The sequence below is a fragment of the Streptomyces sp. NPDC047886 genome, from assembly GCF_043204435.1.
Lineage (GTDB): Bacteria > Actinomycetota > Actinomycetes > Streptomycetales > Streptomycetaceae > Streptomyces.
In genome coordinates this window covers 839,777-897,447 of record NZ_JBIDCF010000001.1, presented here as the reverse complement: position 1 = coordinate 897,447, position 57,671 = coordinate 839,777, and the positions used below count along the sequence as shown (strand labels likewise).

At 71.5% G+C, this 57,671-nt stretch carries 44 protein-coding genes and 2 tRNA genes; 36 read left to right on the top strand and 10 right to left on the bottom strand.

The window, feature by feature from the left end:
* The first annotated feature begins 14 nt into the window (after window positions 1-14).
* Both ACGF5U_RS03975 and ACGF5U_RS03970 read left to right on the top strand, forming a co-directional pair.
* Window positions 15-602 (top strand): biotin transporter BioY, encoded by a 588-nt coding sequence (locus ACGF5U_RS03975; protein WP_392712734.1) that lies wholly within the window; start codon window positions 15-17, stop codon window positions 600-602.
* Window positions 603-724: 122 nt separating this feature from the next.
* A complete protein-coding gene (locus tag ACGF5U_RS03970) occupies window positions 725-1,213 on the top strand; it encodes a ribose-5-phosphate isomerase (RefSeq protein ID WP_392712732.1) in 489 nt (162 codons plus the stop codon).
* 64 nt (window positions 1,214-1,277) lie between these two features.
* On the opposite strand, the gene ACGF5U_RS03965 is transcribed toward ACGF5U_RS03970, so the two are convergent.
* Window positions 1,278-1,412, bottom strand: coding sequence for a hypothetical protein (locus ACGF5U_RS03965; protein WP_392712731.1), 135 nt, complete (start codon window positions 1,410-1,412; stop codon window positions 1,278-1,280).
* Here ACGF5U_RS03965 and ACGF5U_RS03960 point away from each other — a divergent pair.
* Complete coding sequence (locus ACGF5U_RS03960) at window positions 1,398-2,207, top strand: Fpg/Nei family DNA glycosylase (RefSeq protein WP_392712730.1); 810 nt, start codon at window positions 1,398-1,400, stop codon at window positions 2,205-2,207. The genes ACGF5U_RS03965 and ACGF5U_RS03960 overlap by 15 nt on opposite strands.
* Window positions 2,208-2,250: 43 nt before the next feature.
* On the opposite strand, the gene ACGF5U_RS03955 is transcribed toward ACGF5U_RS03960, so the two are convergent.
* The gene (locus ACGF5U_RS03955; RefSeq protein ID WP_392712728.1) at window positions 2,251-3,480 is read right to left on the bottom strand and encodes a GNAT family N-acetyltransferase; all 1,230 of its coding nucleotides are present in this window, start codon (window positions 3,478-3,480) and stop codon (window positions 2,251-2,253) included.
* 107 nt (window positions 3,481-3,587) lie between these two features.
* Here ACGF5U_RS03955 and ACGF5U_RS03950 point away from each other — a divergent pair, with 107 nt between their 5' ends.
* Complete coding sequence (locus tag ACGF5U_RS03950; protein ID WP_392712727.1) at window positions 3,588-4,733, top strand: PP2C family protein-serine/threonine phosphatase; 1,146 nt, start codon at window positions 3,588-3,590, stop codon at window positions 4,731-4,733.
* Window positions 4,734-4,768: 35 nt separating this feature from the next.
* Window positions 4,769-5,263, top strand: coding sequence for an HD domain-containing protein (locus ACGF5U_RS03945; protein WP_392712726.1), 495 nt, complete (start codon window positions 4,769-4,771; stop codon window positions 5,261-5,263).
* Here the strand turns inward: ACGF5U_RS03945 and ACGF5U_RS03940 are convergent.
* Complete coding sequence (locus ACGF5U_RS03940) at window positions 5,205-6,371, bottom strand: acyltransferase family protein (RefSeq protein ID WP_392712725.1); 1,167 nt, start codon at window positions 6,369-6,371, stop codon at window positions 5,205-5,207. The genes ACGF5U_RS03945 and ACGF5U_RS03940 overlap by 59 nt on opposite strands.
* A 423-nt stretch (window positions 6,372-6,794) precedes the next feature.
* Between ACGF5U_RS03940 and ACGF5U_RS03935 the strand changes: the two genes are divergently transcribed.
* Window positions 6,795-6,989 carry a hypothetical protein gene (locus ACGF5U_RS03935; RefSeq protein WP_392712724.1) on the top strand — a complete coding sequence of 65 codons (195 nt, stop codon included), beginning with the start codon at window positions 6,795-6,797 and terminating at the stop codon, window positions 6,987-6,989.
* A gap of 201 nt (window positions 6,990-7,190) precedes the next feature.
* On the opposite strand, the gene ACGF5U_RS03930 is transcribed toward ACGF5U_RS03935, so the two are convergent.
* Window positions 7,191-7,264, bottom strand: a tRNA-Gly gene (locus tag ACGF5U_RS03930).
* A 177-nt stretch (window positions 7,265-7,441) separates the two neighbouring features.
* Between ACGF5U_RS03930 and ACGF5U_RS03925 the strand changes: the two genes are divergently transcribed.
* The 5 genes from ACGF5U_RS03925 (at window position 7,442) to clpX (ending at window position 12,158) form a co-directional block, all read left to right on the top strand.
* Window positions 7,442-7,518 (top strand) — tRNA-Pro (locus tag ACGF5U_RS03925).
* A gap of 174 nt (window positions 7,519-7,692) precedes the next feature.
* On the top strand, window positions 7,693-9,078 hold the full coding sequence (gene tig, locus ACGF5U_RS03920; RefSeq protein ID WP_392712722.1) for a trigger factor: 1,386 nt from the start codon (window positions 7,693-7,695) through the stop codon (window positions 9,076-9,078).
* 297 nt (window positions 9,079-9,375) lie between these two features.
* The gene (locus ACGF5U_RS03915; protein ID WP_392713195.1) at window positions 9,376-9,981 is read left to right on the top strand and encodes an ATP-dependent Clp protease proteolytic subunit; all 606 of its coding nucleotides are present in this window, start codon (window positions 9,376-9,378) and stop codon (window positions 9,979-9,981) included.
* 50 nt (window positions 9,982-10,031) lie between these two features.
* The gene (locus tag ACGF5U_RS03910; protein ID WP_329872722.1) at window positions 10,032-10,706 is read left to right on the top strand and encodes an ATP-dependent Clp protease proteolytic subunit; all 675 of its coding nucleotides are present in this window, start codon (window positions 10,032-10,034) and stop codon (window positions 10,704-10,706) included.
* 168 nt (window positions 10,707-10,874) lie between these two features.
* The gene (clpX, locus tag ACGF5U_RS03905; RefSeq protein WP_031129255.1) at window positions 10,875-12,158 is read left to right on the top strand and encodes an ATP-dependent Clp protease ATP-binding subunit ClpX; all 1,284 of its coding nucleotides are present in this window, start codon (window positions 10,875-10,877) and stop codon (window positions 12,156-12,158) included.
* A gap of 108 nt (window positions 12,159-12,266) precedes the next feature.
* Here clpX and ACGF5U_RS03900 read toward each other — a convergent pair whose 3' ends face one another.
* A complete protein-coding gene (locus ACGF5U_RS03900; protein WP_392712720.1) occupies window positions 12,267-13,229 on the bottom strand; it encodes a hypothetical protein in 963 nt (320 codons plus the stop codon).
* Window positions 13,230-13,365: 136 nt separating this feature from the next.
* On the opposite strand from ACGF5U_RS03900, the gene ACGF5U_RS03895 reads away from it, so the two are divergent.
* From ACGF5U_RS03895 to ACGF5U_RS03800, 20 genes are all read left to right on the top strand, one after another.
* Window positions 13,366-16,014 carry a valine--tRNA ligase gene (locus ACGF5U_RS03895; protein WP_392712718.1) on the top strand — a complete coding sequence of 883 codons (2,649 nt, stop codon included), beginning with the start codon at window positions 13,366-13,368 and terminating at the stop codon, window positions 16,012-16,014.
* A gap of 95 nt (window positions 16,015-16,109) precedes the next feature.
* A complete protein-coding gene (locus tag ACGF5U_RS03890; RefSeq protein ID WP_392712717.1) occupies window positions 16,110-17,624 on the top strand; it encodes a bifunctional folylpolyglutamate synthase/dihydrofolate synthase in 1,515 nt (504 codons plus the stop codon).
* An 8-nt stretch (window positions 17,625-17,632) separates the two neighbouring features.
* On the top strand, window positions 17,633-17,983 hold the full coding sequence (locus ACGF5U_RS03885) for a DUF4233 domain-containing protein (protein WP_392712716.1): 351 nt from the start codon (window positions 17,633-17,635) through the stop codon (window positions 17,981-17,983).
* 63 nt (window positions 17,984-18,046) lie between these two features.
* Window positions 18,047-18,460 carry a nucleoside-diphosphate kinase gene (gene ndk / locus ACGF5U_RS03880; RefSeq protein ID WP_392712715.1) on the top strand — a complete coding sequence of 138 codons (414 nt, stop codon included), beginning with the start codon at window positions 18,047-18,049 and terminating at the stop codon, window positions 18,458-18,460.
* A gap of 262 nt (window positions 18,461-18,722) precedes the next feature.
* The gene (locus ACGF5U_RS03875) at window positions 18,723-19,742 is read left to right on the top strand and encodes a rod shape-determining protein (RefSeq protein WP_019886273.1); all 1,020 of its coding nucleotides are present in this window, start codon (window positions 18,723-18,725) and stop codon (window positions 19,740-19,742) included.
* A 101-nt stretch (window positions 19,743-19,843) separates the two neighbouring features.
* Window positions 19,844-20,884 (top strand): rod shape-determining protein MreC, encoded by a 1,041-nt coding sequence (gene mreC, locus ACGF5U_RS03870; protein ID WP_392712714.1) that lies wholly within the window; start codon window positions 19,844-19,846, stop codon window positions 20,882-20,884.
* A gap of 4 nt (window positions 20,885-20,888) precedes the next feature.
* Window positions 20,889-21,554, top strand: a complete 666-nt coding sequence (gene mreD / locus ACGF5U_RS03865) for a rod shape-determining protein MreD (RefSeq protein WP_392712713.1) — start codon at window positions 20,889-20,891, stop codon at window positions 21,552-21,554.
* Window positions 21,555-21,686: 132 nt separating this feature from the next.
* Entirely contained in the window at window positions 21,687-23,873 is a 2,187-nt protein-coding gene (gene mrdA / locus ACGF5U_RS03860) for a penicillin-binding protein 2 (protein ID WP_392712712.1), read from the top strand.
* A gap of 6 nt (window positions 23,874-23,879) precedes the next feature.
* The gene (gene rodA / locus ACGF5U_RS03855; protein ID WP_392712711.1) at window positions 23,880-25,079 is read left to right on the top strand and encodes a rod shape-determining protein RodA; all 1,200 of its coding nucleotides are present in this window, start codon (window positions 23,880-23,882) and stop codon (window positions 25,077-25,079) included.
* A gap of 25 nt (window positions 25,080-25,104) precedes the next feature.
* Window positions 25,105-26,619 carry a CHAD domain-containing protein gene (locus ACGF5U_RS03850; RefSeq protein WP_392712709.1) on the top strand — a complete coding sequence of 505 codons (1,515 nt, stop codon included), beginning with the start codon at window positions 25,105-25,107 and terminating at the stop codon, window positions 26,617-26,619.
* A 121-nt stretch (window positions 26,620-26,740) separates the two neighbouring features.
* Window positions 26,741-28,663, top strand: coding sequence for a TIGR03960 family B12-binding radical SAM protein (locus tag ACGF5U_RS03845; protein WP_392712708.1), 1,923 nt, complete (start codon window positions 26,741-26,743; stop codon window positions 28,661-28,663).
* 358 nt (window positions 28,664-29,021) lie between these two features.
* Window positions 29,022-29,780: a DUF5753 domain-containing protein gene (locus tag ACGF5U_RS03840; protein ID WP_392712707.1), complete on the top strand. Its 759-nt coding sequence runs from the start codon at window positions 29,022-29,024 to the stop codon at window positions 29,778-29,780.
* A gap of 88 nt (window positions 29,781-29,868) precedes the next feature.
* Window positions 29,869-30,072 (top strand): hypothetical protein, encoded by a 204-nt coding sequence (locus ACGF5U_RS03835; RefSeq protein WP_389646797.1) that lies wholly within the window; start codon window positions 29,869-29,871, stop codon window positions 30,070-30,072.
* A 394-nt stretch (window positions 30,073-30,466) separates the two neighbouring features.
* The gene (locus tag ACGF5U_RS03830; protein WP_392712706.1) at window positions 30,467-31,615 is read left to right on the top strand and encodes a hypothetical protein; all 1,149 of its coding nucleotides are present in this window, start codon (window positions 30,467-30,469) and stop codon (window positions 31,613-31,615) included.
* Window positions 31,616-31,736: 121 nt separating this feature from the next.
* Window positions 31,737-32,531 carry a TIGR03936 family radical SAM-associated protein gene (locus tag ACGF5U_RS03825; protein ID WP_392712705.1) on the top strand — a complete coding sequence of 265 codons (795 nt, stop codon included), beginning with the start codon at window positions 31,737-31,739 and terminating at the stop codon, window positions 32,529-32,531.
* Between the two features lie 232 nt (window positions 32,532-32,763).
* Window positions 32,764-36,879, top strand: a complete 4,116-nt coding sequence (locus ACGF5U_RS03820) for a ribonuclease E/G (RefSeq protein WP_392712704.1) — start codon at window positions 32,764-32,766, stop codon at window positions 36,877-36,879.
* A 335-nt stretch (window positions 36,880-37,214) separates the two neighbouring features.
* Window positions 37,215-38,336 carry a DegT/DnrJ/EryC1/StrS family aminotransferase gene (locus ACGF5U_RS03815; RefSeq protein WP_392712702.1) on the top strand — a complete coding sequence of 374 codons (1,122 nt, stop codon included), beginning with the start codon at window positions 37,215-37,217 and terminating at the stop codon, window positions 38,334-38,336.
* The gene (locus ACGF5U_RS03810; RefSeq protein WP_392712701.1) at window positions 38,333-39,352 is read left to right on the top strand and encodes a Gfo/Idh/MocA family protein; all 1,020 of its coding nucleotides are present in this window, start codon (window positions 38,333-38,335) and stop codon (window positions 39,350-39,352) included. Before ACGF5U_RS03815 ends, ACGF5U_RS03810 begins: the two co-directional genes overlap by 4 nt.
* 4 nt (window positions 39,353-39,356) lie before the next feature.
* Window positions 39,357-40,982: a glycosyltransferase family 2 protein gene (locus ACGF5U_RS03805; RefSeq protein ID WP_392712700.1), complete on the top strand. Its 1,626-nt coding sequence runs from the start codon at window positions 39,357-39,359 to the stop codon at window positions 40,980-40,982.
* 6 nt (window positions 40,983-40,988) lie between these two features.
* The gene (locus ACGF5U_RS03800; RefSeq protein WP_392712699.1) at window positions 40,989-42,272 is read left to right on the top strand and encodes a nucleotide sugar dehydrogenase; all 1,284 of its coding nucleotides are present in this window, start codon (window positions 40,989-40,991) and stop codon (window positions 42,270-42,272) included.
* Between the two features lie 97 nt (window positions 42,273-42,369).
* Here ACGF5U_RS03800 and ACGF5U_RS03795 read toward each other — a convergent pair whose 3' ends face one another.
* The 3 genes from ACGF5U_RS03795 to wecB all read right to left on the bottom strand — a co-directional run bounded on the left by ACGF5U_RS03795 (window position 42,370) and on the right by wecB (window position 47,342).
* Window positions 42,370-44,523, bottom strand: a complete 2,154-nt coding sequence (locus tag ACGF5U_RS03795) for a glycosyltransferase (RefSeq protein WP_392712697.1) — start codon at window positions 44,521-44,523, stop codon at window positions 42,370-42,372.
* Window positions 44,520-45,887, bottom strand: coding sequence for a glycosyltransferase (locus ACGF5U_RS03790; protein ID WP_392713193.1), 1,368 nt, complete (start codon window positions 45,885-45,887; stop codon window positions 44,520-44,522). Before ACGF5U_RS03790 ends, ACGF5U_RS03795 begins: the two co-directional genes overlap by 4 nt.
* Before the next feature lie 360 nt (window positions 45,888-46,247).
* The gene (wecB, locus tag ACGF5U_RS03785; protein WP_392712696.1) at window positions 46,248-47,342 is read right to left on the bottom strand and encodes a non-hydrolyzing UDP-N-acetylglucosamine 2-epimerase; all 1,095 of its coding nucleotides are present in this window, start codon (window positions 47,340-47,342) and stop codon (window positions 46,248-46,250) included.
* A 533-nt stretch (window positions 47,343-47,875) separates the two neighbouring features.
* On the opposite strand from wecB, the gene ACGF5U_RS03780 reads away from it, so the two are divergent.
* Window positions 47,876-49,450, top strand: coding sequence for a glycosyltransferase family 4 protein (locus tag ACGF5U_RS03780; protein ID WP_392712695.1), 1,575 nt, complete (start codon window positions 47,876-47,878; stop codon window positions 49,448-49,450).
* A 224-nt stretch (window positions 49,451-49,674) separates the two neighbouring features.
* On the opposite strand, the gene ACGF5U_RS03775 is transcribed toward ACGF5U_RS03780, so the two are convergent.
* Window positions 49,675-51,252: a D-glucuronyl C5-epimerase family protein gene (locus ACGF5U_RS03775; RefSeq protein ID WP_392712693.1), complete on the bottom strand. Its 1,578-nt coding sequence runs from the start codon at window positions 51,250-51,252 to the stop codon at window positions 49,675-49,677.
* A 624-nt stretch (window positions 51,253-51,876) separates the two neighbouring features.
* Window positions 51,877-52,479 (bottom strand): acyltransferase, encoded by a 603-nt coding sequence (locus ACGF5U_RS03770; RefSeq protein WP_392712692.1) that lies wholly within the window; start codon window positions 52,477-52,479, stop codon window positions 51,877-51,879.
* A gap of 264 nt (window positions 52,480-52,743) precedes the next feature.
* On the opposite strand from ACGF5U_RS03770, the gene rplU reads away from it, so the two are divergent.
* The 4 genes from rplU to ACGF5U_RS03750 all read left to right on the top strand — a co-directional run bounded on the left by rplU (window position 52,744) and on the right by ACGF5U_RS03750 (window position 57,633).
* Window positions 52,744-53,064, top strand: coding sequence for a 50S ribosomal protein L21 (gene rplU, locus ACGF5U_RS03765; RefSeq protein WP_017944922.1), 321 nt, complete (start codon window positions 52,744-52,746; stop codon window positions 53,062-53,064).
* Window positions 53,065-53,078: 14 nt separating this feature from the next.
* Window positions 53,079-53,333 carry a 50S ribosomal protein L27 gene (gene rpmA / locus ACGF5U_RS03760; RefSeq protein WP_175411175.1) on the top strand — a complete coding sequence of 85 codons (255 nt, stop codon included), beginning with the start codon at window positions 53,079-53,081 and terminating at the stop codon, window positions 53,331-53,333.
* A gap of 130 nt (window positions 53,334-53,463) precedes the next feature.
* On the top strand, window positions 53,464-54,900 hold the full coding sequence (gene obgE / locus ACGF5U_RS03755) for a GTPase ObgE (RefSeq protein ID WP_392712691.1): 1,437 nt from the start codon (window positions 53,464-53,466) through the stop codon (window positions 54,898-54,900).
* Between the two features lie 435 nt (window positions 54,901-55,335).
* Window positions 55,336-57,633 carry a glycosyltransferase gene (locus ACGF5U_RS03750; RefSeq protein ID WP_392712690.1) on the top strand — a complete coding sequence of 766 codons (2,298 nt, stop codon included), beginning with the start codon at window positions 55,336-55,338 and terminating at the stop codon, window positions 57,631-57,633.
* Window positions 57,634-57,671 lie beyond the last annotated feature (38 nt).

Sequence of the window (57,671 nt, the reverse complement as noted above, 5' to 3'; positions counted from 1 at the left end):
AATCCGGAGAACCGATGAGCACTGCCGCCGCCGCCCCCGCCCGAACCGGAGCGGTCCTCGCCGACCTGCTCCCCTCCACCCGTGTCCGCGACATCGCGCTCGTGGCCGGCGGCGCCGTGCTCACCGGCGTCGCCGCCCAGATCGCCGTACCGGTCCCGGGCTCCCCGGTCCCCGTCTCCGGCCAGACCTTCGCCGCCCTGCTCGTCGGCACCGCGCTCGGCGCCCGCCGCGGCTTCCTCGCGCTCGCGCTGTACGCGGTGGCGGGCATGGCCGGAACGCCGTGGTTCGCGCAGGGCACGTCCGGGTACGGGATGCCGTCGTTCGGCTACATCCTCGGCATGGTGCTCGCCGCGGCGGTCGTCGGCGCGCTGGCGCGGCGCGGCGCCGACCGCTCGGTCGCCCGCATGGCCGGCACGATGGCGGTCGGCTCCCTGATCATCTACGCGGTCGGCGTGCCGTACCTGGCGTTCGCCACCGGCATGTCGCTGGCCCAGGCGGTCACCGTCGGCCTGCTGCCGTTCCTGATCGGCGACGCGCTGAAGGCGGCGCTCGCGATGGGCGCGGTGCCCACCGCGTGGAAGCTCGTCGGCCGTCGCGGCTGACACCGCCGTACGGGCCGGACGAGGCCCTGCCCGGGGCCACAGGTCCCGGGCAGGGCCTCTTCACGTGTCCCGCCCACCCCCGCTGACCACCTCGCGGCCCGGCCCGTGCCACACTCGGACGCATGCGCGTGTACCTCGGCTCGGACCATGCCGGCTACGAACTCAAGAACCACCTCGTCGAGTGGCTGAAGGCCCATGGCCATGAGCCCGTCGACTGCGGACCCCACATCTACGACGCCCAGGACGACTACCCGCCGTTCTGCCTCCGCGCCGCCGAGAAGACGGCCGCGGACCCGGAGGCCCTCGGCATCGTCATCGGCGGCTCCGGCAACGGCGAGCAGATCGCCGCGAACAAGGTGAAGGGCGTCCGTGCGGCGCTGGCCTGGAGCGAGCAGACCGCCGCACTCGGCCGCGAGCACAACAACGCCAACGTCGTCGCGATCGGCGGCCGGATGCACTCGCTGGAGGAGTCCACGAAGTTCGTGGAGATCTTCCTCGCGACCCCCTACTCGGGCGACGAGCGCCACACGCGCCGCATCGACATGCTGTCGGCGTACGAGACGACCGGCGAGCTCCCCCCGATCCCGGCCCACCACCCGCAGCAGGACTGAGCCCGTCCCACCCCGTGCCGCCGGATCCGTCCGGCGGCACGGCCGTGCCGCTGCCCACCAGCCGTCAGCAGCGGGTCGCCGGCAGCCAGCCGCCGGTCCTCAGCAGCCAACCGGTCCCCAGCAGCCAAGTCGTCAGCAGTCGGCCGCTCAGCCGCCAGTCGTCACGCCAGGAGAGCCACCCGCCATGCCCGAAGGGCATACGATCCACCGCCTCGCCGAGGACCACCTCGCGCGGTTCGCCGGCGGAGACGTCCGCGTCACCAGCCCGCAGGGCAAGTTCTCCGACAGCGCCGCCCTCCTCGACGGCCGCGTCCTCGACGGCGCCGAAGCGCACGGCAAGCACCTCTTCCTCGGTTTCCGGGACACCGGCTGGGTCCACATCCACCTCGGTCTCTTCGGCAAGCTCGGCTTCGGTACGGCACCGGCCCCGCCGCCCACCGAGACCGTACGGCTCCGCCTGCTCAACACCGGCCACTACGCCGACCTGCGCGGCCCCACCACCTGCGCCCTGATCACCGAGCCCGAGAAGCGGGCGATACACGACCGCCTGGGCCCCGACCCGCTCCGCGACGGGGACGACCCGGCCAAGGCGTGGCGCAGGATCTCGAAGAGCCGTACCACCATCGCCGCCCTGCTCATGGACCAGAAGGTCATCGCGGGGGTCGGCAACGTCTACCGCGCCGAGGTCCTCTTCCGGCACGGCATCGACCCGTACCGCCCCGGCAGGGACCTCACCGAGCGCGAGTGGACGGCGATCTGGGACGACCTCGTCGCCCTCATGCGCGAAGGCGTACGGCACAACCGCATCGACACCGTCCGCCCCGAGCACACCCCGGAGGCGATGGGCCGCCCGCCGCGTGTCGACGACCACGGCGGCGAGGTCTACGTGTATCGCAGGGCCCGTATGCCCTGCCACATCTGTGGCGGCGAGATCCGCACCGCCGATCTCGCCGCCCGCAACCTCTTCTGGTGCCCGGCCTGCCAGCCGGCCTAGCCCGCGCGGCATGCCCGGCGGGGCCCGCGGGCCCTCCGCACGGTCAGAACCCGTGCGGCAGCCACGGCTCGACCGGCGACCCGAACGCCACCGACGCCTCCGTCAGCGCCCCTTCGCGCAGCTCCCTCACGCGCCCGGCGGCGGCCATCGACGTCAGCGAGAAACCACCCAGGTACGCCGCGCCCAACTCCCTTACCGAAAGCGCCAGATCGGGCGCGTCGTCCGTACGGACGCAGGTAGCCCCCTTCGTGTCGCCGATCAGCCGCCAGCGGCCCGCGTTCCAGGGGCAGAAGGCGTCGTCGACGTCCAGGACCACGTCCACCGGCGTCTGGTACGTCCGGGCCTCCAGCGCCGCGCCCACCTCCACCAGCCGGACGTACATCCCGTCCTTCGGGCTGAGCCGGCAGCGGCGGACGTCGGAGACCAGGTGCTGCAGGGCGTCGTCCGCCGGGCGGTTCAGCGTCTTCAGCGTCGACGTCAGATCGATGCCGAACAGATAGCGCCACAGCGCGGCGTTCGACAGCGGGTCCACGGCACCCAGGTACTCCAGCCACACCGTGCCCCGGGGACCCGCCGCGTCCCAGTCCGGCTTGACGCGGTACAGCGCGTACCCCGTGACCTCGCCGTCCAGCTCCGCCAGCACGCACCGCAGCGGCGAACCGCCGTCCCGCTCCGACGGCGGGTCGAGCAGCGGAAGCCGCTCCCAGCCGGGCTGCCGGGCCGGCATGCCCGGCCGCTCCGGCACCATCCGCGCGTACACGGCCTCGCACGCCCCGGACGCGTCGGCGGGCGCGGCGAGCCGCAGCCGTACGCGATCCGTCCCCTCCGGGACGGACAGGGCGACCCGGGCCGTGTCGATCTCCGCCCGCAACTGCCGCGTCGCGGCGCCGTATCCGAACCGGCCGTAGATGTCCGGTTCGGACGCCGTCAGTACGGCGACCGGTTCTCCCCACGCGCGTACGTCGTCCAGTTGCCGTCGCATCATCGAGGTGAGGACCCCGCGCCTGCGGTGCGTGGGCGCCACCGTGACCATCGTCACGCCCGCCGCGGGCACCAGTGCGCCTCCCGGGACCGACAGCCGGAACGTGAAGGCTCCCGCCGTGCCCACACAGGTCTCACCGTCCCAGGCTCCGAGCGAACGGTCGCACTCGGTGAGCGCCTCCCAGAGCGCCCGCGCCTCCGGACTCTCGGGGACACCACCGAACCCGAGCTCCAACTGCCCGTACCACGGCTCCCATTCGGCCGGGTCGAGGACCCGCAACTCCGTCGTCATATGCCATGGGTACCAGGCCCCCGAACGCCGGGGCGACCCGATTTCGAACGCAATGTCACAGGGGTCCCCCTGCACGGGACCCGTCCGGGTGGATAGGGTCCAGGCCAATGGCCCACGGCGCACGAGTCCACGCGTTCACGGCCCGGTACCGGAAGTCGGTGCACCGGGCCCGCATCGCCCTGCGCAAATCAGCCGTCGACTACTTCCGCGGCGACGGCTCCGACTGGATCGCCATGGCAGGTCTCCTGCTGACCATCCCGGCGATCACCCTCGCCACGCTCGCCACCCCGGTGTGGTGCGCGCCCGAGGCGCTCGTCCTGCCGATCGTGGCGGGCGGACTGCTGCTGCGGCCCGCGAGCCTCCTCGGCCTGTACGCGGCGGCAGCCGCCGCGCTCATCGTCGAGTCGGTCATCCTCGGGCCGTACACCGAGGGCGCCGCGCGCGTCACTCCCGGCACCGTCCTGGTCGTGGCCGCGTGCGGGCTGTTCGGGCTGCTGATCGCCCAGTTCAGGGCGCGCGTCGGCGTGCCCTGGCGGCGCGGCGGCACGATGCTGTTCGACCTGCGCGAGCGCATCCGCGTACAGAGCGCGCTGCCGTCCCTGCCCAAGGGCTGGCACCGGGAGATGGCGCTGCGACCGGCCGGCGGCCAGTCCTTCTCCGGCGACTTCGTCGTCGCGGCCCGCACCCACGGCGGGCGCACCCTGGAGGTCGTGCTCACCGACGTGTCCGGCAAGGGCATGGACGCCGGCTCCCGGGCGCTGCTGCTGTCCGGCGCCTTCGGCGGCCTGCTCGGCTCCCTCCCGCCGCACGGCTTCCTCCCGGCGGCCAACGGCTATCTGCTCCGGCAGGACTGGGACGAGGGGTTCGCGACCTCCATCCACCTGGTCCTCGACCTGGAGTCCGGCGACTACGAACTGCTGTCGGCCGGCCATCTGCCCGCGCTCCAACTCCACGCGGGCAGCGGCCGCTGGGAGGAGAAGGCCGCGGACGGGCCGCTGCTCGGTGTGTACGACGGGGCCGAGTTCCACCCGGTCAAGGGCTCCCTACGGGCCGGTGACGTCCTCATGCTGTTCACGGACGGCCTCGTGGAAGCCGCCGACCGGGACATCGCCGAGGGCATCGACCGGCTCACCGGCGAGGCCGACCGCTATGTCTCCTCCACTTTCGAGGGCGCCGCCTGGCACCTCATCGAGGCATGCGCCCGCGACGTCAACGACGACCGCGCGCTGCTGCTGATCACCCGCGACTCCTGAGGCGCCCCGGCGCGGCGCGGGCGTACCCTCGCCCCATGCCGAACCTCACCCTCGCCCAGGTCGAAGCCCTCGCCCGGCACGCCCACGCGGGCCAGACCGACAAGGCGGGCCGGCCCTACGCCGAGCACCTCCGCGCCGTGGCCGAAGGGGTGAGGGCGCGGGGCGGCGACGACGAGCAGATCGCCGCGGCGTGGCTGCACGACGCGGTCGAGGACGACGCGCTGTCCGACGAGTGGCTCGCGGGCGCCGCGCTGCCCCAGCGGGTCAAGGACATCGTCCTCGCGCTCACCAAGCGGCCGGGCGAGGACCTCGCCGCGTACACGGGCCGCATCCTCGCCCAGCCGGGCGCCCGCCTCGTCAAGGAGGCGGACCTCGCGCACAACGCCGACCCGGACCGCCTCGCCGTCCTGGACGAGGCGACCCGGGCGCGGCTGACCGCGAAGTACGCGACGGTACGGCGGCTCCTCGGCCTCACGGACGGCGGGGGACCGCCTCAGGGCGGAACGCCCACGTCATCCGGGGCTCGGTGACGCAGCGCAGCGCCCGCCGCACCGGCGGCGTGCACAGGAGCGTCACGCCCACGGCCGCCGCCACCGTCACGGCGACCCGCCCGGCCGGCGCGGCCAGCCAGGGGTGGGCGTCCACGAGGCCCCAGTAGTCGACCGTCTTCACGGCGAAGCCGTGCAGCAGGTAGCCGCAGATCGACCCCGCCCCGAGGGCCGTGAACCAGGTCGCGCGGCCGGGCACCCAGGCGAGGAACGCCGCCGTCAGCACCAGCGCGCAGCCGCCGACGACCAGGGTCATCAGGGGCCCCGTCCACCAGGGCGCCCCGAGCTCCTCGGCGCTGGTGCTGCGGTAGAACCAGCCCATCCGGACGGTCGGCGCCACCTGGTAGGCGAGCGCGAGGGCGCCCAGCGCCACCGGCACCGCCGCCAGCCGCACCGCCCGCAGCCGCACCAGCCGGAAGTGCTCGGGCCGCAGCGAGAGACCCAGCACGAAGAACGGCAGGAACTGCAGCACCCGCTGAAGATCCAGGTCGGAGCCGATGCCGGGGGTGAGCGAGGCGAGCGCCGCGATCACCAGGGCCACCGGCAGCGGATGGCGCAGGGTGCGCCACAGGGGAGTGGAGAGCCGCCAGACGAACAGGGCCGCCAGGAACCAGGTCAGATAGAACGGGTCGGTCAGCGAGAACGGGTGCGCCGGGTCGTCGGCGGCCCAGCGCCTGAACAGCGAGTACGCCGTCTCGAACACCAGGTACGGCACGACGACCCCGGTGACCAGCCGCTTCACCTGGTCGGGGCGCCCGGTGAAACTCCGCGAGAAGTAGCCGGAGATCACGATGAACGCGGGCATGTGGAAGGTGTAGACGAGCAGGTAGAGGGCGCGGGTGGCCCGGCTGCCCTCCATGACCGGCTCCCAGGCGTGGGCCACGGCGACGAGCACGATCGCGAGGTACTTGGCGTTGTCGAACCAGGGGTCCCGCCGCGCCGCCGACGCAGGGGCCCTTTCCACGGCGGGTGCGGGTGCGGGTGCGGGCGCGGGTGCGGCGGGGGACGGTCCGGTCGGATCTGCGAAGGGTCCCGGTTCCTTGGCCGGGGGCGGTGGAGACGTGCGGTTTCCAGGCGGAGCGTGGAACATTCCCGGCACGCTAGTGGCGCCCGCCGGATGACGGGAAACGCGTCGTGAATCGCCTTCACAGGAATCCGGCACCACCGTTGCATTGCCGTAATGCCCGGATTAATCCGTACCGAACGGGACATTTCTCTGTCCTTCAGGTGAGGATTGCGTGACGGTGAATCGCCCCGCCCGGCCGCCTGGGAACGTCCTGTGCCCGACATGTGAGCGCCCGGAAACGATCGCGTCGCATTCCCGGCGGAAATTTCCCCCGGTCGTGCCTCATGCGTCCGGCAGTGCAGCCGCCGGCCCCCTGTGACGTGTCTCGCGATCCGTCACGGGGCAGAACCGGAGGGGCTGTTGATGGCACGATGGCCCGAGCGGGGGCGCGCTGGGCCGTGTGAGCCCCCGGGCGGCAAGGCGGACCGACCGAGGGTGGGATCAGTTGTGGCCATTTCACTGTCCGTGGTGCTGCTGTTGGCGATCGTCCTCGTGGTGATGATCCGCGGCGGCGCACTCAAAGCGGGTCCGGCGGTCGTCGCCGCCCTGTTCGGTTTCTTCCTGGCGTCCTCGGGCATGGCGCCGTCGATCAATCGTTTCCTCAACTCGATAGCGGAAACGATCAGCCGCATCACCTTCTAGCGCCCGCGCACCTTCTAGCGCCTGCTCACCTTCCGGCGCCGCGCACCCGCCGGAGCCGGTCGCCTTCCAGCCCCCGCGCACCCGCCGGAGCCGGTCGCCTTCCGACCTCCGGCCTCCGGCCCCTCGGCACGGAACTCCCCGGTCCGGGAAACACCTCGGGCCCTGTCCGGTGACGAGGTCACAGGACAGGGCCCGAGGCGATGGAGCGGGCGACGGGAATCGAACCCGCGTAGCTAGTTTGGAAGACTAGGGCTCTACCATTGAGCTACGCCCGCAAGCAGTGCACCGCAGGTCACGAGGGGCCGCGGCACGAAGAGCATCGTAGCGGGTCGGGGGCGCCCGACGCACACCCTTTCCGCCGCTCGCTCCGCCGCCTCCCGGCGGCCGCCGACCGCATGCCGACAACGTGCCGACGCAGTGCCCGCGGCCATGTACCCTACGTGTCGCACCGACGGGGTGTGGCGCAGCTTGGTAGCGCGTCCGCTTTGGGAGCGGAAGGCCGTGGGTTCAAATCCCGCCACCCCGACCACGCCATCCGCGCCGGAATCCGCGCGAATGCCAAGATCACATTGGGGCCCGATCCCGCTTGCGGTTACTATGCAAGCTGCGTGCCCGTGTGTCTCTCTGACCGGGCCGATCGGCTGGGCGACCGACTGACGGGGCCCGGCAGAAACCAAGAATCAGCCACCAAGGAGACCGAACCGTGAAGAGCGCCGTGGAGACCCTGAACCCGACTCGGGTTCGGCTCACTGTCGAGGTGCCCTTCGAGGAGCTCAAGGCCAGCCTCGACGCGGCGTACAAGAAGATCAACCAGCAGGTCACGGTCAAGGGCTTCCGCAAGGGCAAGATCCCGGCCCGCGTCATCGACCAGCGGTTCGGCCGTGGTGCGGTGCTGGAGGAGGCCGTCAACGACGCCCTCCCGAAGCTGTACACCGAGGCGCTCAACGAGGCGGACGTCAACCCGCTGGGCCAGCCGGAGGTCGACATCACGGAGCTGAAGGACGGCGAGCTGCTGGCCTTCACCGCCGAGGTCGACATCCGCCCGGCGATCGAGATCCCGGACTACTCCGGCATCGAGGTCACCGTCGACGCGGTCGAGGTCACCGACGAGGACGTCGAGAAGTCCGTGGAGCAGCTGCGTGAGCGCTTCGCCTCCACCAACCCGGTCGAGCGCGCCGCCGCCGAGGGCGACGTCGTGACGATCGACCTGGAGGCCAAGGTCGACGGCGAGGTCCTCGCGGACGGCGTCGCCGAGGGCGTGCAGTACACGATCGGCTCCGGCGAGCTCCTCGACGGCATCGACGAGGCCGTCACCGGCCTGGAGGCCGGCGGCGACGCCACCTTCACCTCCACGCTGAAGGGCGGCTCCGCCGAGGGCAAGGAGGCCGAGGTCACCGTCAAGGTCACCGCCGTCGCCGCCCGTGAGCTCCCCGAGCTGGACGACGAGTTCGCCCAGATGGCGAGCGAGTTCGACACGCTGGAGGAGCTGAAGGCCGACAGCCGCAAGCGCCTCGAGAACATGAAGCAGTACGACCAGGCCACGCAGGCCCAGGAGCGCGTCCTGGACGAGCTGCTGAAGCTGGTCGAGGTCCCGATCCCCGAGAAGCTCCTCGAGGACGAGGTCAACACCCGCAAGCACAACCTGGAGCACCACCAGCTCGGCCAGATGGGCCTGACCCTCGACAAGTACCTGGAGATCCAGGGCAAGACCGCCGAGGAGTTCGACGCGGAGACGCGCGAGCAGGCCGTCAAGGGCATCAAGACCCAGTTCATCCTGGACGAGCTCGTCTCCACGGAGAAGCTCAACGTCAACCAGGAGGAGCTCACCGAGCACCTCATGCGCCGTGCCGCCTCCTCCGGCATGAGCCCCGACCAGTTCGCCCAGGCCGTTGTCGAGGGCAATCAGGTGCCGATGCTGGTCGGCGAGGTCGCCCGCGGCAAGGCGCTCGCGGTCGTGGTCGAGGCCGCCAAGGTCCTCGACACCAACGGCGAGCCGGTCGACCTCGGCGACGACGAGGACGAGACCGAGGCCGGCGAGACGGCCGAGGCCGCTGCCGAGGCCGCCGCCGAGGACAAGCCCGAGGCCTGAGCCCGGGGAAAGTCCGAGGCCCGCGCCTCGCGCCGGGCCTCCGCTGACCTTCACGGCGGGCTCCGTACGCACCACGCGTCCGGGGCCCGCCGTCGTACTCGGGGACCTCGGGAACGCCGTGCGGCGACCCAACTACCTTGCGCTCCCAGCGAACAGTTCGGGAACCGGGATGGCGCCCGCCCACCTGCGCGTTAGGGTCCATGAATACGAGGGCAGGGGAGTACCCGCCCCCAGTACGCAAGACGCTGAGACGGCCGCAGCCGTCAGAGACGAGCAGGTGGATACGTGACGAATCTGATGCCTTACGTCGCCGGTGAGCCGTCCATCGGTGGTGGCCTCGGCGACCATGTCTACAACCGGCTGCTCGGCGAGCGCATCATCTTCCTCGGCCAGCAGGTGGACGATGAGATCGCGAACAAGATCACCGCGCAGATGCTGCTCCTCGCCGCCGACCCGGACAAGGACATCTATCTGTACATCAACAGCCCCGGCGGCTCCGTGACGGCCGGCATGGCCATCTACGACACCATGCAGTACATCCCGAACGACGTCGTCACGATCGGTATGGGCATGGCGGCCTCCATGGGCCAGTTCCTGCTGACCGGCGGCTCCACCGGCAAGCGCTTCGCGCTGCCGAACACCGACATCCTGATGCACCAGGGCTCCGCCGGCATCGGCGGCACCGCATCGGACATCAAGATCCAGGCCGAGTACCTTCTCCGTACGAAGAAGCGCATGGCCGAGATCACCGCGCGCCACTCCGGTCAGACCGTGGAGACGATCATCCGCGACGGCGACCGCGACCGCTGGTTCACCGCGGAAGAGGCCAAGGACTACGGCCTCATCGACGAGATCATCTCCGCCGCTTCGGGCGTTCCGGGCGGTGGCGGCACCGGCGCCTGAGCCGGCCCGCCTCCCCGACCCCGGCCCCCAGCCCGCTGAACGCCACCAGGATGGTGAACACCCACATGAGCAACTTCTCCGCGAGCGGCCTCTACACGGGCCCGCAGGTGGACAACCGGTACGTCGTCCCGCGCTTCGTCGAGCGCACCTCGCAGGGCGTGCGCGAGTACGACCCGTACGCCAAGCTCTTCGAGGAGCGCGTGATCTTCCTCGGCGTGCAGATCGACGACGCCTCCGCCAACGACGTCATGGCGCAGCTGCTGTGCCTGGAGTCGATGGACCCGGACCGTGACATCTCCATCTACATCAACAGCCCCGGTGGCTCCTTCACCGCGCTGACGGCCATCTACGACACGATGCAGTTCGTGAAGCCGGACATCCAGACGGTGTGCATGGGCCAGGCCGCCTCCGCCGCCGCCGTGCTCCTCGCCGCCGGCACCCCCGGCAAGCGGATGGCGCTGCCCAACGCCCGCGTGCTGATCCACCAGCCGTCCGGCGGCACCGGCCGTGAGCAGCTCTCCGACCTGGAGATCGCGGCCAACGAGATCCTGCGCATGCGGACGCAGCTGGAGGAGATGCTCGCCAAGCACTCCAGCACCCCGATCGAGAAGATCCGCGACGACATCGAGCGCGACAAGATCCTCACGGCCGAGGACGCCCTGGCGTACGGCCTCGTGGACCAGATCGTCTCGACCCGCAAGAGCACGGCGGCCGCGGCGGCCTGACGCTCGACCTTCCCTTGGCACGGACACGTCGACGGGCTGTTCACGCACCCGGTCCTTGTGAACCGTGCCAAGGGGGGCCCGAACGGGGGGCCCGGCAAGGTACCGTCGGATATGAGGCACCAGGAGTCGGCTGAACCAAGCCGCTCCCAGGCGAAGGGGAAGCACCTCGTGGCACGCATCGGTGATGGCGGCGACCTGCTCAAGTGCTCGTTCTGCGGAAAGAGCCAGAAGCAGGTGAAGAAGCTCATCGCAGGCCCCGGTGTGTACATCTGCGACGAGTGCATCGACCTCTGCAACGAGATCATCGAGGAGGAGCTCGCCGAGACCTCCGAGGTGCGGTGGGAGGAACTCCCCAAGCCGCGCGAGATCTACGAGTTCCTGGAGGGGTACGTCGTCGGGCAGGAGCCCGCGAAGAAGGCCCTCTCCGTCGCGGTGTACAACCACTACAAGCGCGTACAGGCCGGGGAGAACGGCGGCGCGCAGGGCCGGGACGACGCGATCGAACTCGCCAAGTCCAACATCCTCCTGCTGGGCCCCACGGGCTCGGGCAAGACGCTGCTGGCCCAGACGCTGGCACGGATGCTCAACGTCCCCTTCGCCATCGCCGACGCGACGGCGCTGACGGAGGCCGGCTATGTCGGCGAGGACGTCGAGAACATCCTGCTCAAGCTCATCCAGGCCGCCGACTACGACGTCAAGAAGGCCGAGACGGGCATCATCTACATCGATGAGATCGACAAGGTCGCCCGTAAGAGCGAGAACCCGTCGATCACCCGGGACGTCTCCGGCGAAGGCGTCCAGCAGGCCCTGTTGAAGATCCTGGAGGGCACCACCGCCTCCGTACCGCCGCAGGGCGGCCGGAAGCACCCGCACCAGGAGTTCATCCAGATCGACACCACGAACGTGCTGTTCATCGTGGGCGGCGCCTTCGCGGGCCTGGAGAAGATCATCGAGTCGCGGGCCGGCGCCAAGGGCATCGGCTTCGGCGCGACGATCCGCTCGAAGCGCGAGATCGAGGCCAGCGACCAGTTCCAGGAGGTCATGCCGGAGGACCTGGTGAAGTTCGGGATGATCCCCGAGTTCATCGGCCGCCTCCCGGTCATCACCTCCGTGCACAACCTGGACCGCGAAGCGCTCCTGAAGATCCTGGTCGAGCCGCGCAACGCGCTGGTGAAGCAGTACCAGCGCCTCTTCGAACTCGACGGCGTGGAGCTGGACTTCGACAGGCCCGCCCTGGAGGCCATCGCCGACCAGGCGATCCTGCGCGGCACCGGCGCGCGCGGGCTGCGGGCCATCATGGAAGAGGTCCTGATGTCGGTGATGTACGAGGTCCCGTCCCGCAAGGACGTCGCCCGCGTCGTCATCACCGAGGACGTCGTCCACAACAACGTGAACCCGACGCTCGTTCCGAGGGTCGTCAAGGACCAGGGCCGGCACGAGAAGTCGGCCTGACCGCACGCGGTACGGACAAGGGGCGCCCGGCCGGTTCACGAACCTGCCGGGCGCCCCTGTGTCGTCGTCAGACCCGTGCCGCCGCCCGGCCCGTGCCGTCGCCGCGGGTCACGCCGTGACGCGGACGTCCCTGCGGAGGTCGGCGGCGACCTTCATGGCGGTGTCCTTGTCGACGCCGCGCGCCACCTCCCCGGGGAACACCCAGGTGAAGGTGGAGTAGTCCGCCCAGGCGCAGATCCAGTTGGTCTGCTGCTGCTTCGTGATGGCGTTCTTGCCCTCGACGGCCTGGCACTTCATCACGCCGTTGAAGTCGTCAGGGGACACCTCCTCGGGCGACCCGACCAGCGTGCCCTTGCTGTCGGACTGCTTCTCCTTCTTCGTCTCCTCGTCGAGCTGCGCGAAGAAGCCGTCCAGGGTCTTCTTCGGGTCCGCGATCGTCCCGTACACCCCGGTGAACGACACGCCCTTCGCGCTCATCAGCTCGGGGGACGCGGCCGGGTTCTGCGGGTCGACCTTCTTCTTCGGGTCGGCGGTGGTGTAGGTGCCGCTCACGGTCGTGCCGCCCTGCACGCCGTGCTTCTCCGCGTCCCGCTGCAAGGAGCTGTCGCTCTGGCCGTCCTTGGAGATGCGCTTGTACTCGCCCCCGAGCACGGTCTCCGGAGTCGCCAGCTTGTGCGGGCCGTCGTCCTCGAGCCCGCCGAAAAGACCCCCGCCGAACACGAAGTACGCGCCGACACCCAGCGCGGCCACCACCGCGACCGCGCCGATGACCAGACCCGCCCTGCCCTTCTTCGGGGCCTGCGGAGCGGGCGGCGGGTACGCTCCGGGACCGGCGCCGTACTGCGGCTGCTGCGGAGGCTGCCCGTACGGTCCCGGCTGCTGCTGCGGGTAGCCGTACCCCTGCGGCGGGACACCCTGCGGCGGCACGCCCTGCTGGGGGTAGCCGTAGCCGGGCTGGGGCGCCTGCGGCGGCTGGCCGTAGGGGCCCGGCTGACCGTAAGGGCCCGGCTGGCCGTACGGTCCGGGCTGCTGAGGCTGACCGCCGTACGGGCCCGGCTGGTTGTAGCTCATTAAGGGGTTCCCCTCCAGATGTTTATGTCGTGCACACATCCTGGCCGAAGGGACGTTCCGGCGGGGCGGCGGGGGTCACACCGTTACGGAACATTCCTGTTTCAGTACGGGCCTGTGACACCCCTAAACTGGCCCCGTGACCGAGAACACTCAGCAGCAGCCAGCATCCGTCCCCGAACTGCCGACCCAGTACGCGCCGGCCGAGGTAGAGGGGGCGCTGTACGAGCGCTGGGTAGAACGCGGTTACTTCACGGCCGACGCCAAGAGCGGCAAGCCGCCGTACACCATCGTCATCCCGCCGCCGAACGTCACCGGCAGCCTCCACCTGGGGCACGCCTTCCAGCACACGCTGATGGACGCCCTCACCCGCCGCAAGCGCATGCAGGGCTACGAGGCGCTGTGGCTGCCCGGCATGGACCACGCCGGCATCGCCACCCAGAACAAGGTCGAGCAGCAGCTCGCCGAGGAGGGCAAGTCCCGCCAGGACCTCGGCCGCGACGAGTTCGTCCAGCGCGTCTGGCAGTGGAAGGAGGAGTACGGCGGCAAGATCCTCGGCCAGATGCGCCGCCTCGGTGACGGCGTCGACTGGAGCCGTGAGCGCTTCACCATGGACGAGGGCCTCTCGCGGGCCGTCCAGACCATCTTCAAGCGGCTCTACGACGACGAGCTGATCTACCGCGCCGAGCGCATCATCAACTGGTGCCCGCGCTGCCTCACCGCCATCTCCGACATCGAGGTGGAGTACCAGGAGGACGACGGCGAGCTCGTCTCCATCCAGTACGGCGAGGGAGACGAGACGCTCGTCGTCGCGACGACCCGCGCCGAGACGATGCTCGGTGACACGGCCGTCGCCGTCCACCCCGACGACGAGCGGTACAGGCACCTGGTCGGCAAGCGCATCAAGCTGCCGCTGACGGACCGTACGATCCCGGTCGTCGCCGACACGCACGTCGACCCCGAGTTCGGCACCGGCGCCGTCAAGGTGACCCCCGCCCACGACCCCAACGACTTCGCCATCGGCCAGCGCCACGGCCTGGAGTCGCTGACGGTCATGGACGAGCGCGGTGTCATCACCGTCCACGGCCCCTTCCAGGGCCTGGACCGCTTCGAGGCGCGTTCCAGCATCGTCGGCGCGCTCCGCGAGCAGGGCCGGATCGTCGCCGAGAAGCGCCCGTACGTCCACTCCGTCGGCCACTGCTCCCGCTGCAAGACCACCATCGAGCCGCGCCTGTCGCTCCAGTGGTGGGTCAAGGTCGAGCCGCTCGCCAAGGCGGCCGGTGACGCCGTCCGCGACGGCCGCGTCGCGATCCACCCCGAGGACATGTCGAAGCGCTACTTCGACTGGGTCGACAACATGCACGACTGGTGCATCTCGCGCCAGCTGTGGTGGGGCCACCGGATCCCCGTCTGGTACGGCCCGAACGGCGAGATCGTCTGCGTCGGACCGGACGAGCAGCCGCCCGTCGGCGAGGGCTGGACCCAGGAGACCGACGTCCTCGACACCTGGTTCTCCTCCGGCCTGTGGCCGTTCTCCACCCTCGGCTGGCCCGAGCGGACCCCGGACCTGGAGAAGTTCTATTCCACGGACGTCCTCCTCACCGGCCACGACATCATCTTCTTCTGGGTCGCCCGGATGATGATGTTCGGCCTGTACGCGATGGACGGCGAGGTCCCGTTCAAGACGATCGCGCTGACCGGTCTCGTCCGGGACGAGCGCGGCAAGAAGATGTCCAAGTCCTTCGGCAACGTCGTCGACCCGCTCGACTGGATGGACGCCTACGGCTCCGACGCCGTCCGCTTCACCCTGGCCAAGGGCGCCAACCCCGGTACGGACGTGCCGATCGGCGAGGACTGGGTCCAGGCCTCCCGCAACTTCGCCAACAAGATCTGGAACGCCACCCGGTTCGCCCTGATGAACGGCGCCACCGTGGAGGGCCCGCTGCCGGACGCGTCGCGGATGTCGGCGGCCGACCGGTGGATCCTGTCCCGCCTCGACAAGACGGTCGCCGAAGTCGACGCGTACTACGACGACTTCCAGTTCGCCAAGCTCAGCGAGGCGCTCTACCACTTCGCGTGGGACGAGGTCTTCGACTGGTACGTCGAGCTGTCGAAGACGACGTTCTTCGCCGGCGGCGAGCAGGCCGAGGTGTCCGGCCGGGTCCTCGGCGAGGTCCTGGACGTGATGCTGCGGCTGCTGCACCCGATCGTCCCGTTCGTCACCGACACCCTGTGGACCACCCTGACCGGCGGTGAGTCGCTGGTCGTCGCCGACTGGCCCGAGGCCGTGCTCGTTCCCGGCACCGACGCCCCGGGCGGCTTCCGCGACGAGGCCGCCGAGCGGGAGATCGAGCTCGTCCAGCGGGTCGTCACCGAGGTCCGCCGCTTCCGCTCCGACCAGGGCCTCCAGCCCGGCCAGAAGGTTCCGGCCCGACTGGACCTGGACGGCACGGCGCTGGCCCCGCACGAGCCGGCCATCCGCCAGCTGCTGCGCCTCCAGCCGGAGGGCGAGGGCTTCCACGCCACCGCGTCACTCCCGGTCGCGGGCGCCACGGTCGCGCTCGACCTGTCGGGCACGATCGACGTCGAGGCGGAGCGCAAGCGCCTGACGAAGGACCTGGGGGCGGCCGAGAAGGAGAAGGCCCAGGCCAACGCCAAGCTCGGCAACGAGGCGTTCCTCGCCAAGGCGCCGGACCAGGTGGTCGACAAGATCCGCACGCGGCTCGCCAAGGCGGACGAGGACATCGCCCGTATCCAGGCCCAGCTCGCGAACCTGCCGCAGGGCTGACCCCGCGGCACCGGCCCCCGGGCCGCACCCTCCTCCTGGACGGGGCGGCCCGGGCGGTCCCGCGTCTGTCGGTGGTGCTCCGTAGACTGGACCGCGTGAGTGAGCAGCCCTCGTCCAGCGACCATCCCGACAGCGACGGCTTCGACGACATCGTCGAAGCCGAGACCAGCAGAGACCCCGACCTGGCGGTGATCGAGGCCGGCAGCCGCACCCTGCGCGCGCAGGCCGGACCGCCCCAGGACGACGCCGTACCCGGCCGGCCCGGCGACCCGGAGGTGGACAAGGCGCTGCGGGAGGTCGAGCAGGAGCTCGCGACCCGCTGGGGCGAGACCAAGCTGGAGCCGTCGGTGCGCCGGATCGCGGCGCTCATGGACGTGCTGGGCGAGCCGCAGCGCTCGTACCCGTCCATCCACATCACGGGCACCAACGGCAAGACGTCCACGGCCCGCATGATCGAGGCGCTCCTCGGCGCGTTCGAGCTGCGCACCGGGCGGTACACCTCGCCGCACGTCCAGTCGATCACCGAGCGGATCAGCCTGGACGGCGGCCCGATCAGCGCCGAGCGGTTCATCGAGACGTACCAGGACATCAAGCCGTACGTGGAGATGGTCGACGGCAGCCAGGACTACCGGCTGTCGTTCTTCGAGGTCCTCACGGGCATGGCGTACGCCGCGTTCGCGGACGCCCCGGTCGACGTCGCGGTGGTCGAGGTCGGCATGGGCGGCACCTGGGACGCGACGAACGTGATCGACGCGTCGGTCGCCGTCGTCACCCCGATCTCGCTGGACCACACCGACCGGCTCGGCACGACCCCCGCGGAGATCGCCGGTGAGAAGGCCGGGATCGTCAAGGACGGGGCGACCGTCATCCTGGCGCAGCAGCCGGTGGACGCGGCGCAGGTCATGCTGAAGAAGGCCGTCGAGGTCGACGCGACGGTGGCCCGGGAGGGCATGGAGTTCGGTGTCGTCTCCCGGGAGGTCGCCGTCGGCGGGCAGCTGCTGACGCTGCGCGGACTCGGCGGCGAGTACGAGGAGATCTTCCTTCCGCTGTACGGGGCGCACCAGGCGCACAACGCGGCGGTGGCGCTGGCGGCGGTGGAGGCGTTCTTCGGGGTCGGCGCGCAGCACGCCCGGCCGCTGGACGTCGACACGGTCCGCAAGGCGTTCGCCGCGGTGTCGTCGCCGGGCCGCCTCGAGGTCGTGCGCCGCAGCCCCACGGTCGTGCTGGACGCGGCGCACAACCCGGCGGGCGCGCTGGCGACGGCCGAGGGCATCAGCGAGGCGTTCGGCTTCTCGCGGTTGATCGGTGTGGTCGGCGCGAGCGGCGACAAGGACGTGCGCGGACTGCTCGAAGCCTTCGAGCCGATCTTCGCGGAGGTCGTCGTCACGGCGAACTCCAGCCATCGCGCGATGGACGCCGACGAACTCGCGGCGGTCGCCGTCGAGGTCTTCGGCGACGACCGCGTGGTGGTCGAGCCCCGGCTTGACGACGCCCTGGAGGCGGCGATCACGCTGGCGGAGGAGGAGGCCGAGTTCGGGGGAGCGGGCGTCCTGGTGACGGGTTCGGTGATCACGGTCGGCGAGGCCCGGCTGCTGCTCGGGAAGGGCTGAGGACGGACATGCGTACGCTCTGCGCGTCCACGCTGATCGGTGAGTTCTTCGTGATCGGCTTCGCCGGTCTCGTCGCGATGAAGGACGACAGCCTGGCCATGGGCACGGTGTGGACGGTGTGCGGCATCGCGATGCTGCTGACCGTGCTGCTGTGCGGTGTGATCACCCGGCCGGGCGGCGTCCAGCTGGGCTGGGTGCTCCAGGTGGCGCTGATCGCCAGCGGCTTCATCGTGCCGATCATGTTCTTCCTGGGAGCGGTCTTCGCCGGCCTGTGGTGGGCGTCGGTCCACTTCGGCCGGAAGATCGACGAGGCGAAGGCCCAGTGGGCCGCCACCCAGTCGGACCCCCAGCCCCGGTAGGACCGTCACACCCGGTAACCTCGGCCAGAACCGCACACCCCGGCCTTCAAGGAGCCGCACACCATGACCCAGCGCACCCTCGTCCTGCTCAAGCCCGACGCTGTCCGCCGCGGCCTGATCGGCGAGATCATCGGCCGCGTCGAGCGCAAGGCCGGCTGGAGCATCACCGCGCTGGAGCTGCGCACCCTGGACCAGGACACCCTGGAGCAGCACTACGGCGAGCACAAGGGCAAGCCGTTCTACGAGCCGCTCGTCGCGTTCATGTCCTCCGGCCCGGTCGTCGCGCTCGTGGTCGAGGGCGAGCGGGTCATCGAGGGCGTGCGCGCGCTCGCCGGGCCGACCGACCCGATCGCCGCGGCACCCGGCTCCATCCGGGGGGACTACGGGACCATCGTCCGGGAGAACCTGATCCACGCCTCGGACTCGGAGGAGTCCGCCATTCGGGAACTGAAGATTTTCTTCCCGGGGATTTCCTGATCGGCTGTCAGCCAAACAGCGCTCATGACCTGGGGCGACCGAAGGAATTTCGGTCGCCCTTCGGCATATGACGGGGCCGACCGGGAACGCATCGGTTCGACACCTCGTCACCTATACAGAGGCGGACCACCGCGCCGTGTCCGCGAGGGCGGCACTACGATGGAATCCTCCGCTCCACACGATCCAGCGCGCCGTCCTGAGAAGCCGTCAACGCTCTATTGGGAAGGCCCGACGCATCCTCATGGGAAACAAGGGGAACTCAATGTCGTTCATCGGCCGTGACATGGCTGTCGACCTCGGGACCGCCAACACGCTGGTGTACGTCAGGGGTCGCGGCATCGTCCTCAACGAGCCGTCGGTCGTCGCCATCAACACCAACACCGGTGGCATCCTGGCGGTCGGCGCCGAAGCGAAGAAGATGATCGGCCGGACCCCCGGCAACATCGTCGCCGTACGGCCGTTGAAGGACGGCGTGATCGCCGACTTCGAGATCACCGAGCGGATGCTCCGCTATTTCATCCTGAAGATCCACAAGCGGCGCTATCTCGCCCGCCCCCGGGTCGTCGTCTGTGTGCCGTCCGGTATCACGGGAGTCGAGCGCCGCGCGGTCATCGAGGCGTCCACGCAGGCCGGCGCCCGCCAGGTGCACATCATCGAGGAACCCATGGCGGCGGCCATCGGCTCCGGCCTGCCGGTGCACGAGGCCACGGGCAACATGGTGGTCGACATCGGCGGCGGCACCACCGAGGTCGCCGTCATCTCGCTCGGCGGAATCGTCACGGCACAGTCCATCCGGGTGGCCGGCGACGAACTGGACAACGCGATCATCCAGCACATCAAGAAGGAGTACAGCCTCCTCCTCGGTGAGCGCACCGCCGAACAGATCAAGATCACCATCGGTTCGGCGTACGACCTGGAACAGGACGAGCACACCGAGATCCGTGGCCGCGACCTGGTCTCCGGGCTGCCCAAGACCGTCGTCATCTCCGCCGCCGAGGTCCGCAAGGCCATCGAGGAACCCGTCAACGCGATCGTGGACGCGGTGAAGACCACCCTCGACAAGTGCCCGCCGGAGCTGTCCGGCGACGTCATGGACCGGGGCATCGTCCTCACCGGCGGCGGCGCCCTGCTCCGTGGCCTGGACGAGCGGCTGCGCCGCGAGACCGGCATGCCGATCCACATCGCCGAGGACCCGCTGGACTCGGTGGCGCTCGGCTCCGGCAAGTGCGTTGAGGAGTTCGAGGCGCTCCAGCAGGTACTGGACGCCCAGCCCCGCCGTTGACGTGGTGTGCGAGTCAGCCGTACGGGTGCTGTCGGACCCGTACGGCTGATCGTTGATATAACGGCACAAACATTCCTACGAGGAAGGCACGGCCGCCCCACGTGAGGGACACGAAAGAGAGCCGACTGCTGCTGGTGCTCCTGGTCACCGTCGCATTCGCGCTGATCACAGTGGACATCCGAGGTGGTGAGGACTCGCCGGTCGCCGCCGCCCGCCGGGCGGCCGCCACCGTCTTCGGCCCGGTCGAGAACACGGTCGCCTCGGCGGTGAACCCGATCGGCAACGCGATCGGAGCCGTACGGGACTCCGGCGAGCGCCACAGCCGCATCGCCGCGCTCGAACGCGAGAACGCCGCGCTCAAGGCCAAGCTCGGCAGCGACGACCGCAACCGCAACCGCGTCCGCGAGCTGGACAGGCTGCTCAGGACGGCCGGCGCCGGCCAGTACGGCATCAAGGCCGCCGAGGTCATCGCCATAGGAGCCGCGCAGGGCTTCTCCTGGACGGTGACCATCGACGCCGGATCCGACGACGGCATCCAGCGCGACATGACCGTCCTCAACGGCGACGGGCTCGTCGGCCGCGTCACCACCGTCGGGCCCTCGACGGCGACCGTGCTCCTCGCCAACGACCCCGACTTCACCGTCGGCACCCGGATAGAGCGCACCAACGAGCTCGGCTTCGCCACCGGCCAGGGAGACCGGCCGCTGTCGGTGCAACTCCTCAACGGCAAGGCCAAGGTGAAGGCCGGCGACCGGCTCGTCACCTTCGGCTCGCAGGCCGACAAGCCGTTCGTCCCCGGTGTCCCGGTCGGCGAGGTCGTCAAGGTCGACCCGTCCGGCGGCGACCTCACCCGTACGCTCTTCGTCCGCCCGTACGTCGGATTCAGCCGGCTCGACATCGTCGGCGTCGTCGTGCAGCCGCCGCGCACCGACCCGCGCGACCTGGTCCTCCCGCCCAAGCCGACGCCCGCCCCGACCGTCACCGTCACGGTGACGCCGTCCCCCGGCGGCGAACAGGAGGCGGGCCAGCAGCCGCAGGGCGAGGCGGAACCCCTGCCACCGGGCGAGGCCGTACCGCTGCCGCAGGACGAGGCGCTCCCTAGGCCCGAGCCGAGCGGCCGCATCGACGAGCAGGAGGAGTGAACGGATGCGCTTCAACCGGATACTGCTGTCCACCACCCTCGTCGTCGTCGCGCTCGTCGTCCAGGTCACCGTCCTCGCCCGGCTCCAGCTGCCCGGTGCCGTCCCCGACCTGCTGCTGCTGACCGTCCTCGGCCTCGCCCTCGTGTACGGGCACGTCAGCGGCGCCCTCATCGGCTTCGGCGCCGGACTCCTCGCCGACCTGGCCCCGCCCGCCGACCACGCCGCCGGGCGCTACGCCCTGGTCCTGTGCGTCATCGGCTACCTCGTGGGCCTCACCAAGCCGGAGAACGGCCAGGTCCGCTCGGCCACCGGGCCCATGGTCATGGTGGTCGCCGCGGCCATCGGCTCGACGCTGCTGTACGCGCTGGTCGGCGCCCTGGTCGGGGACACCGCCGCCCGTCACGTGGGCCTGGTGTCGCTGCTGTTCACCGCAGTGATCTACGACCTGCTCCTGGCGCCGTTCACCGTACCGTTGATCATGGCGCTGGCCAGACGCGCCGACAACGACCCGCTCGCCGAGTCCACCACCTCCGGCACCGATGTCGCCGCCGGCTGGATGGCCTCCGGCACCGGGCTGCGGATCGGCGGCCAGCGCGGCGGACTGCGCGCCAAGGCCGCCCGCAGCCGGGCGGCACGGGCCGGACGCATCAAGGGGGTCAAGCGGCTGTGACGCCCACGACCCGAGAGGCCCGGGGGAGGACACCGTGAGCACCGCCCTCCCGTCGCCCGCGACCGTCCTCGCGCCGCCCGCCACAGCCCTCCCGTCGCCCGCCGACGCCCTTCCCCGGAAGAGGCCGCGCCCATGAGCAACATTCCCGAGACCGGCCGGACCCCGCGCGTCCAGATCCGCCTGATCGTCATTCAGGTCCTCGTCTTCTCGCTGCTGTTCACCCTCTTCGGCCGCCTGTGGTACCTCCAGATCCGCAACGGCGACGAGTACACCGCCGAGGCGAGGAGCAACCACGTCCAGCAGGTCGTCCAGCCGGCCGTCCGCGGCTCCATCCTGGACGCCCGCGGAGTGCCCCTCGCCGACAACGAGACCCGTCTCGTCGTCTCCGCCTCCCGCACCGAGCTGATGCGGATGAAGGACGACGGCAAGGCCGTCCTCACCCGGCTCGCCGGCGTCCTCGGCATGACGCCGAAGGAGGTCATGGACAAGGTCCGGCTGTGCGACTCCAAGACGCCGCAGCCCTGCTGGAACGGCTCGCCCTACCAGCCGATCCCGGTCACCGACGAAGCCACCACCCAGCAGGCCCTGCAGATCCGCGAGCGCGCCGAGGACTTCCCCGGCATCACCGCCGAACCCACCGCGGTCCGCCGCTACCCCGCGCCCGGCAAGGCCCGCACGGCGCAGGTCCTCGGCTATCTCTCCCCCGTCACCGACGAGGAGATCGAGAAGGCCAAGGACACCGACTCGCCGTTCCTCCGCTCCGACCAGGTCGGCCGCTCCGGCCTCGAGCGCACGTACGACAAGTGGCTGCGCGGCAAGGCGGGTGTCACCCGCTACGAGGTCGACAAGCTCGGTCGGGTGCTCGGCCAGGCCGAGAGCGACCCGGGCAGGCCCGGCTCCACCGTCGTCACCAGCATCGACGCCCGGGTCCAGGCCGTCGCCGAGTACGAGCTGCACCAGGCCATGGAGGCCGTCCGGGGCGAGACCGACAAGATCACCGGCCGCCCGTACGAGGCCGACGCGGGCGCTGTCGTCGTCCTGGAGTCCAAGACCGGGCGCGTCGTCGCGATGGCCTCCCAGCCCGACTACGACCCCAACGCCTGGGTCGGCGGCATCTCCGCCAAGGAGTACGCCCAGATGACCGGCAAGAGCTCCAACTACCCGCTGCTCAACCGCGCCATCCAGGGCCAGTCGCCCGCCGGCTCGGTCTTCAAGGTGGTGTCGGCGAGCGCGGCCGTACGGGCCGGCTACCCCTTCAACGACCGCTACAACTGCAGCGCCTCCTACAGCATGGGCAACCGCAGCTTCGCGAACTTCGAGTCCCGGGGCCACGGCCCCATCACCCTCGGCGACGCCCTCAAGTTCTCCTGCAACACGGTCTTCTACCGGCTCGGCCACCAGGAGTGGCAGCGGGACGGCGGCATAAAGCCGAAGAAGAACGCCAACGACTGGTTCTACCGGACCGCCCGGGACTTCGGCTTCGGCTCCGAGACCGGCATCGACCTGCCGAACGAGGTCAGCGGACGCATCCCCGACCGCCAGTGGAAGCAGAGCTTCTGGGAGGCCAACAAGGACTCCTGGTGCAAGCAGGGCAAGAAGGGCGGCACCTACGTCGAGCAGATCGCCTACGAGAGCTGCCTCGAAGGCAACCAGCTGAAGGCGTTCGACAGCATCAACTTCGCCATCGGCCAGGGTGACGTCCTCATCACCCCCGTCCAGCTGGCCACCGCCTACGCCGCCATCAGCAACGGCGGGACCCTCTACAACCCCACCATCGGCAAGGCCGTGATCAGCCCCGACGGCAAGAAGATCGAGGAGATCAAGCCCAGGGCCCACGGCAGGCTGCCGGTCGACGCCCAGACCGTCACGGACCTCGACAAGGGCCTGCGCTCCGTCGTCGAGCCCGGCGGCACCGCCGCCTGGCGGTTCGGCGGCTGGCCACAGGACAAGATCCCGATGCGGGCCAAGACCGGCACCGCGCAGGTCTACGGCAAGCAGACCACCTCATGGCTCGCCACCTACACCGACGACTACACGATCGTCATGACCATCTCCCAGGGCGGTACCGGCTCCGGCGCCTCCGGCCCCGCCGTGCGCAACATCTACGACGCGATCTACGGCCTGGACGACGCGGGCAACCAGGACCTGAAGCGGGCCCTGCTGCCCACGCCGCAGAAGGCCCTGCCGAAGATCCAGCAGGACGGCTCCATCGACGCCCCGACCGTCAAGCCGTACGACCCCGAGTCGCAGAAGGTCGACCCGGCCGAGCAGGGCGGCCAGCCAGGGCTCGCGGGCCCGCCTCCCATCTGGAGGGACTGACCGACCATGCCAGGAACCAACGGCTTCTCCGTCTCCCGGTACACCCCCGAACGCGGCGCGTGGGCCAGGCTCACCGCCCGCGACTCGATGGTGCGCCGACTCGACTGGCCGCTGCTCTTCTCCGCGCTCGCCCTGTCGTTCGTGGGGGCGCTGCTGGTCTGGTCCGCCACCCGCAACCGGACCGAGCTCAACCAGGGCGACCCGTACTACTTCCTCCTGCGCCACGTCCTCAACAGCGGCATCGGCATCGCCCTGATGATCGCCACCATCTGGCTCGGCCACCGCACCCTGCGCGGCGCCGTCCCGGTGCTCTACGGCATCTCCGTCATCCTGGTGCTGCTCGTCCTGACCCCGCTCGGCGCGACCATCAACGGCGCGCACGCCTGGATCAAGCTCGGCGGCGGGTTCTCGCTCCAGCCGTCCGAATTCGTCAAGGTCACCATCATCCTGGGGATGGCGATGCTGCTGGCGGCCCGCGTCGACGCGGGCGACCAGCTCCATCCCGACCACCGCACCGTCGCCAAGTCGCTCGGCCTGGCCGTCCTGCCGATGGCCATCGTCATGCTGATGCCGGACCTCGGCTCCGTCATGGTCATGGTCGTCATCGTGCTGGGCGTCCTGCTCGCCTCCGGCGCCTCCAACCGCTGGATCTTCGGCCTGATCGGCGCCGGTGTCGCAGGCGCCGTCCTCGTCGCCGCGCTCGGCGTGCTGGACGAGTACCAGATCAACCGCTTCGCCGCGTTCGCCAACCCGGAGCTCGACCCGTCGGGCGTCGGCTACAACACCAACCAGGCCCGTATCGCCGTCGGCTCCGGCGGCCTCTACGGCGCCGGACTGTTCAACGGCCACCAGACCACCGGACAGTTCGTGCCCGAGCAGCAGACCGACTTCATCTTCACCGTCGCCGGTGAGGAGCTCGGCTTCCTCGGCGCCGGCGCGATACTCGCCCTGCTCGGTGTGGTGCTGTGGCGGGCCTGCCGCATCGCCCGCGAGACGACCGAGCTGTACGGCACGATCGTCGCCGCCGGCATCATCGCCTGGTTCGCCTTCCAGTCGTTCGAGAACATCGGCATGACCCTCGGCATCATGCCCGTCGCCGGTCTGCCACTGCCCTTCGTCTCGTACGGCGGATCCTCCATGTTCGCCGTGTGGGTGGCCGTCGGCCTGCTCCAGTCGATCCGGGTCCAACGCCCCATAACGGCATAGCGGGGTTCTGCACTAGATTCGGTGCATGGCGGATACAAAACGCGAAATCGAGCGAAAGTACGAAGCCACATCCGACACCCGGCTGCCGGACCTCACCCGCGTGCCCGGCGTCTCGGCCGTCACCGACCAGGGCACAGCGGAACTCGACGCCGTCTACTACGACACCGCGGACCTCCGACTGGCCGCCCACTCCCTCACCCTGCGCCGGAGGACCGGGGGCGACGACGCCGGCTGGCACCTCAAACTGCCCGTCGCCCCCGGGATCCGCGACGAGATCCACGCCCCCCTCGCCGACGACGTCCCGCACCCCCTCGCCGGACTCGTCCGCGCCCGCACCCGGGGCGACACCCTCCTCCCCGTCGTACGGCTCCGCTCCTCCCGTCACATCCACCACCTCGAGGGCGGCGACGGAACCCCGCTCGCCGAGCTCAGCACCGACACCGTCAGCGCCGAACCGCTCACCGACGGCGGCACCACCGCCACCTGGACCGAGATCGAGGTGGAACTCGCCGACGGCGGCGACCCCGCGTTCCTCGACGCCGTCGACAAACGCCTCCGCAAGGCCGGACTGCGCCCCGCCGCCGCACCCTCCAAGCTCGCCCGCGCGCTCACCGAGACCGGCGCCGCCCCCACCCCGCCCCGGCGCCCCGACGCCGGTGCCGCCGACCACACCGCGGGCGGCCACATCCTGCGCTACCTGCGCGAACAGGCCGACGCGCTGCTCACCTACGACGCCGCCGTACGACGCGACCTGCCCGACTCCGTCCACCGGATGCGGGTCGCCACCCGCCGCCTGCGCAGCGCGTTCCGTACGTACAAGCGCGTCCTCGACCGGACCGCCACCGACCCCGTCGCCGACGAACTGAAATGGCTCGCCGCCGAACTGGGCGTCGACCGCGACCAGGAGGTCCTCGACGACCGGCTGCACACCGCGCTCGACGCCGTCCCCCTGCCGCTGCTCCTCGGCCCGGTACGCGGCAGGCTCCGCGTCTGGACCGCCGCGCGCCGCTCCGGATCGCGCGGCCGCACGGTCGCCGTCCTCGACAGCGAGCGGTACCTCACGCTCCTCGGCGCCCTCGACACGCTGCTCACCGACCCGCCGCTGCGCCCCGCGGCCGCCGACCCGGCCGCCGACGTGCTGGCCCGCGCGGTGCGCAAGGACCACGACCGGGTGGCGGCGCGCATCGAGCACGCCCTCGCCCTGCCCCCCGGCCAGGACCGGGACGTCGCCCTGCACGAGGCGCGCAAGGCCGCCAAGCGCGCCCGGTACGCGGCCGAGGCGGCACGGCCGGCCCTGGGCAAACCCGCGAAACGGTTCGCCAAGCGCATGAAGGCCGTGCAGAACGTCCTCGGCGAGCACCAGGACGCCGTAGTCGCCCGCGAGGCGCTGCGCACCCTGGCGATCCAGGCGCACGCGGCGGGCGAGACCGCCTTCACCTGGGGCCTGCTGTACGGGCGCGAGGAACTGGCGGCCGCCGACCGCGAACGCGAGCTGCCCGAGGTGTGGGCGAAGGTGACCCTGCGCGGTCTGCGCGGCTGAGGCGACCGGTGGCCGTGGGGGCGGCGGGGGCGGCGGGGGCCGGTCGTCCGCCGTGCGAGGGACGTCCGGCACTCGCGTTACGCTAGAGAGTCGCCCCCCGCCAGGCCCACGAAGGTTTCAGATGTCCGAGTCGGTCTTTCCACAGCTCGAAGCTCTGCTCCCGCATGTGCAGAAGCCCATCCAGTACGTCGGTGGTGAGCTCAACTCCACGGTCAAGCCGTGGGAGAGCTGCGACGTCCGCTGGGCGTTGATGTACCCGGACGCGTACGAGGTCGGGCTGCCCAACCAGGGCGTCATGATCCTCTACGAGGTACTGAACGAGCGCGAGGGCGTCCTCGCCGAGCGCACGTACAGCGTGTGGCCGGACCTCGAGGCGCTCATGCGCGAACACCAGGTGCCGCAGTTCACCGTGGACAGCCACCGCCCCGTGCGGGACTTCGACGTGTTCGGCCTCAGCTTCTCCACCGAGCTGGGCTACACCAACATGCTCACGGCCCTGGACCTCGCGGGCATTCCGCTGGAGTCCAGGGACCGCGGCGTCGACGACCCGATCGTGCTCGCGGGCGGTCACGCCGCGTTCAACCCCGAGCCGATCGCGGACTTCATCGACTGCGCGGTCATCGGCGACGGCGAGCAGGCCGTCCTCGACATGACCGAGATCATCCGCGCCTGGAAGGCGGAGGGTCGTCCCGGCGGTCGCGAAGAGGTCCTCCTCCGCCTGGCCAAGACGGGCGGCGTGTACGTCCCCGGCTTCTACGACGTCGAGTACCTGCCGGACGGCCGCATCGGCCGTGTCGTACCCAACCGTTCCGGTGTGCCGTGGCGGGTGTCCAAGCACACCGTCATGGACCTGGACGAGTGGCCGTACCCGAAGCAGCCCCTCGTGCCGCTCGCGGAGACCGTCCACGAGCGCATGTCCGTCGAGATCTTCCGCGGCTGCACCCGCGGCTGCCGTTTCTGCCAGGCCGGCATGATCACGCGCCCCGTGCGGGAGCGAAGCATCACCGGCATCGGCGACATGGTCGAGAAGGGTCTCAAGGCGACGGGCTTCGAGGAGGTCGGTCTGCTCTCGCTGTCCTCCGCGGACCACTCCGAGATCGGCGACATCGCCAAGGGCCTCGCCGACCGGTACGAGGAGGACAAGATCGGTCTGTCCCTCCCCTCGACCCGGGTCGACGCGTTCAACGTCGACCTCGCCAACGAGCTGACCAGGAACGGCCGCCGGTCCGGTCTCACCTTCGCCCCCGAGGGCGGCTCCGAGCGGATGCGCAAGGTCATCAACAAGATGGTCTCGGAGGAGGACCTGATCCGTACGGTCTCCACGGCGTACGGCAACGGATGGCGGCAGGTGAAGCTGTACTTCATGTGCGGCCTGCCCACCGAGACCGACGAGGACGTCCTCCAGATCGGCGACATGGCGGTCAAGGTCATCGCCGAGGGCCGCAAGGTCTCCGGTCAGAACGACATCCGGTGCACCGTCTCGATCGGCGGGTTCGTGCCCAAGCCGCACACCCCGTTCCAGTGGGCTCCGCAGCTGAGCGCCGAGGAGACCGACGCCCGCCTGGAGAAGCTCCGCGACAAGATCCGCGGCGACAAGAAGTACGGCCGCTCGATCGGCTTCCGCTACCACGACGGCAAGCCCGGCATCGTCGAGGGCCTGCTCTCGCGCGGCGACCGCCGCGTCGGCGCCGTGATCCGCGCCGTGTACGAGGACGGCGGCCGCTTCGACGGCTGGCGCGAGCACTTCAGCTACGACCGCTGGATGGAGTGCGCGGCGAAGACCCTCCCCGAGTACGGCGTCGACGTCGACTGGTACACGACGCGCGAGCGCACCTACGAGGAGGTCCTGCCCTGGGACCACCTGGACTCCGGTCTCGACAAGGACTGGCTCTGGGAAGACTGGCAGGACGCCCTGGACGAGACCGAGGTCGAGGACTGCCGCTGGACGCCGTGCTTCGACTGCGGCGTCTGCCCCCAGATGGACACGCACATCCAGATCGGCCCCACCGGCAAGAAGCTGCTGCCGCTGACGGTCGTGAAGTAGCCGTGACCAGCGCCTCAGCCATCCAGCGGATGGCTGAGGCGCTTGCCGACATCCCCGAGGCGGACCGCGCCGAAGCCCTGCGAGGGCTCGGAGCGAGGGAGCGCGAGCAGGCTCCCCGCCCTGAGCGGCGCACGCCGCTTCCCACCCCTCGGCGGGACCCGGGCATCGTCTCGGCGGTCGCGTGGGTGTGGGGCGTGCAGAGGCGTTCGGGCGATCTGGTCCGGGCGCCTCTCGGCGTTCCGGGGGCCGGGTTTATGCGACAACGCGCATGGTCGCGGTTCCGCATGGACGGCGTGTTCACCCCGCTCGTACGGTCGTGGCGACCGGCCCGCAGAGGGCCCGCAAGAGGGGGTTCAGCATGGCGCGCGAAGAACTCACACGGCCCACGAACGTCTTGAACTTCTCCGTCCAGGCTTCACCATCCAAGAACGGCCGGACACGGCCGTCCCTGGTCGATGTCGAGCAGATCTTGCGAGCGCTGCACGCTCCGCCGGAGCTGATCGCCAAGGTCTCCGCCCTTGCCAGGATGGCGAACACCGAGTGGCGGAACCTCCGAGAGCTCCGGCGCAAGGGGCTCGGTACGAGACAGGCCGAGCTGAAGTCGCTCGCAGCGTCGTCTACGCACCTGCGCTACTTCCTCCTCTCGATGGTTACCGGCCTGCTCGCAACCCCGGAGTACGTACGGGCGAGCCTGGCTCACTCGACGGCCGACACCAGCAAGGCAGTGGCGGGGAAGCTGGGACGGCAAGCCGTCCTCTACGACGCCTCGAAGCGGTTCACGTTCGTTCTGACCGAGCAGGCGGTTCGGTGGCCGGTCGTCGCCCCGCTGGCGCTCGCCGAGCAGATGGACCGGCTGGCGTCCCTGTCCTACCTCCCGAACGTTCAGATCGGGGTGATTCCCGTAGGGACGCCGACGCCCCGAACCCCTCTGAGTACGTTCACCATCTACGACGCCGCGTTGGTCACCATCGAGACGACGGCGGGAAGTCTCGTACTCCGCGACGGCCGCGATGTCCAGGCGTACCTGAAGGAGTTCGCCGGGTACGAGGAACACGCCCTCTTCGGCGAGGACCTTCGTGCGTTGCTCGCCGAGTGGTCCGCCGCTTGCCGTGCATGACTTCAGTCGACTACGCGACTGAGACGCCATCCCGCGGGCACCCAGGGGGATCATCCTTCGGCAGGCGAACAGTCGGGAGGTCTCACGGATGAGCACACCGAAGACGACGATGGCAGGGCCGGTGAACCTGACACTTCCAGAGGGTGACCCGGACCCCGTCGCGGGCTGTCGGCAGTGCCTCGGCGTCGCCGTGACCCGAGCCAACGCCCGATCGGTCGGCGACTACTCGAAGGCGACGGACGCGAACGTCGTGCTCCGCACGCACCTCCGGGAAGACCACGGGGCCGAGTGATGCCGCGCGCGGTCCTGCGGTTCGTGACGCACCGGATCACGCGGCATCCGGACACGGACGTGACCTTCGAAGCGGAGTGCCTGCACTGCGAGTGGACGGCGAAGCCGTCGACGGACAGTGCGGCGGTCGATGTCGAGTGCATGAGTCACACCGGCCTGAGCGGCCATCGCGGGGTTCCGGCGGATCTGCACGTCGTTCGCCATGGTGGTGAGGGCTGAGTAAGGCAGTGGTGTACGTCCACGTACGACAACGGCCCCCGGCGTGAGCCGAGGGCCTGTCTGAACTCCTGCGCGCCAGTCTCAGGCGCTCTCTCCGAGGTGCCGGTACAGCGCGGTGGCTCGGGGGACTCCGAGGGCCTTGGCCCGGGCGCAACCCGGGCCGGGCTGTCGGCGTCATGACCGGCATGACCGTCATGGAGCTGGACACGCATCCCCGGCCCGCCGCCCCGCCACCCGCGCGGTACGAGGGCGGTGAGGGCCGTCTGACGGCCCTCGTCCGCATCCCGGTGCGGATCGTGGTGCTGCTCGTCGTGCTGCCGGTTCGGCTGCTCTGGGACGCGCTCGTCGTCGGCGCGCGCGGCTTCCGGCGGGTGCTGCTCCGACCGCTCGGACGCGCCCTGACCTGGGTGTACGAGACGCTGCTCGCTCCGGTCGGGCGCGCCGTGGCCTGGTTCCTGGGCCGGGTGCTCACGTACGGCCTGGTCGTGCCGGTGTCCTGGCTGTACCGCCGGGTGCTGACCCCGCTGGGCCATGGCGTCGCCTGGCTGGTGGAGGCTGCGGTCACGGGTCTGGGTGCCGTGCTCGCGGCAGTCGGCGGCGCACTGGCATGGCTGGTGACGACGTTGCTGGTGGCGCCGCTGGCGTGGTGCTACCGGACGGTGCTCGTCCCGGTCGGGCGGGGGACGGGCCTGCTGCTGTGGGCGGTGTGCGTATGGCCGTGGACGGCGCTGTACCGCTGGGTGCTGACGCCGCTCGGGCACGCGCTCGCGTGGCTGGGCGAGCGGGTCCTCGCCCCGGTCGGACGGGGTGCGTGGTCGGGGCTCGGCCTGCTGGCGCGGTGGCTCGTCGGGGTGCCCGCCGTCTTCGTGTACCGGTGGGTGCTCAGCCCGGTGGGCCGGGGCCTCGTCGCCGTCGGGCGTGAGATCGTCGCCGCGGTCGGCGTCGCCTGGCGGATCGCCGGCCATGTCTCGCGGGCGGTGGGCCGCGCCCTGAAGTGGCTGGCCTGGATCCTGGTCGGCCGGCCCGCCGCCTGGTTCTACCGGAACGTGTGCACACCGGTGGGTCACGTCGTGCGGGACGCGCTGTGGCGTCCGGCACGGAGGGCCGCCGCCGAAGCCGGCCGGGTCGCCCGTGCGGCACTGTCCTCCGCGCGCGAGACGGTGCGCCAGGCCCGGCAGGACGCCTGGCGGGCGCTGGTGGGCGGGTCCCGGCGGGCGGAGCCTGTGGAACCGGGACGGGCCCGGGCGCGTACTCTGGGTAGTACTACATCGACCGCCCCCGGCGCGGCGCCCGCAACCGAGACCGCCCTGCGGAAGCAGGGCTGAGCCGGCGGGACCCCCGGGAGCGCCCCACGCTCGTGGGCGGTGCGCCACCGCGCCCGCCCCGCACCGAGGAGAAGAACCACTGGGCAAGCGACAGCCCGAAGGCCCGCCGCCCGCACCGGCGGTGCAGCGCATCCGTCTGCGCTACACCAAGCGCGGCCGCCTCCGGTTCACCAGCCACCGAGACTTCCAGCGCGCGTTCGAGCGCGCCCTCCGCCGCGCCGAGGTGCCGATGGCGTACTCGGCGGGCTTCACTCCGCACCCGAAGGTGTCGTACGCGAACGCGGCCCCGACCGGAACGGGCTCCGAGGCCGAGTACCTGGAGATCGCCCTCACCGAGGTCCGCGACCCCGACAAGCTGCGGGAACTGCTCGACGAGTCGCTGCCCGACGGCCTCGACGTCATCGACGCCGTAGAGGCCCGTACGTCGGGACTCGCCGACCGGCTCACCGCATCCGTGTGGGAGCTGCGGCTCGACGGGGTGGAGCCGGCGGACGCCGAGCGCGCCGTCGCGGCCTTCCTCGCCGCCGACGCCGTCGAGGTCCAGCGCAAGACCAAGAACGGGATGCGGACCTTCGACGCGCGGAGTGCGGTTTCGGGACTCGAAGCGGCGCCCGCGCCGTCCGATAGGCCCGTGGACGGCCCCTGTGCGATACTGCGGCTGGTTGTTCGGCACGTGACACCTGCCGTGCGACCCGACGACGTCCTGTCCGGTCTCCGAGCTGTGGCCGACCTGGCGCCGCCGGTCCCCGTAGCGGTGACCAGGCTGGCGCAGGGGCTCTTCGACGAGGAGTCCGGCACGGTGACCGACCCGCTCGCGCCCGACCGCGAGGCTGTCACGGCCGCCCCACCCAAGGCCGCCGGATCCGCCGCCGCGAAGGCGGCTCCGACAGCCGGAGGCGGGGCAGGTCCCGCGTAGGGGCGGTCGTTGTAGCGCGGTCCTCGCACCCCGGGAGCCACCTGGGTCGGGCCGCGTACAGACACAGAAGACTTTCGCCAGGCCGTGCGTACATCGCGTACGGAACCGGCGAGCCAGACATCAGCTCCCGTGCGGCGCCCGCGCCCCGGACGGCGGCCACCGCGTATCGCGGTGCCGCGGCCGGACCGGACACAGGCGCGGCGCCCGGGAGCGTGACGGGAGAACCGCCCGCATGCTCGAGTCGAACGAGACCGGCACCGCCGGTACGAACCACGAAGAGAACAATTCGCCCAGCGACACGCTGCCGCCGCGCCGCCGGCGCCGCGCCGCGTCGCGCCCCGCGGGCCCGCCGGTGACGGCGGGTGCGGAGGGCGCGACGGAGGGCGCCGCCCCGGCCGCCGAGGTCGTCGTCGTGTCCGAGAGCCCGGTAGCCGAGGCCGCGCCCGAGCCGGCCGAGGCCGCCGCTCCCGCGCGCCCGCGCCGCCGTGCGACCCGTAAGGCGACCGCGCCGGTGACGTCCACGGCCGAACAGGCCGAGGCGGTCGTCGCCGCGGCGGCCGAGACGGCCGTGCCGCCGGTCGAGGTGGCGGCGGAGCCCGAGGCGGAGCCGGCGGCGGCTCCGGCCCGTACGCGTCGCCGTGCCACCCGCAAGGCCGCCGCGCCCGCCGCCACCGCGGCCGAGGCGCCCGCCACCGAGCCCGCCGCCGAGCCCGAGCCCCTGGCCCAGCCCGACGCCGAGCCGGCCGCTCCGGCCCGCACCCGTCGCCGTGCCACGCGTAAGGCGACCGCGCCGGTGACGTCCACGGCCGAGCAGGCCGAGGCGGTCGTCGCCCCGGCGGCCGAGACGGCCGTGCCGCCGGTCGAGGTGGCGGCGGAGCCCGAGGCGGAGCCGACGGCCGCTCCGGCCCGTACGCGTCGCCGTGCCACCCGCAAGGCCGCCGCGCCCGCCGCGCCGGAGCCCCAGCCGCAGGCGCAGGAGGAGCCGGCGAGCGCCGAGGCGGGCGAGACCCTGCCCGCCGACACGGTCGCCCAGATCACCGCCGGAGAGACGGGGGCCGAGGTCGCCGCCGCCGAGCAGGCCGCCTCCCGTGGCCGTACGCGCCGCCGGGCGACCGCGCCGCAGTTCGCGGCGCCGCCCGTCACCGAGCCGGCCCGCGAGGAGTCCCGGGGCCGCCGCCCGGCGCGCCCGATCGCGCCGGTGTTCCAGGCGCCGGTCTTCACCGAGCCGATGTTCCAGACTCCGGAGACCGCGGCCGCGGCGGCCGCAGCGGCAGCCGTCGAGCCCGTGGAGGAGGAAGAGGAGCTCACCGAGGGCGTCGAGATCGCCGAGCCCGTCGAGACCGGTGCCGCACAGCAGGCGGAGCCGGTCGAGCAGCCGCAGCCCGCCGAGACCGGTGGCCGTCGTCGTCGCCGTCGCCGTGGCGAGTCCGCCGAGCCGGTCGCGGCCGTCGAGGAGCCCGCTGCCGCGCCGCAGGCCGAGGTCGAGCCCGAGGCGGAGGCCGAGCCCGAGCAGGCCGCCGATGGCGAGGACGGGGATGAGTTCGAGGACCGCCCGTCGCGCCGTCGCCGTCGGGGCGGTCGTCGCCGTCGCCGCGGCGAGGCCACCGAGGCGGAGGAGGCCGAGGAGGCCGCGCGCGCCGAGGAAGAGGCCGAAGAGCAGCGGGCCGATGACGAGGAGGCCGACGAGGAGGCCGAGGACGAGGAGCGCGAGGGCGAGACGCCGTCCGCCGGTGGCACCAGCAGCTCGCGCCGTCGCCGTCGCCGTCGTCGTCGCAGTGGTGACGCGGGCGCCGAGCCCGAGGCGGGCGAGGAGGACGGCGTCCGTACGGTCGTCAAGGTCCGCGAGCCGCGCCCCGCCCGGGAGAAGGCCGAGCCGTCCGACGAGGTGCAGTCCATCAAGGGCTCGACCCGCCTGGAGGCCAAGAAGCAGCGCCGCCGCGAGGGCCGCGAGCAGGGCCGCCGCCGGGTGCCGATCATCACCGAGGCCGAGTTCCTGGCCCGCCGCGAGGCCGTCGAGCGCGTCATGGTCGTCCGCCAGAGCGGCGAGCGCACCCAGATCGGCGTCCTCGAGGACAACGTGCTGGTCGAGCACTACGTCAACAAGGAGCAGGCCACCAGCTACGTCGGCAACGTCTACCTGGGCAAGGTCCAGAACGTGCTGCCGTCGATGGAGGCCGCGTTCGTCGACATCGGCAAGGGCCGCAACGCCGTCCTGTACGCCGGTGAGGTCAACTTCGAGGCGCTCGGCATGGCCAACGGGCCGCGCCGTATCGAGACCGCGCTCAAGTCGGGCCAGTCGGTCCTCGTCCAGGTGACGAAGGACCCGATCGGCCACAAGGGCGCCCGGCTCACCAGCCAGGTCTCGCTGCCCGGCCGCTACCTGGTGTACGTGCCCGAGGGCTCGATGACCGGTATCAGCCGCAAGCTGCCCGACACCGAGCGCGCCCGGCTGAAGACCATCCTCAAGAAGATCGTCCCCGAGGACGCGGGCGTCATCGTGCGCACCGCCGCCGAGGGCGCGAGCGAGGACGAGCTGCGCCGTGACGTGGAGCGTCTGCAGGCGCAGTGGGAGGAGATCCAGAAGAAGTCGAAGAACGGCAACGCGCCGACTCTTCTCTACGGTGAGCCGGACATGACCGTCCGGGTCGTCCGCGACATCTTCAACGAGGACTTCTCCAAGGTCATCGTCAGTGGCGACGACGCCTGGGAGACCATCCACGGCTACGTCTCGCACGTGGCGCCCGACCTGGCGGACCGCCTCCAGCGCTGGACCTCCGAGGTCGACGTCTTCGCGACGTACCGGATCGACGAGCAGCTGATGAAGGCGCTCGACCGCAAGGTGTGGCTGCCGTCCGGCGGCTCGCTGGTGATCGACAAGACCGAGGCGATGATCGTCGTCGACGTCAACACCGGCAAGTTCACCGGCCAGGGCGGCAACCTGGAGGAGACCGTCACCAGGAACAACCTGGAGGCGGCCGAGGAGATCGTGCGGCAGCTGCGCCTGCGCGACCTCGGCGGCATCGTCGTCATCGACTTCATCGACATGGTGCTCGAATCCAACCGGGACCTGGTGCTGCGGCGTCTGCTGGAGTGCCTGGGCCGGGACCGTACGAAGCACCAGGTCGCCGAGGTCACCTCGCTCGGCCTGGTCCAGATGACCCGCAAGCGGGTCGGCCAGGGCCTGCTGGAGTCGTTCTCCGAGACCTGCGTCCACTGCAACGGCCGCGGGGTCATCGTGCACATGGAGCAGCCGACCACCGCCGGTGGCGGAGGCGGCGGCAAGCGGGCGCGCAAGCGCGGCCGTGCCGCCGAGCAGGCCCATGAGCACGAGGTCGCCGTCGAGGCCGCGGGCGCCGAGGCCCCGCCTGCCGAGGCGGAGACCGAGGCCGAGGTGGCGGCGGAGGCCGCGGCGCCGGCCGCGCTGCCGGAGCCCGCCTTCGCCCCGGACGAGGAGCTGTACTCCAGCGTGGCGGAGGCCGAGGCGGCCGTACGACGTGGCCGTGGCCGTCGCCGTGCGACCCGCAAGGCGACCGCTCCCGCAGGCGCGCCCAAGGCGGCGGAGGCCGAGGCGGCCGCTCCCGAGGCCCTGGCCCCGCAGGCCGCCGATGCGCTCGCCGCCGAGGAGACCCCCGAGGTGGTCGTGGTCCGTGAGGCCGCCGAGGCGCCTCAGGCCCCTGCGGCCGCCGAGCCCGCGGTGGCTCCCCAGGCCGCCGAGGCCCCGGTGCAGGCCGAGGCCCCTGTGGCCGCCGAGCCGGCCGAGGCCGCTCCCAAGGGCCGTACCCGTCGCCGTGCCACCCGTAAGGCCACGGCTCCCGCCGGTGCGCCGAAGGCCGCCGAGCCCGCCGAGCCGGCTCCGGCCCCGGTCGCGGAGGCCGCTCCGGCGGCTCCCGCCCCGGCCGAGGCCCCGGAGGCCCCGGAGGCCGCTCCCGAGGCGCCCGTCGCCGACGAGGCCCCCGTGGCCGCCCCGCCGAGGGCGCGCCGCCGGGTGGTCCGCAAGGTCACCGCTCCGGCCGGTTCGCCCGCGGGCGCCGAGGCGGCGGTGGTCGTCGTGAGCGGCGCCACCGACCGGCCCGAGGCGGAGCGGCCGCAGGCCGATGCGACCCCCGAGGCCGCCGGAGCGACCGAGGCCGGTGCCGAGGCGCCGGCGAAGAAGACGGCCGCCAAGAAGGCCACGGCGAAGAAGGCGGCCACCAAGAAGACGGCCGCCAAGAAGACCGCCACGGCGAAGAAGACGACCGCCAAGAAGGCCACGGCGAAGACGGCCGGCGCCAAGAAGACGGCGGCCAAGAAGACCGCCGCCGCCGAACAGTCCGGACCGCAGGGAGTGACGGCCGTCACCGAGGACTGAACGCTCGGTGAGCATCGTTTGAACGTTCCGCTTCCCGCCCCGCATTCATGCGGGGCGGGGCCGGGATTTGTTTCAGAATCGATGCCTTGCCTTGTTAACGGCCCAGAAATTGACAGACAAATTCCTGATAATGTGACGCCGGTCGCTGCCGTTTGCGGACCCCCCAGCGGAGACTACGGACGGTGACCGACCCGGTTCCGGGCCAGACCGGTCCCAGCATTCCTCGGTAGGGCGTCGGCATCGCGCCGGAGGGGTATACGCGCGGTCTCACGAGACGTTCGCACACCCCAGACCTCTGCCATGAAGAGCTCATGCGGTGTTCAAGGAGGACGTCCATGCCGAGCATCAACGAGCAGCCCATCCCCGCTGCCCGTCCGGTCATCGGTGAAGAAGAGATCGAAGCCGCCGTACGCGTACTGCGCAGCGGCCGCGTCGTGCAGGGCCCCGAAGTGGCCGCGTTCGAGGAGAGCTTCTCGGAGCAGGTGGTCGGCGGGCGTCACTGCGTCGCCGTCAACTCCGGCACCTCGGCGCTGCATCTCCTTCTGCTCGCCCTGAACATCGGCCCCGGTGACGAGGTCATCGTCCCGTCGTTCTCCTTCGCCGCCTCCGCGAACGCGATCCGCCTGGTGGGCGCCGACGCGGTCTTCGTGGACATCGACCCGGCCACGTACTGCGTGGACCCGGCCGCCGTCGAGGCCGCCATCACCCCGCGCACCGCCGCGATCATGCCCGTCCACCTCTACGGCCACCCGGCCGCGATGGACGAGATCACGGCCATCGCCGACAAGCACAAGCTCGCCGTCGTCGAGGACGCCTGCCAGGCCCACGCCGCGGCCCTCCACGGCACCCCGGTCGGCGCGTTCGGGGCCGGCGGCACCTTCAGCTTCTACCCGACCAAGAACATGCACTCCCTCGAGGGCGGCATGATCTCGGTCAAGGACGCCGAGGTCGCCCGCACCCTGCGCCTGCTGCGCAACCAGGGCATGGAGCAGCGCTACGCCAACGAGATCGTCGGCGCCAACATGCGCATGACCGATGTCGCCGCCGCCGTCGGTCGCGTCCAGCTGAGCAAGCTGCACGGCTGGACCGAGCAGCGCATCGCCAACGCCGCGTACCTCACCGAGCACATCACCGCGCCGAACGTCGTGACCCCCGTGGTCGCCGAGGGCGCGCGCCACATCTACCACCAGTACACGGTCCGTATCCGCGGTGACCGCGACGCCGCGATGGCGAAGCTCACCGAGGCCGGCGTCGGCAACGCCGTGTACTACCCGACGCCCATCCACCGGCTGAAGCCGTACTGGGAGCCGGACCAGAAGGCGGGCCGCAACTGGGACCTGCCCGAGACCGAGCGCGCGGCGGCCGAGGTCGTCTCGCTGCCCGTCCACCCCTCGCTCAGCCAGAACGACCTTGAGCGCATCGTCACCGCCGTGAACGCGCTGGGAGAGAACCTGTGACCGCCGTTGCACTCCGCGCCGGCCTGATCGGCCTCGGCTCGATGGGGCGGCACCACGCCCGTGTCCTCGCCGGTCTCGACGGCGTCCAGCTCGTCGGCGTCGTCGACCCCATGGGCGACAAGAACGGCTGGGCGCAGGGCGCCCCCGTCCTGTCGACCGTCGAGGAGCTCATCGCCCTCGGTGTCGACTACGCCGTGGTGGCCTGCCCCACCGCCCTGCACGAGGAAGTCGGCCTGAAGCTCGCCGACGCCGGTATCTGCGCCCTGGTCGAGAAGCCGGTCGCGGACACCGTCGAGGGCGCCCGCCGCCTGGTGGAGGCGTTCGAGACCAAGGGCCTGGTCGCCGGTGTCGGCCACATCGAGCGCTGCAACCCGGCGCTGCGCTCCCTGCGCACCCGCCTGGAGGCCGGCGAACTCGGCGACGTCTACCAGGTCGTCACCCGCCGCCAGGGCCCGTTCCCGCACCGCATCGCCGACGTCGGCGTGGTCAAGGACCTGGCGACGCACGACATCGACCTGACGGGCTGGGTCACCGGCCAGGCGTACACGTCGATCGCGGCGCGCACGGTGTCCAAGTCGGGCCGCCAGCACGAGGACATGGTGTCCGCGGTGGGCCAGCTCACCGACGGCACGATGGTCAACCACCTCGTCAACTGGCTGAGCCCGCTCAAGGAGCGCTTCACCTCGGTCACCGGCGAGCGCGGCTGCTTCATCGCCGACACCCTCACCGCCGACCTCACCTTCTACTCGAACGCCGCCGTGGCCACCGAGTGGGAGGCGCTGCGCGCCTTCCGCGGTGTCGCCGAGGGCGACATGATCCGGTACGCCATCCCGAAGCGCGAGCCGCTCCTCGTCGAGCACGAGCTCTTCCGGGACGCGGTCCTGGGCCGCTCGGACGACATCTGCACGCTGCGCCAGGGTCTGCGGACCGTGGAGGTCGCGGCGGCGGTACTGGAGTCCGCGGCCACCGGCCGCGCGATCGAGCTGTCGGCCGAAGCCGACCCGGCCGGGGTGTGACCAGTTGACCGAACCCGCTGTCACGGTGGTCGTCGCCGTCTACAACACGATGCCCGCCCTGACGGAGTGCCTCGAGTCGCTCGTCGGGCAGAGCATCGGGCTCGACCGCATCGAGATCATCGCCGTGGACGACGGGTCCACCGACGACAGCGGGAAGGAACTCGACCGCTTCGCGGACCGGTACCCCGGCACCCTCAAGGTGGTCCACCAGGAGAACTCCGGGGGACCGGCCCGTCCGAACAACGTCGCGCTGTCCATGGCGACCGGCCGCTATGTGTTCTTCGTCGGCTCCGACGACTACCTGGGGCCCCAGGCCCTGGAACGCATGGTCGCCATGGGCGACAAGCACGGCTCCGACGTCGTCCTGGGCAAGATGGTGGCCATCGGGGACCGGTCCATCCCCCGGGCGGTCTTCCGGTCCACCGAGGCGAACATCCCGCTCATCGGGTCCGGGGCGCTCTACGCGATCTCGAACACCAAGATGTACCGGCGTTCCGTCATCGAGGAGCACGGACTGCGGTACGCGGAGGACCTGCCGGTCAGCTGCGACATGCCGTTCACGCTGGAGATGTACGTCCGGTCGAAGACGATCTCCGTGGTCGCCGACTACGACTGCTACTTCGCGGTCCGGCGTGACGACGACAGCAACATCACCTACCGGGCGCGGTTCGAGAACCGGCTCAAGGTGTGCAAGCGGGCCCTGGACCTGCTCCAGGAACTGGACGGCCCCGGCGACCTGTACGACGCCTTCGCGATCCGCCTGCTCAAGGTGGACCTCGCGTGGATCTTCGGCGAGAACTACCTCGCCCTCACCCCGGAGCGCCGCGCCGAGTGCGTCCGCGCGACGGCGGAATTCCTGGAGGAGTACTACGGCGACTCCTTCGACCGGATGGAACACCGGCTGACCGTGCCCGAGCGGCTCAGGTTCCGCTGGGTGTTCGCCGGCCGCCCCGACGAGCTCGCCGATCTGGTCGAGCGCGACACCCGGGGCGAGCGGCCGCCGACCCTCCTGGAGGGCGCCCACGCCTACGCCCCCTACCCGGGCTTCCGCGACTCCCGGTACGACATCCCCGACAGCAGCTTCGAGCTGCTCGGCACGATCGTCGACCGGCTGGGCCCCGGCACCGGACTCCTGTCGGCCGAGTGGCGGCAGGACGACGAGCGGTTCGCGTTCGACGTCGCGGTGCGGGTGCCCGTCGTCGGGGACACCGACTCCGTCGTCGTACGGCTCGCCAAGGGCAGGCTGCCCAAGTCCACCGACAAGGCGGGGGCACGCCGGCTCGGCAAGCACGAGTCGCTCCCCGCGCCGGTGGGGGAGTTCGCCCGCGAGACCGCCCCGGACGGTGACGCCACCGTCGTCCGGGCGCGCATCCCGCTGGCCCGCAACGCCGCGGACCTGGGTCTGCGCGTCTCCGTCGACGCCGGGGGATCGACGTACGAGATCCCGGTGCGCGCCGACGGGCATCCGATGCCGCTGGCCCGCCGCTGGAGCAACGGCATCTCCTACCGGGTCGCCGCGCGCGTCAACTCCAAGGGCCGCGTCGTCGTCTCCACCGGTCCGCTGTACCCACCGAAGAAGTCCCTGGGATCGCGGCTGCGTTCCCTTGTGTCCGGCTCCAAGAGGAAGTAACGCCCCATGAACATCTGTGTAGTCGCCCTGGGCAAGATCGGGCTGCCGCTGGCGGTCCAGTTCGCCACCAAGGGCCACCGGGTGATCGGCGCCGACGTCAACGAGAAGGTCGTGGAGCTGGTCAACGCCGGCACCGAGCCCTTCCCCGGTGAGTTCGAGCTCGACGTCAAGCTGAAGCAGACCGTCGAAGCGGGCCTGCTGTCCGCGACCACCGACACCGCGTCCGCCGTCGCCCAGTCCGATGCCGTCGTGGTCGTCGTCCCGCTGTTCGTGGACGCCGAGGGCACGCCGGACTTCGGCTGGATGGACTCCGCCACCAAGGCGATCGCCAAGGGCCTCAAGCCGGGCACCCTCGTCTCCTACGAGACCACCCTGCCCGTCGGCACCACCCGCACCCGGTGGGCGCCGATGCTGGAGGAGGGCTCCGGCCTGACCGCCGGCGAGGACTTCCACCTGGTGTTCTCGCCGGAGCGCGTGCTCACCGGCCGCGTCTTCGCCGACCTGCGCCGCTACCCCAAGCTCGTCGGCGGCATCGACGAGGCGTCCACCGCCCGCGGTGTGGAGTTCTACGAGCAGGTACTCGACTTCGACGAGCGTGACGACCTGCCGCAGGCCAACGGCGTGTGGGACCTCGGCACCGCCGAGGCGTCCGAGCTCGCCAAGCTCGCCGAGACGACCTACCGCGACGTCAACATCGGCCTGGCGAACCAGTTCGCCCGGTTCGCCGACAAGAACGGCATCGACGTCAAGAAGGTCATCGAGGCCTGCAACTCGCAGCCGTACAGCCACATCCACCAGCCGGGCATCGCCGTCGGCGGCCACTGCATCCCGATCTACCCCCGGATGTACCTGTGGAACGACCCGGAGGCCACCGTCGTCCGCTCGGCCCGTGAGGCCAACGCCGCGATGCCGGAGTACGCCGTCGACCTGCTGGCCGCCGCCTACGGCGACCTCAGGGACGTCAACGTGCTGGTGCTCGGCGCCGCCTACCGCGGTGGCGTCAAGGAGACCGCCTTCTCCGGCGTCTTCGGCACCGTCGAGGCCCTCAAGGCCCGGGGCGCCGTGCCGTTCGTCTCGGACCCGATGTACACCGCCGACGAGCTCACCGCGCACGGCCTCACCCCGCACCAGGGCGAGAAGGTCACCGCCGCGATCCTCCAGGCCGACCACGCCGAGTACCGCGAGCTGGCCGCCTCCGACCTGCCGGACGTGACCGTCCTGGTCGACGGCCGCCGCACCACCGACCCGGCCCGCTGGGAAGGCGTCCGCCGCGTCGTCATCGGCGGCTGACACCCGGCGCGACACACGCGGGAACACACGACGAAAGGGGCGGCCGGTGCCTTCGGGCACCGGCCGCCCCCTTCCGTTCTCCGGGAAGGCCGGGCGGTCAGCCTTCGCCGGCCGCCGCGTCCTCGTCCGTACCGTTCAGCAGCAGACCGTCGAAGGCACGGGCCACCACGGGCCAGTCCCACGTCGTGACGGCGTGCTCGGCGGCCGCCTGGCCGTGCTTGCGCCAGACCTCCTCCGACTCGGTGAGCGCCCGGATCCGGTCGGCGGCCTCGCGCGGCGACGCCACCACCCAGTCCGCGGGGAACAGCGTCCGCGCGCCCTCGGCACGCCCCGCGAAGAACGGCCAGTCACGGCCGACCGGCACGGCACCGCTCGCCGCGCCCTCCACGAAACCGCAGTGGAAGCTCTCCCGGACCGAGGAGCTCAGGATCACCCCGACCTCCTTGAGCGCGGCCGGCACGTCCTCCAGCTGGCCCAGGCGGCGCACCGCGCCGGCCTTCTCCAGGTCGGCGAGGTCCCGCTCGTACTCCTTGGCGTAGGCGCGGGCCGCCGGGCTGAGCGTGGCGTCCACGTCCGAGCCGATCAGGAACAGCCGGTACCGCTCGTCGTCGGCGCGCAGCAGCCGCAGCACCTCGATCGCCCAGCGCGGGTCCTTGGCCACCGCGGAGATGCCGATCAGCCCCAGCGTGAACCGGGCCTCCGGGTCCTTGGGCAGCTCGTAGCGGCCCAGGTCCATGGCGTTGGGGATGACGTGCAGACGCGGTGCGCCGTCCTGCCGCAGCCGGGGCACGGCCGCCACGGTCAGGTCCCGCAGATGCGCGCCGACGAAGATCAGGTCGTCCACGCGCGAGAAGTCCACCAGGTACGGCCAGTGGCTGAACGTCTCGTAGCTGTGCAGCCGCACCACGATCCGCGCGCCGCCCGGGTCGACCGCCGTGAACAGCGCGGCGGCGGCGGTGCACCAGTCGACGAACACGACGTCGGCCCAGTCCAGATGGGGCCGCAGGTGCTCCTCGATCTGCGGGCCCACCTCGGGCGCGGCACCGAGCCGGTACTCGGCGATCCGGTTCATGGACAGCTTGTTCAGCACCGGCTCGTCGGCCACGTCGACCGTACGGACCTCCACGTCCGGGTGGTTCTCGTACCGTCCCCGGATCTCGCCGAGGAAGTGGTCGTTGCGGCGGACCGCGAACAGCAGCCGCAGCGGCCGGCCGGCGGGCGGCGCGGCGACGGGCGTCTTCCGGCCGGCCGTACGGGACAGCGCCTCCACCGCGCCGCTCCGCCACAGCGGCGCCGGGAACGCGTCGGGGGCGTCGGCGAGCGGCGAGTCCGTCCGGTCGAAGTGCAGCACCCGGTGGAACGCCAGGTCCATGGCCCGGATCACCGACGCGGCGGCCTGCTTCTTCTTGCCGCCGGCCAACAGGGCGTCCGCGCAGTCCAGTTCGGCCGTGACGGCGTCCATCAGCCGCTCGGGCGCCTGCCCGCGCGCCAGATCGAGACGGGCGGCCTCGCCCAGCAGGTCGGCACGGCGGCGGGGGCTGCGGGTGCGCCCCGCGGCCCCGGTGAGCGCCAGGACGGCGCCGCTGGGGCGGTTCGCCCGCCGCATGCCGTCGCCGACCCGCCGCGCGAGCTTGAACCGCACGTCGTCGGGCAGGCCCGGCGCGGTCACGGCGGCGCGCCACAGCCGGGCACCGGGGCCGGTACGCAGCACCCGGGCGCCGACGGCACGCCCCGCGACCGCCTTGGGGACGCGGACGGCGCGCCGCCCCGCCTTGCGGGCCAGCTGCGCCGGGTCCGGCAGGGACGCGACGAAGTCGGCGCGGGCGAAGTGCGCGGGGCGGGCGCGGCGCTCCGCGACGGCACGGGTCGCCGCCGCGACACCGAAGCAGGCGTGCGCCGCCCGGTTCAGCTGGGCCAGCTGCCAGACCGTGTACACGGCCTGCGTGTCGAGCGCCACGATGACCTTGGCCTTGCGGGCGAGCGCGCGCAGCTCGGCGTTCCGCTCCGCGTACATCCAGATCCTGCGGGGCGCCTGTGCCTTGCGGGCCGCCTGGGCGAACCGCTTGCCGTGGGCGTTCGCGTCCGCCGCGAACGAGTGCCGCAGGACGAGCTGTTCGGCGTCCGGGATGTCGGCGGCCGCGCAGAACCCGGCCGCCCGGATCCGTACGTCGGGGGCCGCGAGGCCACGCAGTGACGCGGTGAAGGAGTCGGGGCGGGGAACGGTGCCCGCCACCAGAAGAACGTCGATCATGCCTGCACACCCTCTGCCGTGACGTTCTCGACGCCGTCCCGGCCGTCGTCGCCGGAGCCCCGGCCGTCGTTTCCGTCGCCCCGGGCTTCGCCGCCCGTGCTCCCGTCGCCTTCGCCGCCGGCGCCGGCGCCCGCCTTGATCAGCCGGCGCACGGCCGGCTCCATCAGGGCGTCCCGGGTGAAGCGGGCCGCGTGTTCCCGTGCGGCCTTCCGCTGCTCCTCGGTGGCCTCGACCGCCATCCGCGCGGCACGGCAGAACGCGTCGGCGAGGAACTCCTCGTCCAGACCGCCCGCCCCCGTCCACAGCGGATGGCCGTCCAGGACGGCCGACGCGTCGTGGTCCCGCTCGTGCGCGGACAGTACGGGCAGCCCGGACGCCATGAACTCGTAGACCTTGCCGGAGGTGACGAAGCGCCCGCCGACCAGCATCAGGACGAGCGCGTCCCACCCGTTGTACGTGGCGGCGACCTCCGCCTTGGGCACCGGGCCACCGAAGGAGACGCCGTCCGGCTCGGCCGCGCGGATCAGGTCCATGTGGGCGTTGGCCTCACGGCTCGCCCCCGCGCCTATGTGGCCGCGGATCTCGAACCGGGAGCGTGCCACCAGCGGGTCGCGCAGGCGCGCCGCGCGCCAGGCGTTCAGGACGGTCTCCAGGAACACGGGCTTGAAGTTGACCGAGCCCAGGTAGCCGAAGACCAGCCCCTTCTCGGCGTCGGGCGCGGCCGCGACCGACGGCACGCTGTCCTGGTCGAAGCCGTTGCGTACGACGTGCACGCGGTGCGCGAGCTCCGGGTAGCGGTCCCGGTAGAAGTCCGCGATCGGGTCGTTGACGCACCACACCGCAGCGGCGTGGCGCAGCACCTTGTCCTCCCAGACACCGGCCTCCGAGTCCCGCTCGAAGGCCTCGCCGCCGCCGATCACGTCGACGGACCAGCCGTCGCGGAAGTCCACCGCGTAGGGCACCTTGTGCGCCTCCCACAGTCGCCAGGCGGCTGCCAGGTTCACGTAAGGGGCGCAGCTGGCCAGCAGCAGATCGGCGGGGCGCTCGCGGTGCAGGTCGAGCATCGCCTGCTCCAGCTCGGCCCGCCAGCCGCCGAAGACCAGTTCGGGGAAGTGCTCCAGGTGCCGCTCGCGCTCGCGCTTGGCCCACGCGGTGGGCGCCAGCGCGCGCTGCTCGGTGTAGCGGCGGATGTCCGTCTCCAGGTCCTCGCGGGCCAGGGGCAGTTCGACCACGCTGACGCGCGGGTCCACCGCTTCGGACAGGGTGTGGTCGAGGCCGTACTCGCGCTCCCAGTTCTCGTCCAGGATCGTCACCACGGTGACGTCCCAGCCGAGGGCGACGAACTGGTTCGCCGTCTCGCGCATCCGGTAGGCGCAGCTCTTGGCGGCCGGCGGGAACCCGATCGCGAGGTAGATCAGGTGCGGGCGCCCGGCATCGGTGACCGGCGCGGGACCGCCCCTGCGGGACGGGGGTCGGTTGCTCCGCTCACGTGAGCCGAGACGCTTGATCGGATTGCGCAAGAGGGGTACTCCGCGTTGAGAGGCCGAGCCGGGGCGGCGGCCGGTTGGGGACGGTCGGTCCTGGACGCTCCGTCGGGGACGGTCGTTCCTGGACGGAGGGACGGTCCTGGACGGTCGGTCGGTTCTGGACGGCGGTCGGTTCTGGACGGTCGGTTCCGCGACGCCGGCCACCGGTGCCCAGGTGGCCGGCGTCGGCGGGCGACGTCAGTTCTTGTCGAGGTGCGCGGCGAGGACCTCGACGACCCGGCGGGCGGCCTTGCCGTCGCCGTAGGGCTCGCCCTGCGCGGTCTCCGGCGCCGGACGCGTGGCCGTCTTGATCCACTCGTCGCGGTCGAGCTCGTGCGGGTCCGGTACGAGGACGTTCCAGCCGCCCTCCAGCGTCTCCACCCACTCGGTCTCCGGGCGCACCGTCGTGCAGGCGCGGCCCAGCAGGAAGGCCTCCTTCTGCAGACCACCCGAGTCGGTGACCACACCGGCCGAGCGCAGCACGGCGGCGACCAGACCCGCGTACGGCAGCGGGCGGCCGACGCGCACGTTGCCCTGGTTCAGGTCGATGCCGTGCTCCTCGGCACGCGCGACGAGCCGCGGGTGCGCGAGCAGCGCCACCGGCACCGGCAGGGCGGCGAGGGCTTCGATGATCGCCGACAGGCGGGCCGGGTCGTCGGTGTTGTCGGGGCGGTGCAGCGTGGAGACCAGGTACGGCTTCTCCGGGTCGATGCCCTCGGGCAGCTGCGGCGCGGGGTGCTCGCCCGCGAGGACGGCGTCACGGATGCGCAGGCACACGTCCACCATCACGTCGCCGACGAGGACGGAACGCTCGGCCAGGCCCTCGGAGGCGAGGTGGCGCATGCCCTCCTCGGTCGGCGCGAGGAGCAGGTCGGCCGCGTGGTCCGTCATGACCCGGTTGTGCTCCTCGGGCATGCGGCGGTTGAAGGAGCGCAGGCCCGCCTCCAGGTGCGCGACGCGGTAGTGCAGCTTCACCGCGGACAGCGCGCCGGCGAGGGTGGAGTTGGTGTCGCCGTAGACCAGCACCCAGTCCGGGCGCTCCTCCTCCAGCACCTTGTCCATGGCGGCGAGGACAGCACCGGTCTGCACGCCGTGGCTGCCCGAGCCCACACCGAGGTGCACGTCCGGGTCCGGGATGCCGAGGCCCGAGAAGAACACGTCGGAGAGGTCGGCGTCGTAGTGCTGACCGGTGTGCACGATCACGTGCTCGTGGGGCGTGTCCGTGAAGGCAGCCGCGATCGGGGCGAGCTTGACCAACTGGGGGCGAGCCCCGACGACACTGAGGACCTTCACGTTGCTCTGCTCCTTGGGAGGTGACGGGAGGAGGGTGCTGCTCTCCGGGTCCATGGTACGAGGGGCGCGCCGGGCCCCCGCCGGGCCGGTCCCGCGCGGAACCTCCCTCCGGAAGAATGGGCACGAAGGGGGCGAGGGGGCGAGGGGGCATGTCCGTGGCGGGGCACGGACCCCTGGCAGGGCACAGGCCGCCGTGTACGAGCGCTCCTGTTCACGAACTCTTCCGTGCACGGCTGCTTCCGTTCACGGACTCTTCTGTATATGGCCGCTTCCGGGTGTGGACTCTTCCGTGCCCGGCCGCTTCCGTTCCCGGACCCTTTCGGGTACAGGCGCTTTCACGGGGTCTTTATTCGGGACGGTATGCTCCGTGGGCCGCAGTGCGCCCACGGAGCGGCAGCGCCGGCCCGGCCGGCCGCGCAGGCGCCCAGGGCCTTCCGGTCAGCCGGAAGCGCCCATGCGCCCACGGGTGCCGTGGGGGACCCCGGGGCCGCAGGTCGCAGACGATCGCTCGGAATTTCAAGGAAGGCATGTACATGGAGCTCGACAGCGCCACGGAGGGCCGGCAGACCCGGGGGCGGGTTGTCATGCTCGTCGACAACGGCGTCAGAAACGATTCGCGGGTGCAGAAGGCCGCGCGTTCCGCGGCCGACGCCGGCTGGGATGTCATCCTGTTCGGCCTCTCCCCGGATCGCGAGGAGCACTCCTGGAAGATCGGCGACGCCGAGGTCCGGCTGGTCCCGAAGCCGGCGCCGCTGGCCCCGCGCCGGATGGACATGCGCCGCCCGCTGCTGCGCCAGCCGCTGGCGTACCGTAACGAGATCCAGGCCAAGTACCGGGTGCAGGCGGCCAAGGCGTGGCGCTCCGACCTGGCCTTCCGCCGGGCGGCCGCGGTCGCCGAAGGCCCCGGCAAGAGCGCGGGCGGCTCCCCGGTGCGCCTCGCCGTCCCGCGGGTCAGCGCCAAGGTCTACAGCAAGTGGGTCGCGCTGCGCGCCCGCCAGACCCGGCGGCTGAAGAAGCAGCGTCTGAAGATGGAGGCGCCGGTCGACCGCGCCGCCACGAAGATGTGGCAGGCCCTGCGCGGCGAGCGCGCCTGGCGCCAGCTGCTGCCGTACCTGTGGGACTACGAGCTCACCTTCGCCCGGCACATCGACGAGCTGGAGCCGGACCTGATCCACGCGCATGACTTCCGCATGCTCGGCGTGGGCGCGCGGGCCGCGGTGCGCGGCCGTGCGGCGGGCCGCCCGGTGAAGCTGGTGTGGGACGCGCACGAGTACGTGCCGGGCCTGCACGCGGCGAACGGCCGCTGGCTGCCGGGCCACGTGGCCTGGGAGAAGGAGCACGCGCAGTTCGCGGACGCCGCGATCACCGTGTCGCCGACGCTGGCGGAGCTGCTCAAGAAGGACCACAAGCTCAAGGAGATGCCGGCCGTCGTCCTGAACGCGCCGGTGTGCTCCCCCGACCCGGTCGAGGTCGAGAACGCCGACCCGGTGCCGAACCTGCGAGAGCTGTGCGGCATCGGCGAGGACACCCCGCTCCTCGCGTACTGCGGCGGCATCAACCCGGTGCGCGGCGTCGAGACGATGATCGAGGCCATGCCGTCGCTCCCCGACGTGCACGTCGCCCTGGTCTCCGTCCCGCCGGGCCGCCCGTACAACGCGACCGCCAAGATCGAGCGCCTCATCGAGGAGCTCGAGGTCGGCGACCGCGTGCACGTGCTGCCGTTCGTGCCGCACTGGCAGGTGCCGGAGTTCCTGTCGACGGCGGACGCGGCGGTCAGCCCGCTGCACCACCTGCCCAACCACGAACTGGCGCTGAGCAACAAGTTCTTCGAGTACTCGCAGGCGAAGCTGCCGCTGGTCGTCAGCGACATCCGAACCATGGCCGACATGGTCGAGAAGACCGGTCAGGGCGAGGTCTTCAAGGCGCGCGACGTCGAGGACTACATCCGCGCGGTGAAGGCCGTCCTGGCCGACCCGGGCCGCTACCGCAAGGCGTACGAGAAGCCGGGCCTGCTGGAGCAGTGGACCTGGGAGCGGCAGGCCGAGATCCTGGACGAGATCTACACCCGCCTCCTCCCGGACCGCCCGAAGAACCCGAACAAGGCCTGACACCGCCGACGGCCGCGCGGCCCCGCGCCGCGCCTTCACGCCCGACACGGCCACCACGGCCCCGATACGGCCCGCAGTCCCGACACGGCCCCGTGAGCACCGACACGGGGCCCCGCAGGCCCGCCACGCGGCCCGCACGGTCCCGCAACACCGAGGCCCGGCACCCCACGAGGGGCGCCGGGCCTCGGCGTGTGTACGGAGCCGACTCCGGCCCCGGGAGGGCGTCAGCGCCCGTCGGTCAGGACCTGGTAGGCGGGCACCCAGTAACCCGTCAGCGATCCGGCGCTGATCCGGACCATCGTCCGGCCGTTCACGACCGCGCGGACGTCGAAGGGCGCGTTGGAGGCGCTGGCGAACTTCACCGTCCTCGTGCCGGCGGCCGACCCGTTGGTGCCGAACTTGTAGCACGTGATGCTGACCCCGGCCGGGAAGGTGGCCTTGCGCAGCGGCATGTACGCCGACGTGATCCACTGACCCTTGAGGAAGACCTTCGGCCAGGACTCCTGGATGTACCAGCCCGACGCCGCGCCTGCGGTGATCAGGTAGAAGACACCACGTCCCTTGATCCGGATCCGGGTCTTGGTGGGTGCGGAGGACGCCGAGTTGAGCGTCAGCTTCTTGGTGGAGGTGATGGCACCGGTGGAGCTGAACTTGTACAGCGTGTGCGTTCCGGCCGCGAGCGCGACACTGCCCGCGACGGGCAGCTTCGGCGTCGGGTAGTCGTCCATCAGGACGTCGGAGAGGTACGCGGCCTTCGGGTGGCTGGAAAGCCACTGCAGCTGCCGCAGCAGCTCCACGTGGATGTTGTGGTACTTCTCGTTCGGGATCCGGTGGGCGGTGCAGTAGAACGACTGCCAGCCCTTGTTCCGGATCGGCGGGAAGTACGCGTAGATCGTGGCCATCGAGCCGTCGAACAGCTCCTCCGCCAGCGGGTTCTGGGTCAGCAGGAAGTAGTCCCACAGGCCCAGCATGGCGAAGAGGAAGCCGTTGTACGTGAAGTCGGAGGTCTCTGGTGTCGCGCCCGGGTACTCCTGGATCCACAGGTAGCCGGCGCTGTCCTTGGAGACCACCCACGGCTTGGCCTCGGGGCCGCGCAGCATCGAGCCGAACGCGCCGTCGGCGCCGGCCCTGTACTGCGCGCGCTCCTCCTCGGTGATGGACGGGTCGTCCACCAGCGCGAGCTGCGCGAAGAAGCTGAGCGCCTCACCCTGCGCCATGCCCGAGTACCAGGGTGCCTGGTAGCGGACGGAGGTGTGCGAACCGCCGGAGTAGTCGAACGGGTACGGGAAGTACCAGGCGCCACGGGCCTCGACGCGGGTCTCGATCAGGCGCTTCGCCTGGGCCTTGGCACGGTCCAGGTAGAAGACGTCGTTGGTGCGGCGCCAGGTGTTGAGGTTCGACAGGCCGTACTGGAGCTGTGCCACCGGGTGGTTGTAGATCTTGCCGTCGGCGGCCTTGAACATCCGGACGCCCTCGGCGTCGTGGAGACCGGTGTCGGTACGCGGCACGAGGAGGTCGCGCCACGGCTGCTTGTCGTCCGGGACCTCACGGACGAAGCGGTAGCCGCCCTTCTTGAAGCTGAAGGGAAGCGTCGTCGGCATCGTCGCGGCGACGGACTTCGGGTCCGGGGGAGACGACTCGTACGAGACGCGCCTGCTCGGCGCGGTGGCGGTGCCCTCCTCGAGCGGGTCGGGCAGTTCGGTCAGCCCGGCGTAGTGCGGCTCGCCCGGCAGATCGAGGGCGAGGGACTTGGGCATCCCGGCGAACGGGTCGGTCGGCGCGGGGGTGTCCCCTGTCGCCATGGCGGCGAACGTCCCCCCGCCGACCACCGCTATGCCGACGGCGGTGCCGCCGGCGGTCCGTATGAGACGCCGACGAGTGAGATCGGCACGCCGCTTTCCGGCCATTGCTGAGTACCCCCCAGAGGAATGAGCATGTGAATGGCGAAAGAGTAAGCGACATGTGAGAGACCTGTGACGGGGGGTATGGGAAAAGGTCTCCGGCAGCGGACGGGTAGTCAGTTTCCTGTCGGCGCAGGGAAGTCGGGGCATTCCCGGCGAATCGGCATCAGGGTCGTCGCCGGCGTCCGGCCCCTGAGTCCCGGGGGCCGGACCGTTCGCCCCTGAACCGCGGTCCCGTCGGACCCCGGACCGGACCTGAGCGCGGGTCGATCGGCCCCGCTGTCGCAGGGGACGCGAGACCGGCGGCCGGGTTCGACGGGCCGGACGGGAAGGGCCAGCGCGGCCGGTCGAGCCCGGCCGGTGATCGGCCAGCGCGGCCGGTCGAGCCCGGCCGGGGATCAGGTCGCAAGCCCTGTCGGGCACGGGCGGACCAGACGGCGGGGCAGGGGTCGGGCAGGGGTCGGGGCAGGCCGGGCTCGGCCGGGCCGCGCGCCCGGTCGGGCCGCCGTCCTGCGGCGCGCTCGGTCAGGCCGCGCGCTCGGTCAGGACGCCGTCCTTCTCGTCGTACAGCGCACCGGTCTGCGGGCACTCCCACACGCCGGGCTCGTCCGCGCGCTCGGCCAGCTTCACACCGGCCCGGCCGACCCAGCCGACCCGGCGCGCCGGGACGCCGACGACGAGCGCGAAGTCCGGCACGTCCTTGGTGACGACGGCGCCGGCGGCGACCATCGCCCAGCGGCCCACCCGTACCGGGGCGACGCATACGGAGCGGGCGCCAAGCGACGCGCCCTCGTCGACCTTCACGCCGACGGCCTCCCAGTCGCCGCCGCGCTTCTGCTTGCCCTCCGGGTCGACCGACCTCGGGTTGTGGTCGTTGGTGAGGACCACGGCGGGGCCGACGAAGACGCCGTCGCCGAGCTCGGCCGGCTCGTAGACGAGGGCGTAGTTCTGCAGCTTGACGTTGTCGCCGATCTTGACGCCGGTGCCCACGTACGCGCCGCGACCCACGACGCACCCCTGGCCGAGGCGGGCCCCCTCGCGGATCTGGGCGAGCTCCCAGACGCTGCTGCCCTCGCCGATCTGCGCGGACTCGTCGACCTGGGCGGTGGGCTGGACCCTGTAGTTCACTGTGTGCTGCCTTCCCGTATGCGTCTTCGGGGGTACGTCTTCGGGCAGCGAGCATACGTGGGGCGGCGCGCCCCCGGTTTGACCCCCTGTGCCGGGGCCCGTAACCTTGACCGTCGGCGTGTTTCCATGCGCGCCAGCTCCTGAGCACCTTCCTCCCGGCCCGGAGTCGGGAGAGGCCGTTCACCCATCCGGAACAGTCGCGGGCCCCGGCCCGTGCGGGCGGCTGGCTTCAGGGGTTTCCGTTCGAGCGAGAGAGAGATCCGCGTGTACGCCATCGTGCGCAGCGGTGGTCGCCAGCACAAGGTTGCTGTCGGCGACATCGTTGAGGTTGACAAGATTTCCACTGCCAAGGTTGGCGACACGGTCGAGCTCTCGACCCTGCTCGTTGTCGACGGCGACGCTGTCACCAGCGACCCGTGGGTGCTGGCCGGCATCAAGGTCCAGGCCGAGGTCGTGGACCACCACAAGGGCGCCAAGATCGACATCCTGCGCTACAAGAACAAGACCGGCTACCGCCGTCGTCAGGGCCACCGCCAGCAGTACACGGCGATCAAGGTCACGGCGATCCCGACGGCTGCGAAGTAAGGGACTGAGGAGACATGGCACACAAGAAGGGCGCATCGTCCACCCGGAACGGTCGCGACTCCAACGCTCAGCGGCTCGGCGTGAAGCGCTTCGGCGGTCAGGTCGTCAACGCCGGTGAGATCCTGGTCCGCCAGCGTGGCACCCACTTCCACCCGGGCACGGGCGTCGGCCGTGGCGGCGACGACACGCTGTTCGCGCTCAACGCCGGTGCGGTGCAGTTCGGCACCCACCGCGGTCGCAAGGTCGTGAACATCGTTCCGGTCGCCTGACCGGATTCTTCGCGAGGCGGACCTCGACTTCCCGTACGGCTCACGCCGTGCGGGAAGCAGGTCCGCCTTTCGCGTGTTACACGTAAGACATTTCCGTACGTATGCACCTGGTAACTGGAGGCACTGAAACATGACCACCTTCGTGGACCGCGTCGAGCTGCACGTCGCCGCGGGTAACGGAGGTCACGGCTGTGCCTCCGTCCACCGGGAGAAGTTCAAGCCGCTCGGCGGGCCCGACGGCGGCAACGGCGGGCGCGGCGGTGACGTGATCCTCGTCGTGGACCAGTCCGTGACGACACTCCTCGACTACCACCACTCACCCCACCGCAAGGCCACCAACGGCAAGCCGGGCGAGGGCGGCAACCGGTCCGGCAAGGACGGCCAGGACCTGGTCCTGCCCGTGCCGGACGGCACCGTCGTGCTGGACAAGCAGGGCAACGTGCTCGCCGACCTCGTCGGCCACGGCACCCGCTTCGTCGCCGCCCAGGGCGGCCGCGGCGGGCTCGGCAACGCGGCGCTCGCCTCCGCCCGCCGCAAGGCGCCCGGCTTCGCGCTGCTCGGCGAGCCCGGCGACCTGATGGACATCGTCCTGGAGCTGAAGACGGTCGCCGACGTGGCGCTCGTCGGCTACCCGAGCGCCGGCAAGTCCTCGCTGATCTCCGTACTGTCCGCCGCCAAGCCCAAGATCGCGGACTATCCGTTCACGACCCTGGTGCCGAACCTCGGCGTCGTGACCGCCGGCTCCACCGTGTACACCATCGCCGACGTCCCCGGCCTCATCCCCGGCGCCAGCCAGGGCCGCGGCCTCGGCCTGGAGTTCCTGCGCCACGTCGAGCGCTGCTCGGTGCTCGTGCACGTCCTGGACACCGCCACGCTGGAGTCCGACCGTGACCCCGTCACCGACCTCGATGTCATCGAGGAGGAGCTCAAGCAGTACGGCGGTCTGGAGGACCGGCCCCGGATCGTGGTCCTCAACAAGATCGACATCCCGGACGGCAAGGACCTCGCGGACATGATCCGCCCGGACCTGGAGGAGCGCGGCTACCGCGTCTTCGAGGTGTCGGCGGTCGCCCACATGGGGCTGAAGGAGCTCTCCTTCGCCCTGGCCGAGATCGTCGCCACGGCGCGCGCCGCCAAGCCGAAGGAGGAGGCGACCCGCATCGTCATCCGTCCGAAGGCGGTCGACGACGCGGGCTTCACCGTCACGCAGGAGGAGGACGGCCTGTTCCGGGTGCGCGGCGAGAAGCCGGAGCGCTGGGTCCGCCAGACCGACTTCAACAACGACGAGGCCGTCGGCTACCTGGCGGACCGCCTCAACCGCCTCGGCGTCGAGGACCAGCTGATGAAGGCCGGAGCCCGCGCGGGCGACGGCGTCGCCATCGGACCCGAGGACAACGCGGTCGTCTTCGACTGGGAGCCCACCATGATGGCCGGCGCGGAGATGCTCGGCCGCCGTGGCGAGGACCACCGCATGGAGGCTCCGCGCCCCGCCGCCCAGCGCCGCAAGGACCGCGAGGCCGAGCGGGACGAGGCGCAGCGCGAGTTCGACGACTTCGAGCCGTTCTAGTCCGAGCCGCGTCCCGCCCCCGGTCCGGGCGGCCTTCCCCCGTTCGGGGTGTGTCCCGCCCCCGGTCCGGGTCGTCTCCCGCCCCCGGTCCGGGTCGTCTCCCGGTCCGGGTCCGGGCAGTCTCCCGGTCGCGTCCCGCCCCGGTTCCGGGCAACCTCCCGGTCCGGGCAGCCCCCGGTCCGGGCGGCCTCCCCGTTCGGGTCGCGTCCCGCCCAGGGACCGGAACCGCCCCACTCCCGGGCCGCCGAACGGCCCCCCGCCCCGCTCCGGTGCGGCGCCCCACAGGGTGCCCGACCGGGGCGGGGCGGCTCGGTTCGCGCGCCCCCGCGCGACACTCGAAAATGGTGGTCAGCGTCGTACAACCTCCCGCATCAGACGTCCGTCTAGTTAGCCGGGGCCGTGCGCATGCCCCAGGAAACTCGATACGGAGCGTTGATGAAGATCTCCTTCCTCATCCATACGACCTATGGGATCGGTGGCACCATCCGCACCACGCTGAACCTCGCGGAGGAGCTCGCCGACCAGCATGAGGTGGAGATCGTCTCGGTCTTCCAGCACCGCGACATCCCGCTCTTCACGATCGACCCGCGCATCACCGTCGTCCCCCTCGTGGACACCCGGCCGACCTCTCCGACCTGCGAGAAGGAGCACCCGGACCAGCTGACGCCGGCGGAGTTCTTCCCGCGCAACGAGGCGCGCTACAAGGAGTACAGCAAGCTCACCGACGAGCGGGTACGCGCCCACTACGCGCGGTCCGACGCGGACGTCGTCATCGGCACCCGGCCCGGCCTGGTCGCCTACGTGGCGCGGTTCTCCCCCGAGGGCGCGGTGCTCATCGGCCAGGAGCACATGACGCACAACCACCACAAGCAGGTGCTCCGCGAGGAGATGCGCCCGTACCTGGAGACGATCGACGCGTTCGTGACCGTCTCCGAGGGCGACGCCGCCGTGTGGCGCGAGCGGATGGCGCTCCCGGACACCAAGGTGCTGTGCATACCCAACAGCGTGCCGGAGCCGATGGTGGCCCCGTCGGACCAGACGGGCACCACGATCGTCGCGGCCGGGCGGCTGTCCAGGGAGAAGCAGTACGAGGTGCTGATCCAGGCGTTCAGGAAGGTCGTCGCGGTACGGCCCGAGTGGACCCTGCGGATCTGCGGCTGGGGCCCCGAGAAGGACAGGCTCCGCGCCCGTATCGACAAGCTCGGCCTGAACAACAACGTCTATCTGATGGGCCCCCGCTCACCCATCGAGCCGGAGTGGGCCAAGGGTGCCATCGCGGCCTCCACCTCCCGCCACGAGTCCTTCGGCATGACCTTGGTGGAGGCGATGCGCTGCGGTGTCCCCATGGTGAGCACCGACTGCGACTACGGTCCCCGCGAGATCATCAAGGACGGCGAGGACGGCCTGCTCGTGCCCGTCGGCGACGCCGACGCGGTCGCCGAGGCACTGCTGAGGCTCATCGACGACGAGGCGCTGCGCCGCCGCATGGGCGAGGCCGCGCGCCGTAACGCCCGCCGCTTCGAGCCGGGTGTCGTCGCCAAGCAGTACGCGGACCTCTTCTCCGAGCTCGGCGCCGGTTCGGCGCAGCGCGCCGCCGCCGGCGACACCGCGCCCGCCGAAACCGCGTCCGCCACCGTCACCACTGGCACGGCCCCCGCTGACACCGCCGCCAGCGGCACCGCACCCGGCACCGGCACTGCACCCGGCACCGGCACCGCACCCGGCACGGCAGCGACCACGGACGAGGCCGCCCGGCCCGCGACCCCCGCCCCCTCCACCGACCAGCCCACCGCCCCCGGCGCCACCACGCCCACCACGTCCCCCGCCACCAACCAGCCCCCCGCCACCGACCAGCCCACCGCCCCCGGGGCCGCCTTCGAGCCCACTGCGGACTGCGTCGCCCGCGCCGACGGCAGCATGGCCGTGACCCTCGTCGCGCCGGAGGCGGCCGTGGCCCGGCGCCCCGGCCTGCGGCTGGTGTGCACCCTCCTGAACGGCGAGGCCGACGAGCGTGCGTTCCCCTTCGCGGACGACGGCACCGTGATCGTTCCGGCCGGTGAGCCGTTCGCCGAGGGCACCTGGATCTGCCACGCCGAAGACCCCGCCTCCGGCACCCGCGTCCCGCTGCTCGCCCGCTCCGCCGACGCGCGCACCGCGATGGACGCCGTCCACCGGGCGGACCCCGAGCGGGGCATCCGCCACCTCGTACCCTTCCGGCGCGCCCCGCAGAACGAGCTGGCGCTCCGCTCCTGGGTGCGTGACGTGCACGCCGAGGCCGGCGACCTGACCCTGGCCGACGGCCGATTCGCCCTCGCCGGGCGGCTGTTCGGGGCGAACCGGCCGGACGCGCCGCCCGTGCTGGAACTGCGCCGCCGGGGCAGCGAGCAGGACCGGCTGAGCTACCGGGGCGACTGGCAGGGACCGTACGGCTTCCGCTTCAGCCTGCCGTACGCCGAGGCCGTCGCCGGGCAGGACCGTCCGCGCACCCCGTGGGACCTGTGGCTGCGGTACGACGCGGACCGCCCGGCCGTCCGGATCGGCCGCGTCCTGGACGACGTCGTCCTGAAGGGGCCCGTCTTCGTGTATCCGGAGCCCCGACTGCACAAGCGGCGCCCCCTGCTGCTGCTGAGACGGATGATCCGCAAGGTGCGGCGCCGTGAGCAGCGCATGGTCGGCGTCAAGGCCGTGTACAACGCGAACAACGCCCTCGTGCTCGAGGTCGCCGACACGTGACGGGACCGTCGGCGCCGCGCGCGGCACCCCAGGCACGG

Coding starts and splice junctions, on each gene's coding strand:
- ACGF5U_RS03780 (WP_392712695.1), top strand. CDS start 47,876: ATGGAGCTCGACAGCGCCACGGAGGGCCGGCAGACCCGGGGGCGGGTT.
- ACGF5U_RS03970 (WP_392712732.1), top strand. CDS start 725: ATGCGCGTGTACCTCGGCTCGGACCATGCCGGCTACGAACTCAAGAAC.
- rpmA (WP_175411175.1), top strand. CDS start 53,079: ATGGCACACAAGAAGGGCGCATCGTCCACCCGGAACGGTCGCGACTCC.
- ACGF5U_RS03795 (WP_392712697.1), bottom strand. CDS start 44,523: ATGATCGACGTTCTTCTGGTGGCGGGCACCGTTCCCCGCCCCGACTCC.
- rodA (WP_392712711.1), top strand. CDS start 23,880: ATGCCAGGAACCAACGGCTTCTCCGTCTCCCGGTACACCCCCGAACGC.
- mrdA (WP_392712712.1), top strand. CDS start 21,687: ATGAGCAACATTCCCGAGACCGGCCGGACCCCGCGCGTCCAGATCCGC.
- ACGF5U_RS03830 (WP_392712706.1), top strand. CDS start 30,467: ATGACCGGCATGACCGTCATGGAGCTGGACACGCATCCCCGGCCCGCC.
- ACGF5U_RS03945 (WP_392712726.1), top strand. CDS start 4,769: ATGCCGAACCTCACCCTCGCCCAGGTCGAAGCCCTCGCCCGGCACGCC.
- ACGF5U_RS03960 (WP_392712730.1), top strand. CDS start 1,398: ATGCCCGAAGGGCATACGATCCACCGCCTCGCCGAGGACCACCTCGCG.
- ACGF5U_RS03950 (WP_392712727.1), top strand. CDS start 3,588: ATGGCCCACGGCGCACGAGTCCACGCGTTCACGGCCCGGTACCGGAAG.
- ACGF5U_RS03875 (WP_019886273.1), top strand. CDS start 18,723: ATGTCGTTCATCGGCCGTGACATGGCTGTCGACCTCGGGACCGCCAAC.
- ACGF5U_RS03840 (WP_392712707.1), top strand. CDS start 29,022: ATGGCGCGCGAAGAACTCACACGGCCCACGAACGTCTTGAACTTCTCC.
- ACGF5U_RS03790 (WP_392713193.1), bottom strand. CDS start 45,887: ATGCGCGAGACGGCGAACCAGTTCGTCGCCCTCGGCTGGGACGTCACC.
- ACGF5U_RS03845 (WP_392712708.1), top strand. CDS start 26,741: ATGTCCGAGTCGGTCTTTCCACAGCTCGAAGCTCTGCTCCCGCATGTG.
- ACGF5U_RS03835 (WP_389646797.1), top strand. CDS start 29,869: ATGAGCACACCGAAGACGACGATGGCAGGGCCGGTGAACCTGACACTT.
- ACGF5U_RS03915 (WP_392713195.1), top strand. CDS start 9,376: ATGCCTTACGTCGCCGGTGAGCCGTCCATCGGTGGTGGCCTCGGCGAC.
- ACGF5U_RS03900 (WP_392712720.1), bottom strand. CDS start 13,229: ATGAGCTACAACCAGCCGGGCCCGTACGGCGGTCAGCCTCAGCAGCCC.
- ACGF5U_RS03940 (WP_392712725.1), bottom strand. CDS start 6,371: ATGTTCCACGCTCCGCCTGGAAACCGCACGTCTCCACCGCCCCCGGCC.
- ACGF5U_RS03965 (WP_392712731.1), bottom strand. CDS start 1,412: ATGCCCTTCGGGCATGGCGGGTGGCTCTCCTGGCGTGACGACTGGCGG.
- ACGF5U_RS03820 (WP_392712704.1), top strand. CDS start 32,764: ATGCTCGAGTCGAACGAGACCGGCACCGCCGGTACGAACCACGAAGAG.
- ACGF5U_RS03910 (WP_329872722.1), top strand. CDS start 10,032: ATGGTGAACACCCACATGAGCAACTTCTCCGCGAGCGGCCTCTACACG.
- ndk (WP_392712715.1), top strand. CDS start 18,047: ATGACCCAGCGCACCCTCGTCCTGCTCAAGCCCGACGCTGTCCGCCGC.
- mreD (WP_392712713.1), top strand. CDS start 20,889: ATGCGCTTCAACCGGATACTGCTGTCCACCACCCTCGTCGTCGTCGCG.
- ACGF5U_RS03815 (WP_392712702.1), top strand. CDS start 37,215: ATGCCGAGCATCAACGAGCAGCCCATCCCCGCTGCCCGTCCGGTCATC.
- ACGF5U_RS03955 (WP_392712728.1), bottom strand. CDS start 3,480: ATGACGACGGAGTTGCGGGTCCTCGACCCGGCCGAATGGGAGCCGTGG.
- ACGF5U_RS03885 (WP_392712716.1), top strand. CDS start 17,633: ATGCGTACGCTCTGCGCGTCCACGCTGATCGGTGAGTTCTTCGTGATC.
- ACGF5U_RS03800 (WP_392712699.1), top strand. CDS start 40,989: ATGAACATCTGTGTAGTCGCCCTGGGCAAGATCGGGCTGCCGCTGGCG.
- ACGF5U_RS03850 (WP_392712709.1), top strand. CDS start 25,105: ATGGCGGATACAAAACGCGAAATCGAGCGAAAGTACGAAGCCACATCC.
- ACGF5U_RS03750 (WP_392712690.1), top strand. CDS start 55,336: ATGAAGATCTCCTTCCTCATCCATACGACCTATGGGATCGGTGGCACC.
- ACGF5U_RS03775 (WP_392712693.1), bottom strand. CDS start 51,252: ATGGCGACAGGGGACACCCCCGCGCCGACCGACCCGTTCGCCGGGATG.
- obgE (WP_392712691.1), top strand. CDS start 53,464: ATGACCACCTTCGTGGACCGCGTCGAGCTGCACGTCGCCGCGGGTAAC.
- ACGF5U_RS03975 (WP_392712734.1), top strand. CDS start 15: ATGAGCACTGCCGCCGCCGCCCCCGCCCGAACCGGAGCGGTCCTCGCC.